This window comes from Thioclava sp. PTB-PU3-1, assembly GCF_055666785.1.
Window position 1 is genome coordinate 1 of the sequence record NZ_JBVNVL010000002.1, and the last position, 54463, is coordinate 54463.

The window sequence follows — 54463 nt, forward strand, 5'->3', positions numbered from 1 at the left end:
TAGGTCATGTTGACAAATGGCGGAGCCAGAGGCGGATCGAGGCGATGTCGATGAAGCCAAGAAAGCTTTGGACGGTTTTGTCGTAGCGGGTCGCTACGCGACGGGAGTTCTTCAGCTTATTGAAGCACCTCTCCACGAGGTTTCTCAGGCGATAGAGGGGCCGGTCCACTCCGACGCGCTTCTTGCGCGACTTCCGCATTGGGATCACTGGTTGGATATTTCGGTTGCGCATGCCTTCTCGAATGCTGTCAGCATCGTAACCCTTGTCGGCCAGCAGAACAGAGGGTTCGGGCAGGTTGTCGTCCATGACGAGATCGAAGCCGAGGTAGTCGGAGGTCTGGCCGGGCGTGATGTCGGTTCGCATCGGTAGGCCAGCGGCATTCACGCGAAGGTGGATCTTGGTCGTGAAACCACCTTTCGAACGGCCAAGACCCTGTCGCGGAGTCCCCCTTTAGCGCCCGCTGCCTGATGATGGGCACGAACCACGGTGCTGTCGACCATTTGCAGCGCGTCGGGAACGATCCTGCTCTCGGTCAGCACCTCCAGGATCTGTTCCCAAAGTCCTGCAAGTGTCCAGCGGCGGAACTGCCGATACACACTCGACCATTTCCCGAACTCCTCGGGAAGATCCCGCCACGGCGCACCGGTGCGGGCAATCCAGAAAACGCCATCAAGAACAAGGCGGTGGTTCATCGGTTTGCGCCCGTTCGGGGCACGGGCTGCCAGGATGAACCGCTCAAAGAACACCCATTCCTCGTCCGACATAAGGTCTCGTGCCAAGCTGGTCTCCATCGCAGATACCAGCTTGAATCACGCCTATCCCGGGGTGTAAATCCCTTTTGTCAACATGACCTAGTTTCACTCATTGTTTGGGGTGCATTGCAGCAGGGACTCTTCCTTGATCGTATCGGTCAGCGTGACATTCTCACCCTTTGTCCACCATTCGTACCGCCCAGACACGTAACGGGCGCCTGAGGCGGAGACCACGTTGACGAATACACGATGATCTTCATCCACTGGCACCAGTGCCAGCACGTCGGATTCTGAAGTGAAATAGTGCACGACGAACGGTTGCCCTTCGTCGCATTCGTATTCTATCGTGCGTATCGCCATGTCTTCGGTATCAAAGCCGAGCGAAAACGAGACGTCCGCCGGCGCGGCCGAAGCTAATGCGACAGTTATCGCAATACTTGACACAAAGCGCATAAAATATCCTTCCTGTTTGTCAGAGACGGCCTTAGTAACAGCCGTTGTCCACGATCCTACTCCGACTGTATGGCTCCTACGAACGGCAGAAAAGTCCGCCCTGCCGACCTTCGCCCATGACAGATGCTGCGCGATGCATGAATGGCCGCTTCGGTGACGTTGCGGTGCCGCATCGTCGGTCGCTTCGAACGGCAGGATCGGGCCGGTCGCGACGTTTGGATGGAGATGGTCCAAAGGCGACACTCACCGCGCCGATAACGAACGGCAGCGATCGGCATTAGGCAGCCGGACGAATTTCAGTCAGACCAGAAATCCTCAATCAGGTCAGCTTAATCAGGTAGCTGACTTGCCCCGAGTTCGAGAAGGCGCTGCAGTGATTTTGCGTCTGCCCGCTCGTGAATATCCCATGGTGCTGAACGAACAGCGGGGCCATCGTTGAGATGGCCCCGATCGTCTTTGAGAAAGGCGCGCACTTTGTTTTGCGCGCAGGGTTCGAAGTCGAATCCGCGTCTTTTTAGGACATGAGTTCCTTATGCATCTCCAATGCCGCCTCGGTCACTTTGTCAAAGATAGCCTCAAGGTGCTTTTGCATATCCTCTGAGCTCAGTGCTTTGCCGGTGGCGTCATATTCGAGTCTCTCAAGAAAAATGCCCGCAGCCGGGAAGAACTCACCTTCGAGGCGAACCAAGCCCGAGATGCCCGTAATCTCCAGCCATGCCGAGAGGAAAACGTCGTCAGAAATCTTCATCTTCACAATCTTCATAATAGATCTCCATAACATGGATCGCCACTGCGATCCGTTCTTCGAAAGCGAGACCATCCCGCTCTCTACACTGGAGATCGGTTCGTTCGGTTCGGGACGGAAATCGAAAAGTAAAAAATATTTTGAGACCATAATTGGCGGTAGACCTTGTGATCCGCGAGCTCAGTCAGCGCTAGCGGAACCGACTGAGCCTTCCGCCGCGTGGTACTCCCTGCAGCGACGAAAATACGATGTGACACTTCTCTTCGACGAACGAGATGGCGCCACTTTCCCTGCACCCTAAGGCGCCCGTCCGGCGGACCGGGGGAGACTTTCGCCAATCTCCCCGGACCCTCTCGGCGTCCTTCCGACGGATCGAAGAGGCGCTCGCCACCCTCTCCGAACTCTCCTGGCGCCCCCGGCGGGTCGAGAGGGATGTCACCCCTCTCGACGCTCTCCCCGGCACCCGCGCGATCTGCCCGCAGGCGAGCGATCAATGGGTCGCGGGAGGGCAGGCCTCGGCGCATGTCTTGCTTGCGTGCAGCGTCTTTGACGCACGCAATCAAGCCACGCCCCGATGCCCCGTATCGGGGTTCGTTGGTGAGGTTCGGCGCGTCGTTCTTCTTATCAACGACACGAGGCACTCATGCTCCACGACCGATACCTTCGACTGCTCCCGGGGGGACAGCTCAAACCCGGCGATATCTTCCTCATGCGCTTCCCCTACGGCTCCGACCGCAGGCGCGACGGCGAGTTCGATATCCCGCCTGGCACGCGTCCTTGCTTGCTCCTCTCGCGCGGGTTGATCGGCGATACCCCGATGAACATCGTCGCGCCCGGTGTCAGCCCGGAGGGCCGGCTGCTGCGGGAAGATGACATCGTCATCGCCGATGACGACCAGGCGGCCGCTTGCGGGCTCTATCGTCCCACCATGTTCCGCGCATCGCATCGGCTCTTCATCGCGACTGGATCCGACCTGTTCGAGCGCAATGCTCGTATCGGGCGCCTCGGCCCGGCGCAGCGCGAACAATTCGAGGCAGTCGAGAAGCTGCTCGCAACCGCACCGCGTGAAGTCCGGTCGCGGCTGAGGCCGCGTGTCGCGATCTACCGCCCGAAACCTCTCATTCAGCCGTAACGCGCGCCGCCGATCGGGGCTGCAGCGTCCGTCCGCCTGTTTGTCGAGGCGGACGGATCTTGCAGCCCTGCTTCGTCTCCTGACCCCAATTTCTCCGAAAGATCACATATGACTCACGATAAACATCCCTCCGAACTCACCGCCGAAGAACTCCGCAAAGAGCGCAACGTGCTCGCAAACGTCGTTCACGGAGCGACCGCGACGCCGTCCCCGAAAGACCTCGAGAACGCGCCGCTTCTCGACGATTGGATGCTCTTCACCGGATTCGAGGACATCTCGCTGATCGGACGATTGACCGAAGCCAACGGCCGGACCCGAACGTTGATCACTCGGGCTCTCATCGCGCTCGATGACGATCTCGACTGGGCATTTCTCGAAGATGGCTACATGCGCCTCGGACCGCGGTTCTCCGTCGAAGAGTCCCCGCCGCATCTCGCGATGCGCGCCGTCGCGACAGATCTGAGAGGGATCCGCACGCAACTCGAGGGACAAGCATTTTGGGCGCAGAAGGCGCTCGATGCGCTCGGCGAGATGCGCTGCGATGCGTGATTTCCTGATGGTTAGAAATGATCCTGACGGGAGCGGCTGAACCGCAACCGCTGCGGCCCCTCGATGAGGGCCGCAGCGCCTGTAGTTCAGCTTCGAAAGGAAGTCCGATGTTTCAGCAACCGAACCGGATCGACAATGTGAAAGCGATGGCACGCGTGGCAATCGATGCTCTCCATGCGCTGCCGGCTGACGCTCTTCGGGGCGCAGAGCGCGATCGCGATTTCTGCGAGCAACTTGTGATCAAGGGCGAGGTGGTCGGCGAGGAATTCCGCGAGGCGAGCGCCGATCTTCTGCGGTACCTCGCACGGATCGAGCCCGAAGAACCATCTGCGCAAGAGCTCGGCAAGGTGATCTCCCGACTGCGAGACCAAGTCAATGGCTCCTATCGCACCGTCGTTGACCTCGCCCCCGAACGTGAGACGAACAGTTGTTTGGAGAAATTTTGTGCGCGGATTTTGGAGCCCTACGAGAAGTTACCAGATGCTCTTCAAAGGGATCTAACTTTGCGAATTTCGATGAAACCACGTCTCGAAACCCCGACTGTGCTGCAGGGCATTTGGCTCGTCACTGGCGAAGAGCTTGCTGAAGCGATGCGCTTTGACGGCGTGAAGGGGGCTTTTCGCAAGTGGTGCAAGGATATCGGAATCGAACCGGTTCCCGGACGGCGAAACCTTTACGATCCCAAGCTCGTGCGAGCTCGCCTCGATGCAGCTCAGGGCATGCAAACCCCATCTGCGAATGTCGAAGCTGCTCCCACGTTGTCGCTCGTAGAACAGAGAAGGATGCGTCGTGACAGTCTGTCGGCTTAAAGGAATTCATCGAGTGCGGAAGCGTTTGGCGACCGGCGCCGTCCGAGAATACCATTATGCATACCGTGGCGGTCCGTGCTTTTGGCGTACCGGCGATGCAATGGCGGTTGGTAGCTCGGACTACATTCAAGCCTTTGGCGAGGCTTCGAAGCCGAGGCGTCTTCGCGCGCAATCCGATCCAATCATGGCCTCATCGACGCGCGCAGTCATTGAGCGCTACCGAAAGTCGATCCACTTTCAGAAGCTCGCGGCACGAACACAAGCCGATTATGTGAAATACCTCAACGCTTTCGAAGCAGAATTCGGTGTCGATCCGATCAAACTCTTCGAAGAAAAGGCATCGCTCAGCGAAATCCGCTCTTGGAAAGAGCAATGGGTTCATTCCCCGAAAAGTTATGACTATGCGACGAGCGTCGTGACCCGCTTGCTCAACTGGGCACGCGATGAGGATGTGGCTATCGCGATCCATCATCACCTGAACGTGCCGCGAATCTATAAGTCTGATCGTTCAGAGATCATCTGGTTGCCAGAGGAGCTTGCTGCGCTTGTGAGGGTCGCTACTGAACGCGAAGCTCGCATCATCATAGCTGCCTCTGAGGGCGGCCTGACGCCGCAAGACATCGGGATTCTGACGCGTGACAATGTTCAGAAGACGCCGAAAGGGCGCCGCCTTCTCTTCAAACGTACGAAGACGTCAAAGGCGACGAGCATACCGGTTACCCCGGCATTGGCGAAGTTGATCGACGAAACGCCGAGGGGGCAGAAGTATCTATTCGTTTCTCTCCAGGGAAAGCAGCTCGAGGCGGTGCGCGCTTCCGATATCGTTCGCAAAGTTAAAGAGCGCGCGAACGCCGCAGCGGCAAAGGATCCAAAGTTGATCCATGTTCGCGATGAGCTTCGTCTCTACGATATGCGCGGAACGGCTGCGACCGAGTTGCTACGGGCCGGGTGTTCGCTCAACGAAATCGCGGTCACGATGGGCTGGGGGTTGCGCCACGCAGCAAACATCATCGAGAAATATGCGGCGATTGTGCCTGAGGTCGCCGATGAGGTGCTCGCGAAGCTGCTGGAGGCTCGGTCGCGATCCGACGAGGGCAAGTGAGCGCTCAGTTGAAGCTTGCCCTGAATGAGGTCGCCGTCAGCAACACATGCGCGTCGAGCGGCGGACGGAGTTCGAAGGCGCGGGGGCCGCGCGAGAACTGATAGAGGCGAAACAACACCCAGTTGTAGGACTGCGCGCAACGTTGTGGGCTGTACGCTGAATTCGTTATTAGATTCTGGCGAGTTTCAAGCAAAGCTTTGCGGTTCTTTTGCGTATAGGTTTGCGCAAATTTCGCATAACTTTGCGTTGCTATTCAGTATCTTGCGAGGCTAATTCTTTCAGATTCGACCGTAGCTTTTTTCCGTTTTGAGGGAAAGAAAAACGAACGCATATTCTCTATCTTTTTCGAGATCAAAGGAACCGGCTGGACGACAGTGCCGAGAGCGTTTCAAACAGTCCTGCGTGTTCGTTATCGTGCGGGCCGCCTGGTTCGCGGTGGGGACGTAGCAAGACCATCCGGAAATTGGCCCCGACGATAGCTCCTGCCTACAAGATTTCTCGAGCCTTCAGCGAGGTCCCGGGACAACGACTATCTTGGTGTTCCATTCCGCGCAGCGCTTGGTCAGCGCATCGGAGAGCGGCGCGTCGATGAAGATCGTGTCGATTTCTTCGAGAGAGGCGAGCCGCACCGGGGCGGAGCGCGTTAGTTTCGAACTGTCCGTGACCAAGAAGACCTTGCGCGCTTGGCGGATGATGGTCCGGCTGACCCGGACTTCTGCCAGGTCGTAGTCAAGTAGATCTCCCTCGTCATCGAGTGCCGAGACACCGATCACCGCGAAATCGACTTTGAACTGGCTCATGAAATCGGCGGTGAGATCGCCGACGAGACCGCCATCCGAACGACGCAAAATGCCGCCCGCCACCATGATTTCGCAACTTTCGTTTGCCAGCAAAGTATTGGCGACATTGCTGTTATTCGTGACCACGGTAATGTTCGAATGGTGGCAAAGTTCACGCGCCACAGCCTCGGTCGTGGTGCCGAGATTAAGGATTATCGAACTGTTATCGGGGATTTCCATGGCGCAGGCGCGTCCTATGGACGCTTTCGCATCCGCTCCCATCCGGCGTCGTTCTTCGTAATCGAAATTAACGACGCCTTTCCGGATCACGGCGCCGCCATGCACACGGTCGAGATGGCCCGCATCGGACAGCTCCGACAGATCACGACGGATGGTTTGAAGCGAAACATTGAAATGCTCCGCCAGCGTTTCGACCACGACACGCCCATCGCTGCGCGCAATTTCGAGGATCTCGTTCTGTCGAAAATTAAGCGCCATGCGACCTCCGTTGAATCCCACTGCCACAGCTTCACGCCCGTGTCACGCCATCGCTTCGTGCAATTTGCGAGATCGCGCAAAATCCTGCGAAATTTTAGAAAATCGCCACAAAACGATCAAAAACGAAAAAAACTTTTGACAGAAAGTAACGAATCGCTCACGTTTGTAGGTGCAGCGAAGGAGGATCGTCTGTGCCAGCTTTCGAAAATAACGACCGAGTGACCGATCTCTTCGTGATCGGCGGCGGCATCAACGGGTGCGGTATCGCCCGGGACGCTGCGGGGCGCGGACTATCGGTGACGCTTGCGGAAATGGGCGATCTCGCGCAGGCGACCTCGTCTTCTTCGACCAAATTGTTTCATGGTGGCTTGCGCTATCTCGAGTTCTTCGAATTCAGGCTGGTGCGCGAAGCGTTGCGCGAACGCGAAGTACTCCTGAACGCCATGCCCCATATCAGCTGGCCGATGCGTTTCGTGCTGCCCTATAGCGCCGACATGCGTTTCGAGAGCGACACGCCCACGTCGCGTCTGCTCTCGCGGATCATGCCCTGGATGAAAGGGCGCCGCCCGGCCTGGCTTATTCGGCTGGGCCTTTTTCTTTACGACCATCTTGGCGGGCGCAATCTGCTTCCCGGAACGGAAACTCTCGATCTTTCCGAGGACGAGGCGGGTCGACCGCTGCAAGAGCGGTTCCGTCTCGCCTACGAGTATTCGGATTGCTGGGTTCAGGATGCGCGTCTGGTCGTCTTGAACGCCCGGGATGCCGAGGCGCGCGGCGCCACGATCCTGACCCGTACGAAGGTCGTCGCAGCCGAACGGCGCGACGAGGTTTGGCATGTCACCACCGAAGGCAGGGAAGGGCGTCGCGAACACTACGCCCGCGCGCTGGTGAATGCCGGGGGGCCCTGGGTCGAGAACGTGATCACCAACACGGTGCGGATCAACACGCGGGAGTCGATCCGCTTGGTCCGTGGAAGCCATATCGTCACGCGCAAGCTCTACGACCACGACCGCTGCTATTTTTTCCAGGGCGAAGATGGCCGGATCTGCTTCGCGATCCCCTACGAGCAGGATTTCACGCTTATCGGCACCACCGATCAGGACCATCAGGGGCCGCCGGGCGAAGCCGTGTGCACCGACGCCGAGAAGGATTATCTCTGCGCTTTCGTTTCGAATTATTTCAAGACGCCGGTGACCCGGGACGACATTGTCTGGACCTATTCGGGCGTGCGGCCGCTTTACAATGACGGGGCGTCTTCGGCGACGGCGGCGACGCGCGACTACGTGCTCTCGCTGGACGATCAGGCGGAACTTCCGCTGCTCAACGTGTTCGGTGGAAAGATCACGACTTATCGCCGCTTGGCCGAAGGAGCGATGGCAAAGCTCGCACCCTATTTCCAAGATATGCGCAGCGAATGGACTGCGCGCGCATCCTTGCCGGGCGGAGAGTTCGCGCCGACCGAGACCGATCGAATTCTTGGCGAGCTCATGCGCGAGTACCCGTTCCTGGGCTCAGCCTGGGCGGAGCGGATGCTGCGCCATTATGGGCTCGATGCGCGCGAAATTCTGGGTAATGCGAAGTCGGCGGAGGATCTCGGACAGGATTTTGGCGCGACGCTCCGTGCCTCCGAGGTCGATTGGCTGATGAAGAAGGAATGGGCGCAGACGGCCGAAGATATCGTCTGGCGCCGAACGAAGCTCGGGCTCCGTCTGAGCGCATCCGAGATCGAAAAATTGGCCGAATACATGAAGACACGTCTCGCGGATCCGCAGGCGCGGGTAGCGGAATGAGGGGGCAGGCATGACACTGGAGTTGAAAGGCGTCGAGCGAGTAGTCGATGGGCGGATTCACATCCATCCGACTGACCTCGTCTTGCAGAAAGGCACGATGAACGTGCTTCTCGGGCCGACGCTGGCGGGCAAGACGTCGCTGATGCGGCTTATGGCGGGGCTGGACGAGCCGAGCGCCGGCCGGGTTTTCTGGGAAGGCGAGGACGTTACCGGCGCGCGGGTGCAGGACCGCAAGGTGGCGATGGTCTACCAGCAATTCATCAACTACCCGGCGATGAGTGTCTACGACAACATCGCCTCGCCGCTGCGACTGCAGAAGCGCGAGGCCTCTGAGATCGACCGGCGCGTCCGCGAGACCGCCGAGATGATGAAGCTGACGCCGATGCTCGAGCGCAAACCGCTGGAGCTGTCGGGCGGCCAGCAGCAACGCTGCGCGCTGGCGCGGGCGCTCGTAAAAGGCGCGGGGCTCGTGCTGCTCGACGAACCGCTGGCCAATCTCGACTACAAGCTCCGCGAGGAGTTGCGTGTCGAAATTCCGAAAATCTTCGAAGCTTCCGGCGCGATCTTCGTCTACGCCACGACCGAGCCGGAAGAGGCACTGCTGCTCGGTGGCAATACCGCGACGCTCTGGGAGGGGCGGATCACGCAGTTCGGCCCGACCGCCGAGGTCTACCGCCAGCCGCGCGACCAGATTACGGCGCGGGTCTTCTCGGATCCGCCGATGAATTTCGTCGACGTCGCGCGCGACGGTCACCGTCTCGTTTTCGGCGGAGAGGCGCGCTGGCCGGCCGACGGCGGTTTCGCGCAGCTCGAGGCAGGGCGCTACATCGCCGGCTTCCGGCCCAATCACGTCCACTTGGCGCGCGAGGGCGGGGATGGCAACGCGCTCGAATTCCGCTGCCAGCTGACCGGCACCGAGGTGACGGGATCGGAGACTTATCTGCATCTGCGTCACGGCGACCAGTCCTGGGTCGCCTTGATCCCTGGCGTCTATGACCTCGGCACGGGGGACGAGGTGGTGATCGCGGTCGATACCGACCGGATTTACCTGTTCTCCGAGGATGGATCTCTTGCGGTTCCGGCCGCATATGCGCAGGCGGCTTGAGGGGGAAGACAATGGCACAAATCACTTTGAACAATCTCGCGCATAGTTATCTGCCCGATCCGAGTTCGGAGGATGACTGGGCGCTCAAACCCTTCGATCATATCTGGGACGACGGCGGCGCCTATGCGCTTCTGGGATCCTCGGGCTGCGGAAAATCGACACTTCTCAACATCATCTCGGGGCTGCTGCAACCCTCGCAGGGCCGGATCCTTTTCGACGGAAAGGACGTCACCCACGCAGCGACAGCGGAACGAAATATCGCACAGGTGTTCCAGTTTCCCGTCGTCTACGACACGATGACAGTGCGCGACAACCTTGCCTTTCCCCTGAAAAATCGCGGCATGAGAGCCGATTACATCAAGGCGCGGGTCGACCAGATTGCCGCGATGATCGGGATGGAGGATGTGCTTTCGCGTAAGGCACGCGGCCTGACTGCGGACGCCAAGCAGAAGATCAGCCTCGGGCGCGGCATGGTGCGTGAGGACGTCAATGCGATCCTCTTCGACGAGCCGCTGACCGTTATCGACCCGCATATGAAGTTCGAACTGCGCACGCAGCTGAAAGCGCTGCATCGCGAGTTCGGGCACACGATGATCTACGTCACCCATGACCAGACAGAGGCGCTGACCTTCGCCGATAAGGTGGTGGTGATGTCCGAAGGCCGGGTCGTGCAGATGGGAACGCCGAAAGAATTGTTCGAACGGCCCGCGCATACATTCGTGGGCTACTTCATTGGCTCTCCAGGGATGAATTTCCTCGAGGCCAAGGTGTCGGGGGCGCGGGCCGTCATTGACGGCTACGAGATCCCGCTGGGCGCGGCCTATTCGAATGGGCCATTGGAAGGTCGCGTCCAGCTTGGCATCCGTCCGGAATTCTGTGCGCTCTCCGATGTAGGCGATGGCCTGCCTGTTCAGATCGAGCGCGTCGAAGATGTCGGGCGCCACCGGATCGTCCGGGCCCGGGCTGGCGGGACAGAGCTGAACATCTCCGTGCCGGAGGGCGCGCCTGTGCCCGCAGATTCGAACCGGCTGATCCTCGCACCTGAACAGATCAACATTTACGCCGACAATTGGCGCGTCGCACCGATCGGGGAGGCAAGCTGATGGAAAAGACACAGAATAACCGCGCTTGGTGGCTGGTTCTGCCAGTCCTGTTGCTGGTCGCCTTCTCGGCGGTGATCCCACTGATGACAGTGGTGAATTATTCGGTTCAGGACACGTTCGGAAACAACGTCTTCTTCTGGGCCGGGCTCGAATGGTTCGATGAGATGCTGCATTCGGATCGCATGTGGAACGCGCTCGGGCGGCAGACGATGTTCTCGGCGATCATCCTCGCGATCGAGGTGCCGCTCGGGGTTTTCGTTGCGCTCAACATGCCCAAGCGTGGCGCCTGGGCCTCGTTCTGTCTGGTGACGATGGCACTGCCTCTGCTGATCCCGTTCAACGTGGTCGGTACGATCTGGCAAATCTTCGGGCGCGTGGATATCGGTCTTCTGGGCTATTCGCTCGACGCGCTGGGGATCGACTACAACTACACCGCCAATGTCCGCGATGCCTGGATCACCATCGTCGTGATGGATGTCTGGCACTGGACTTCGCTGGTCGCGCTTCTGGCCTATGCGGGGCTGCAATCCATTCCCGACGCCTATTACCAGGCAGCCAAGATCGATCAGGCGAGCCGCTGGAAGATTTTCCGCTACATTGAACTGCCGAAGATGCAGGGCGTGCTGACCATCGCGATTTTGCTGCGCTTCATGGATAGTTTTAAGATCTACACCGAACCCTTCGTCGTCACCGGCGGCGGACCTGGCAACTCCACCACCTTCCTGTCGATCGATCTTGTGAAGATGGCGCTGGGGCAATTCGACCTCGGTCCCGCTGCGGCCTACTCGCTGATGTATTTCCTCGTGATCCTGCTGGTGAGCTGGGCCTTCTACACGGTGATGACCAATATCGAGAAGTCGGAGGGCAAGTGATGCGACTGAAATCACAACCGATCGTCATGGCGCTTTACCTGCTGTTCCTGATGATCCCAATCTACTGGCTTCTGAACATGAGCCTGAAGACCAACGAAGAGATCCTGTCGAGCTTTTCGCTCTGGCCGCATGATCTGACGTTCGGAAACTACGTCAAGATCTTCACCGATCCGAGCTGGTACATGGGCTATGTCAATTCGCTCATCTACGTGGTCCAGAACACGGTGATTTCGATCACGGTCGCGCTGCCTGCTGCCTACGCATTCTCGCGTTACAACTTCATGGGCGACAAGCATCTGTTTTTCTGGCTGCTCACCAATCGGATGGCGCCGCCCGCGGTCTTCGCCCTGCCGTTCTTTCAGCTCTATTCGTCGATCGGGCTATTCGACACGCATATTGCGGTGGCTTTGGCGCATACGCTGTTCAACGTGCCCCTCGCGGTCTGGATTCTCGAGGGCTTTATGCGCGGGGTTCCGAAGGAGATCGACGAGACCGCCTATATCGACGGCTATTCCTTCGGGCGCTTTTTCATCAAGATCTTCATGCCGCTAATCGCATCCGGCATCGGGGTCGCGGCCTTCTTCTGCTTCATGTTCTCTTGGGTCGAACTGCTGCTATCGCGCACGCTGACCTCGGTCGATGCCAAGCCGATCGGGGCAACCATGACCCGGACCGTTTCCGCTTCGGGGGTGGATTGGGGGCTGCTCGCAGCTGCTGGGGTTCTCACCATCATTCCCGGGGCGCTCGTGATCTATTTCGTGCGCAACTACATCGCCAAGGGCTTCGCCCTGGGCCGCGTCTGAGGAGGTAGCACTATGAGCTGGATGGCATGGACATGGCCGACCGCATTGTTCTTCGCGGTGATTGCGCTCCTCTTGGTGATCTTCACCGTGATCGGTATCAAGCGTCCCGAGACGCCGCGCATCGGCATCCTTCGTATTGAGACGACCCGGGGCGACCGGCTGTTCATCAGCCTGCTCGGGGCGGCTTTCGTCAATCTGATCTGGCTGGGCATGGCGGGAGCGCCGGTCTGGGGCGGGCTGATTCTCAGCTTCGTCTGGGCGGCGGCCGTGTTCCGCTGGGTCTGATCCGAAACAAACAACGCAAACACTCAGGGAGGAGAAACTATGAGACTGCGTTTAACTACCGCGATGGCGCTTGCGCTAATGGTCGCGTCACCAGCCTTGGCCGATATGGAGGCGGGCAAGCAGTTCCTCGATCAGGAAATCGGCGACATGACGACACTGTCGCAAGCCGATGCCGAAAAGGAACTGCAATGGTTCGTCGACGCGGCGAAGCCGTATCAGGGCATGGAGATCCACGTGGTCTCGGAATCGCTCACGACCCACGCCTACGAGTCGAAAACGCTCGCGCCGTGGTTCGAGAAGATCACCGGTATCAAGGTGATCCATGACGTGATTCAGGAAGGTGACGTCGTCGAGAAGATTCAGACCCAGATGCAGACGGGCGAGAATATCTACGACGCCTATGTCAACGACTCTGACTTTATCGGGACGCATTGGCGCTATGGTCAGGTCCGCGATCTGACCGACTGGATGGCGGGCGACGGTAAGGCGGTCACCGACCCCTATTTCGACCTCGAGGATTTCATCGGCCTGAGCTTCACCACCGGGCCGGACGGCAAGCTCTATCAGCTTCCCGACCAGCAATTCGCGAACCTCTACTGGTTCCGCTACGACTGGTTCAACGATGAAAAGACCAAGGCCGACTTCAAGGCTGAATACGGTTATGATCTCGGCGTGCCGGTAAACTGGTCGGCATACGAGGATATCGCCAAGTTCTTCACTGGGCGCGACATGTCCTATATTGGCGGTCCGAAGAAGGTCTATGGCAACATGGACTACGGCAAGAAGGACCCGTCGCTTGGCTGGCGCTTCACCGATGCGTGGCTCTCGATGGCCGGCGAAGGCGACAAGGGTCTGCCGAACGGCAAGCCGGTTGACGAATGGGGTATCCGGGTCAACGACAAGGATCAGCCGGTTGGCTCCTGTGTCGACCGCGGTGGTGCGACCAACGGCCCTGCAGCGGTCTATGCGGTGCAGAAGTATATCGATTGGCTGAAGAACTATGCTCCGCCGTCTGCCGAGGGCATGACCTTCTCCGAGGCTGGACCGGTTCCGGCGCAGGGCGAGGTTGCCCAGCAGGCCTTCTGGTATACCGCCTTCACCGCCGACATGGTGAAGAAGGGTCTGCCTGTCGTGAACGAGGATGGTACGCCGAAGTGGCGCATGGCACCGTCGCCGCATGGCGCTTACTGGGAGAAGGGCATGAAGCTCGGCTACCAGGACGTGGGTTCGTGGACGCTGATGAAATCCACTCCGCTCGAGCGGGCACAGGCCGCGTGGCTCTATGCTCAGTTCGTGACGTCGAAACTCGTCGACGTGAAGAAGAGCCAAGTGGGTCTGACCTTCATTCGTGAAAGCACGATCCAGGACAAGAGCTTCACCGATCGCGCGCCCGATCTGGGCGGTCTGATCGAATTCTACCGCTCGCCCGCTCGCGTTCAGTGGACGCCCACGGGCACCAACGTGCCGGATTATCCGAAACTGGCGCAGCTGTGGTGGCAGAATATCGGAGATGCGTCTTCGGGTGCGAAAACCGTCCAGGAAGCCATGGACTCGCTCTGCGAAGCTCAGGAAAAGGTGCTTGAGCGTCTCGAGCGTGCGGGTGTCCAAGGCGACAAGGGGCCGAAAATGGCTGACAAGCACGATCTCGAATGGTGGCATAAGTATTCGGTCGACAATGGCTCGCAGTCGCCCAAGCTTAAGCTGGACAACGAGAGCGAAAAGCCGATCACGGTCGATTACGACGAGCTTGTGAAAAGCTGGAATGAATAATGAATAGCTGAAACAAGACGAGGCGGTGCTACGGCATCGCCTTGATCTCTTTCTCGCCATGCCTTGGCTGCACGGGGCATCGCCGGACAGAGAACGGTAGGATTCATGGCGAGCTATATTCTGGCAATCGACCAAGGCACCACGTCTTCGCGCGCGATCGTCTTTGACGCTGCGCTGCGCCCGGTGGCGAGCGCGCAGCAGGAATTCACGCAGCACTTCCCGCATTCCGGCTGGGTCGAGCATGATGCCGAGGAAATCTGGGACAGCGTGCTGGCGACCGTGCGCGGTGCGATCGAGAAGGCCGGGATTTCGGCCTCCGACATTTCCGGCATCGGCATCACCAACCAGCGCGAGACGACGCTGGTCTGGGATCGCGAGAGCGGCAAGCCGATCCACAACGCCATCGTCTGGCAGGACCGCCGAACCGCCGAATTTTGCCGCGAGCTGCGCGAGGACGGGTTCGAGGAGACCGTAACTGCGCGCACCGGGCTGATCGTCGATCCCTATTTCTCTGCCACGAAACTGCGCTGGCTGCTGGAAAATGTCGACGGCGCGCGCGAGAAGGCCGAGGCGGGCAAGCTCGCCTTCGGGACCATCGACAGCTGGTTGATCTGGAAACTGACGGGCGGCGCGTCGCATGTGACGGATGCCACCAATGCCGCGCGCACGATGCTCTACGATATCGCCAAGGGCCGCTGGTCGACGACCATCGCGGCCAAGCTCGGCGTGCCGATGGAGATGCTCCCCGAGGTCAAGGATTGCGCCGCCGAGTTTGGCGTCACGCAGTCCGACCTGTTCGGTGCGGACATCCCGATCCTCGGCGTCGCGGGCGACCAGCAGGCGGCGACCGTGGGGCAGGCCTGCTTCAAGCCGGGGATGCTGAAATCGACTTATGGCACCGGATGCTTTGCACTGCTCAATACCGGCGATCAGATGGTGCGCTCGGAGAACCGCCTGCTGACGACCATCGCCTATCAGCTCGACGGGAAGGTCACCTACGCGCTCGAAGGCTCGATCTTCGTCGCCGGGGCCGTGGTGCAATGGCTGCGCGATGGGCTGAAGATCATCGAGGCCGCCGATCAGACCCAGGCGCTGGCCGAGCAGTCCGACCCCGAGCAAGACGTCATCATCGTGCCCGCCTTCACCGGCCTCGGCGCGCCTTACTGGAACCCTGACTGCCGCGGCGCGGTCTTCGGCCTGACCCGCAGCTCCGGCCCGGCCGAGTTCGCGCGCGCGGCGCTGGAATCGGTCGGCTTCCAGACCCGCGATCTGCTGGAGGCAATGCAGGCCGACTGGTCCGATGACGCCCGCCCGACCCTGCGCGTCGATGGCGGGATGACGGCCTCGGACTGTGCGATGCAGTTCCTGTCCGACATCCTCGGCGCGCCGGTGGACCGGCCCGAAGTGTTGGAAACAACGGCGCTCGGCGCGGCATGGCTCGCGGGCTACAAGGCGGGGATTTATCCCGAGCCGGAAGAGTTCGCGAAGGGCTGGGCGCTCGATCGCAACTTCGCCCCCGCGATGGACGAGGCCAAACGCGAAGCCCGGTATGCAGAATGGAAACGCGCCGTCGAGGCCACTATCGCGGCGGTGGGTCCAGTATGATGGAGTTTTCGTTGCGCTTTCCCGGCCGTATTCTTTTCGGGCGCGACGAGCGGCATGCGAGCGCCGATCTGATCGCGCGCTATGGGGCGCGTGTAGCGCTCGTGCGCGGACGCTCGGTCGATTGGGCCGACACGCTGGAAGATGCTCTGCGCGAAGCGGGCCGAACGGTCGAGGTGATAATCAGTCGCGGAGAGCCGAGCTATCCCGATCTACGTGATGCGCTCGAGCGGCTGCGCGAGATGCGCCCCGATTGCGTCGTGGCGGTCGGGGGCGGTGCGGTGCTCGATCTGGGCAAGGCCTTGGCGGCTCTGATCCCTGCCGCGAGCGATCCGATCGTGCATTTTGAACTGGTCGGGGAGGGGTGCCCGCTGAACGCGCCGCCGCAGCCGTTCATTGCGATCCCTACCACTGCCGGCACCGGGGCGGAGGCCACCCGCAATGCGGTGATCCAGTTCCCCGAACACCGCCGGAAGGTCAGCCTGCGCGACGACCGGATGATGGCCTCGCTCGCGATCGTCGATCCGGCGCTGACCGATCGCTGCCCGCGCGCGGTTACGCTGGCCTCGGGGCTGGACGCGCTGACGCAGGTGATTGAGCCCTATCTCTGCAGCCGCGCGAATATACTGACCGACACGCTGTGTCGTGATGCGATCCCGCGGGCGATCCATGCGCTTGTCCAGCTGATGGCGGAGGAGAGCACGAATGCACGAGACGACATGGCGCGGGCGAGCCTGTTCGGCGGTATGGCGTTGGGCAATGCAGGCCTTGGCGCGGTGCATGGTTTCGCTGGCGTGATTGGGGGGCAAAGCGGGGCGGCGCATGGCGCGATCTGCGGACGGCTCCTGCCAGGGGTACTACAGGCGAACCGTGCCGCCGTGGCGAGCGATGCCGCGATGGTTGCGCGCTTTGACGAGGTTGCAGACTGGCTGGGCGAGGGGCTGGCCGTTGCGTGGACCGACGCTTTCACGGCGCTGGAACGGCAGATCGACGAATGGGGGCTGCCACGGCTTGGCGCGATGGGCGTCGACTCCGATGAGATCGAGGAGATTGCGCGGCTGTCGAAGTCCAGCTCCTCCATGGCCGCGAACCCTGTGACACTGGGCGAAGATGTTCTGTGCGACATTCTGCGCGCCGCGTTCTGAGCGACCTCAGGTGCGTATGACAAATCCCCGTGCGATGTGATTGCGCACGAACCAGATCATCGCGACGCCCGGGATCAGCGAGACCACCGTCATCGCCATTACCAGACCGATATCCGTTTGAAAGCCGAACAGCGCGCTGATCGCCATGGTGATCGGTTTGCCGGCGGTGACCGTCAGAATGCGCGCGAAGACCACCTCCACCCAGGAGAAGATGAAGCAGAAGAAGACGGTCACGCCGATCCCGGGCGCGATCACCGGGATCAGCTTGCCGAGGAAAAAATGCGGGAAGGAATGGCCGTCGAGGAAGCAGGTTTCGTCGAATTCGCGCGGCACGGCTGCGATGAAGCTTTCGAGGATCCAGATCGCGATCGGCAGGTTGAACACGCAATGCACCAGCGCGATCCCGACCGGGCTGTTCACCAGCCCGACATGGGCGAAGAGAATGAAGATCGGGAGCGATAGCACGACGGGTGGCGTCAGCCTGAAGGCGATCAGCGCGAAGAGGATGTGGCGATCGCCGGTAAAGCGGAAGCGCGCAATCGCATAGGCGGCGGGCAGTCCGGCCGCGAGGCAGAGCGTCACGTTGAGCAGAACATAGACAAGCGAGTTCCAGATCGCATCGCGCAGGTCGGGGCGTGCGAAGACGGTGGCATAGTTGATCAGCGTCGCCTGTCCCTCGCGATATCCCTCGCGCGGCAGCGTCAGCGTGAAGCTCAACAGCACCATTTGAACGAACGGCAGCAGGATGAAGAGGGCCAGAGCTGCGAAGGCGAGGCCGCGCGCAATTGATGGGCGCATTCGCGTCATCTTCATCGGGTCGCCTCCGGCGAGGTGCTACGTCCGGCCCGAATGCGGATGAATGCCCAGGCGACGCTCAGCACGATCAGGAAATCGAGCATCGCACGCGCGGCGGCGCGGCCATAGGTGAAGCTGCGAATGTCTTCTCCCAGTTCGAGCGAGATGAAAGTCGTCGCACCCTGCGGTCCGCCTGCGTTAATCGTGAAAGCCTCCGTGTAGATCATAAAGCTGTCGACGAAACGTAGCAGCAATACGATCGACAGCGCCCCGGCGATCCGCGGCAATTCGATATGGCGGAATACCGCGAGCCGGGATGCTCCGTCGATCGCCGCTGCCTGTCGATAGGAGGCCGGGATCGCCGACAGCGACGCGTAGGAGAGGATCACGACGAGGCCCAACCAGTGCCACGTATCCGCCGCGACGATGAGGATCCAAGTATGCAGCGCGGTGAACTTATAGTCGAAGCCAATACCCGCTGCGGCGATCGCCTTGCCGAGGAGCCCGATCTCCGGATCGATCAGCGTGAGCCACATACCCGCGATCATGTTCCACGGAACAACGAGGGGCAGGGCGAGCATCATCAGCACCGGCACCGCCCAGTGACCGATCCGCAGCATCAAGAGAGCGATCCAGATCCCCAGCGGCACCTGAATCGACAACACGATGGCCGAAAACAATGCGCTTCGCCCGAGGCTCGCCCAAAAGCTCGGATCGCGGATGATCTCGAGATACCATTGCGGCCCGACCCAAAGTGCCGTGTCGAGGGTGAAGATGTCGTGAAATGAGTAATTGAAAACGGCGACCAGAGGCAGAACTGCGACAAACCCCATTATGAGAAGCGCAGGTATCATCAGTAGCCACGCGCGGTTCGAATGTGGTTTGATCATCGCAGTGCCCTCCCCGAAGCAACCACCTTGTCGAGGAAATCGAACGGGGTGGTCTATGGAATGTCAAGGATAGTAACGATTTAGGCGGAGATGCGCGGGATTGGCGGATGGTGCGCGGGTCACTGTTTCGGGTGCTGACGCATCGTTCGGCCATAAACGGTGACGCACGATGAGCGCAGCGAATAAGCGCTTCCCCCCTTCGGCGACGCCCCCCCTTACCTACTGGCGGCTCTCCGAAGCATTGTATGGGCCTTGGGGCGTCACTCGTGCTCTCAGGCGAGAGCCGCTGTTTCATAATCAGGCTTATGGGTCGTTGGTTAGTGAAAGATGCGAAATACGGTTCGCGAATTTGCAGTTACCGACAAGAAGGAGATTTGTCTGTAACGCGATCAGGTTCGCTGCTGGCGCATCATTTTTCGATGGGGTGCAGTCATCCAAAGTGAGCGCTTGCCTCTAATCGACTTTGCGTTCTAAGCGGTGATAGCGTGTTTTCGTTTCGTGAATGTGCATGTGACAGGATACATGCTCGAGCCCATAGCAAAGAGGTCGAGTCACATGAGCCGAGAGAGCAAGTTTCTCGCGCGAATACTGCGCCACGCGCCGGAAGACATTGGTGTGACGCTCGATGCTGAGGGGTGGGTGCGCATCGATCTATTGCTTCGTGCGATGAAAAAGGCGGGTCGCGGCATGACCCGCGCGCAACTCGAAGATCTCGTCGAGACGAATGACAAGCGTCGTTTCACGATTCGAAAAGACATGATCCGCGCTGCCCAAGGTCACTCGATTTCCGTCGATCTTGGTTTGCAGCCGCTTTTGCCGCCGGAGTTTCTATATCACGGCACCGCATCTCAAAGCCTGGATGCGATCTTTGCATCCGGGCTGCTTCCCGGGGGGCGTCGACAAGTGCATTTGTCGGCCGATCCGTCGACGGCAGCTGGCGTCGGTAAAAGGCACGGAAAGCCGACGGTCCTTCAAGTCGAAGCTGTCAGAATGCACGGTGATGGCTACGTGTTCTGCCGTGCCGATAACGGGGTATGGCTAACCGACAATGTGCCGCCGGAGTATCTCGGTTTTGGCGTTCGAAGGGCTCTGTTGCACAAATCCCGTGAAGGGATTCATGTTGTGAATCCAGCGTGGTAGCTGGCCAGCATGAGCAGACCGACGCCCCCGACCTACAAGACCAGGAACTGGCCATCCTACAATGAAGCGCTCAAGCGCGTCGCGTCGCGACCTCACTGACGATCTGGTTCGACCCCGAGATGAGCTGGGAGGCCGCGCCGACCGGCAGGCGCGGTCGCCAGCAGAGCTATAGCGACGCCGCGATTCAGACCTGCCTTTCGATGAAGGTGTTGTTCGGTATGGCTCTGCGACAGACGACCGGGTTCGTCGAGAGCTTGTTGCGCTTGGTCGGCCTTGAATGGGCGGTGCCCGACTTCAGCACGCTGTCTCGTCGCCAGAAGACGCTTGCCGTGAACATTCCGTATCGCGGCTCCAAGGGGCCGTTACACCTTCTTGTCGACAGCACAGGGATCAAGGTTGAGGGTGAAGGCGAATGGCACGCGCGCAAACATCGCGGCCCAAAGCGGCGTGTCTGGCGTAAGCTCCATCTCGGGGTCGACGAGCAAACATTGGAGGTTCGTGCCGTGGAGATCACGGGAAGCAACATCGGAGATGCTCCGGTTCTGCCCGACCTGCTCGACCAAATCCCCGAGGATGAAGAGATCGGCAGCGTCACGGCAGACGGTGCCTACGACACCCGCAAATGCCATGACGTCATCGCCGAGCGTGGCGCTCATGCCGTCATCCCGCCTCGCCGGAATGCGAAGCCTTGGAAGACCGCCACCGCTGGCGCTATCGCACGCAACGAAACTCTGCGGGCATCTAAGTATCTGGGCCGCGCCCTGTGGCGACGATGGAGCGGATACCACCGCCGGAGCCGCGTCGAAACCAAGATGCACTGCGTGAAACTTCTGGGTCAGCGCCTCATGGCGCGGGACTTCGATCGCCAGATCGCGGAACTTCAGGTCCGCATCGCCATCATGAACGGTTACACCGCGCTCGGCATACCCGTCACGGAAGCTGTGGGATAAGTCCGTCCGGGGAAAGGAGAACCTCGGCCATCAAACGATTTGTGCAACAGAGCCGATCGACCCGCGCGATCTGTCGATCTGTGACTGGAGGCTGCGATTGTGTGCTGCCTTGTTGTAGCGCGTTCCCGAGAGATGGTCTGCGAGCATGGCGAAGTATTCCGCTACGATCGCGGCGTTTTCCGCCTCACTCCAATCCTCGCCTGCCATGGCGCCAGGCTACGGGCGGGCATTTGAAATGTCAGCCGGGGAAACAGATTCTTTATCGGTTCTGTAAACCGACCTGTAAACCAGTACCCCGACTTTCGGCTAAGTAGTGGAGGCGAGTACCGGAATCGAACCGGTGTACACGGATTTGCAATCCGCTGCGTCACCACTCCGCCAACTCGCCGCCGTGGTGTTGGCGTCAGATACGGTATCGCAAGCGCCCGCGCAAGAGGTGAGTTGTGCCTTTGGCGCATTGTGCGCAGGCGACGTCGGCTCTGAGCGCAAGAGCAGGTCCGAAGGCCCTCTCGCATAACTTGCTCAGACCCTGCTTCTGTGGCAAAACCGGCCACAAGGGTTTGCTACCGAAGAGTTCTCGACATGCAAGATTTCGCTACGCGCCGCACCATGATGGTCGACACGCAGGTCCGTCCCAGCGATGTGACCAAATTCCCGATCATCGCGGCGATGCTGCATGTGCCGCGCGAGCAATTCGTGCCCGCGGCCAAGCGCGAAGCCGCCTATATCGGTGAAAATCTCGAACTGGCGCCGGGCCGCGTCCTGCTGGAACCACGCAATTTCGCGAAGATGCTCGATGCGCTCGACATCCAGCCCGATGATCTGGTGCTCGATGTGGGCGCGGGGCTCGGCTATTCCTCCGCCGTGATCGCGCGGATGGCCGAGGCGGTCGTCGCGCTCGAAGATGAGGACATGGCATCGCAGGCAGAGGCTGCGCTGGCAGAGGCGGGGGCCGACAATGTCGCCGTCGTCACCGGCGCGCTGACAGAGGGCGCAGTACAGCACGGCCCCTATGACGCGATCCTCATCGAAGGGGCGGTCGAAACCATTCCCGCGGCGCTGATCGAGCAACTCAAAGAAGGCGGCCGGATCACCGCAATTTTCATGGAAGGCGCCCTCGGGGTCGCCCGGATCGGTTACAAGATCGACGGTGCGATGAGCTGGCGCGATCTTTTCAATGGCACCGCACCTGTCCTCCAGGGGTTCGTGAAGCCGCGTGAATTCGTGCTCTGAGGAGCACATCGAATCGGCTAGCTGTTTTGCAGGATATGCAATCGGGCGCTGAGCCGATAGAATTTGAAGTAATCGCGCCCGGCGGCAGAGGGACAACACCTGCATCTGCGGCGATACAGGAAACGAGGGACATTCGATGCTGCGTAAGACTCTGACTATGACCGCTTTGGTCGCGGCTACCGCATTTGGGCCGGTCGCGGCAGGGGCGGAGACGCTCGCCGATGCGCTGGTCTCTGCATATCGCAATTCGAACCTGCTGGAGCAGAACCGGGCCGCGCTGCGGGCTGCCGATGAAGACGTCGCTCAGGCGGTCGCGAATCTGCGCCCGGTCCTGCAGTGGACCGCGAGCTACGATTACCTGAATTCCGACGCCACGGGGGCGATCTCGCAGAGCGCCTCGACCTCGCTCGGTGCGTCGATGACGCTGTTCGATTTCGGTCGCAACAAGATCAATGTCTCGATGAAGAAAGAGACCGTGCTGGCCACCCGTGAGGGTCTGCGCTCGGTCGAGCAAAACGTGCTGTTGTCGGCGATCCAGGCCTATTCGGACGTGAAATCGGCCTCCGAGCAGGTCGCGATCAACCAGAATTCGGCGCGCGTCCTGAACGAAGAACTCAAGGCCTCGAACGACCGTTTCGAAGTGGGTGAAGTCACGAAGACCGACGTGTCGCTCGCACAGGCGCAGCTCGCGTCCGCCCGCGCCTCGCTGGCTGCGGCACAGGGGAACCTGCGCTCGGCACGCGAAGCCTACAAGGCGGCCACTGGCCATTACCCCAGCAACCTCGCGGCCTTCCCGAAGCGTCCGTCGCTTCCGGGCTCGCTAGATGCGGCGCGCGACATCGCGCTGCGCACCCATCCGAGCATCAAGCAACTGCAGCACACCGTCGCGGTCTATGACCTCGGCGTGGATTACGCCCGCGCCAATCGCCTGCCGAAAATCACCGGTTCGCTTGGCCTGCGCCAGCAAGAGCAGGGCGTGCAGACGCAATCCGCCGGGATCGAGCTGAACCAGACGCTCTATTCGGGTGGCGCGCTTCTTTCGGCGCAGCGTCAGGCCGTGGCGAACGATCAATCGGCCCGCGCGCAGCTGAGCCAGGCCGGGGTGACGGTCTCGCAAAACGTGGCCAACGCCTGGGCGGCGATCGACATCGCGAAGGCGCAGATTTCGGCTTACGACCAGCAGATCACCGCAGCCCGGACCGCCTATCAGGGCGTCAAGGAAGAGGCGCTTCTGGGCGCGCGCACCACGCTCGACGTGCTTTCGGCTGAACAGGACCTGCTGGATGCGCAGGCGGGCCGGATCGACGCTGCGGCCACTCTGCAGGTAGCTTATTATCAACTTTTGTCCGCTATGGGTCTGTTGACGGTAGAAAACCTGAAGCTTGGAATTCCGACCTATGATCCCGCGGCCTATTACAACTCGGTCCGCACCGCGCCCCTCACGCTCAGCCCGCAGGGCAAGCGTCTGGATCGTGTGCTCAAGGCCATCGGCCAGTAACGACCGAACGGTGTTCGGCGGGCTTTCGGGCCCGCCTGCCGCGCCGCTGTGGCGCAGGCATCGCAGCCTCCGGGTGTCCCTCGCAGTTTCGGATCCGTCACGGCTGGACAGGCGCGCGTGCGCGCGGCAGGATGGAGAGATCATGGCTGATACCCGACCCAGACCCGAAATCGAAGATGTGCTGGCATCGATCCGGCGACTGGTGTCGCAGGACAGCCCGCGTGTGGCCGAGAGCTATCCGACTTCGAAAGGGGAGGGCTCGACGCCCGATCCGCTGGTTTTGACGCCCGCACATCTCGTGTCGGACACTCATGCGGGGTCGAAAGGCGATATCCACGATCTCGAATGGTCCGCGCCGGGTGTTTCGCCGGAAGAAGAGGCCGAGGCGGCGCAGGATGACGCGGCCGATCTGTCGGAGGCGCCCACCGAGTCGGTGGAGCCTGCACCGCTGTCCGAGGCGCGTCGCAAGCCGCAGAATTTTGAACCCGAATTCGATGATGCAGAGGCCGAGCCCTGGCCGTCGGAGGCGGAACTGCCGCAGAGCAGCTTTGACGACGAGCTCAAGCGGCTGGAGGGCTCGCTCGCCCAGCTCGAGGCGGAAGTGGCGCGCGATGGTGCCGATTACGAATCCGAGACGGGCGACGCGTTCGAACCGGCAGGCACCGCGCCGCTGACCGAATTGCCCGAAAGTTTTACGCCGGTTTGGGATCAGGGCTCCGATCCGGAGCAGACCTTCACCAGCGCAGAGTGGGAGGACGTGGCCGGCTTTGTCGCGCCCCAAGTGCCGGAAGCCGACGAGGCGGACGGTGACGCGGATATCGCCAGCGAGACGCTTGAAAGCGCCGAGGATGATCCTCTGGCGGGGCTCGAATTCGATGACGCCGCTCCCGCAGAGGCCGAGCCGGAAGACATCAGCATCGACGATGAGGCCTTCGCGACCGAGGCCGTGATCGGCTTCGACGTGCCGCCGGGGGCCGAGGCTGAGCCTGAGTCGCTGCAGGACGCCACCGCAGCGCAGGATTGGGAAGATCTCACGCCGGAGATGGACGGCGCTGACAGTGCTCCCAACTTCGTGCAGGCTAGCGAGCATGCGGCTGATACGCCGCCGCGTCGCCTGCATCTCAGCGATGCCGGGGCGCGTGCCCCGGAGCCGGAGTCGCGGACGTCCAGCTATGCGGAGCTTCGTGCGTCGCTCGAAGAGGATTTCGAGGCGGATGAGATCGCCGCGCTCGAGGCCGAGCTTGCGTCCACATCGGACCAGCCCGATGCCGCCTTGCATCCGCTGGCGCAATCGATGACCGAGACCCAGCTTCGGCACCTCGTGTCGTCGCTGCTGCGCGAAGAGCTTCAAGGCGCGCTCGGTGCGAAGATCACGCGCAACCTGCGCAAGATGGTGCGTCGCGAAGTGCAGCGCGCTCTGATGAGCCGCGATCTGGACTGAGTGGAGATGCTCGGGCAGGGACGCCCGAGAGCGACTTAGCCCTGCTCTGCGCGGCCAGCAAAGCGTGCATCGACCGGGAAGCTCATGCCACCGACAAGGCACGCAAGACGTCCCCTTAGATCATCGCGAAAACACACCCAAGAAATTCAAAACGGCGCGCCCTGTGGGGCGCGCCGTTTTGTGTATCCAACTGTCGCCGTGGCGCCTGACAGGATCAGGCGGCTTCGGCCTCGTGCTCGTCCGAAATCGCGGCGAGACGGCGTTCGCTTTCTTCGCGCGACAGGGCGACCGACGTGCGGACACCTTTGCCGACGAATTCCATCAAACCCCGGACGACGCGCTCGTTCGGATCGATGCCGGCGCAGGACAGAACTTCACGACCATCGCGCGAGCGTGCCCAGCGGGCGATCTGCTCGGGACCGTTGCCGTATTTCTTGTCGTCTGCAATCGCATCATCCAGCGCCGCGAGAACCACAGCGGCGAACAGTTTGCGGGCTCGTTGGCCCTGCTCGTAATTGAAGGCCGAGCCGTCAACGAAATCGCGCATTCTTCCGTCCTTTGTTATTGCTCTTGCGTTTCCTGGCGTGAGGGCCATCTAGGCCGTTCGGCCCCCGATTCGATATGCCTTGGGTCACATGGCAGGTATGCGTTTGACGCATATCACCTTTGCCGCTCACCAAAAGCTAGGCCCCTCACAAGGGATCGCAATGCACGCGAAGTAAGCGTGTGCCGCTGGAATTCAAGGCCGGCTATTTGCGAAGCGCGAACGCACAAAGGCCTAGATTGTCTTCTAAGTGATTGAAATTGTGCTCTATTGATAGTCTTCAGATCGCGTGAATTCGTTCGTATTGCGAAGGATTTCTTGCGGTCGTTTCCTCCGCGTCACGATGTTCCGTAAAACGCATGGATGGGGCTTGCGCTTTCTGAAACATTTGATCCTCGCTGGTCATAAATAAGTGACCACCGCGTCACCCGCCGACATCTCGCCCGATGCGCGCCCGAGGCGCAGATAGGCGATCGCGCGATCGCCCGAACGGGTGAAAAGACGCCCGACGCTGCGCCCGTCGGAGGTGATCTCGGTTCCCGGCTCTGCAGGGCCTTTGACATCGACCGTGACGAAGCCTTTGCGCAGCTCGGTCTTGTGCTTCATCCGCGCGGTGACTTCCTGGCCGACATAGCAGCCTTTGCGGAAATCGACGCCGTCCAGCCGATCGAACCCGGCCTCGAGGATGAACGTGTCGGGGGTCAGCTCGATACCGGTCTCAGGGATGCAATGCGCAACGCGGATCGCGTCCCAATCGGTGCCGTCATCGCCCGCTTCGTCCCCGTAGAGCCGCCAGCCCATGTCGGGATGGCGCGGATCGGCCAGCGCGCCCTCGGGCGCAGGCCCGGTGCCGCGATAGACCTTCAGATCGGAGGGGGCGATCGCGACATCGGCCCGCAGCTTGTACATGCCCAGACGCTTGATGGTCGCCTCGGCGATGCTCTCGTCGATATCGAGCACGATCGCCTCGCCGCGCGCCAGCAGGAAGAAATCGGCAAGGTATTTGCCCTGTGGCGTCAGCAGGGCGGTATAGACCAGCCCGTCTTTCACGTGGCTCACGTCGTTCGTCACCAGCCCTTGCAGGAAGTGCTCGCGATCCGCACCGGTGATCTCGTAGAGAATGCGCTCGGCCATGGAGGTCTCCTTTCCCCGCCCATGTAGGCAGCCGGAGCGGGAATGCCAACTCAATCGAGAAGCTGCATCCGGCACAGCCCTGCATAGGGCCCGTTCTTGGCCAGCAGCTCGTCATGCGTGCCCTGTTCCACGACCTGACCTTCGACCACCACCACGATCTTGTCGGCATTGCGCACGGTCGACAGGCGGTGGGCGATGACCAGCGTCGTGCGGCCTTGGCTCAGGTCCTCCAGTGCCTGCGCGACCTTGGCCTCGGAGACAGTGTCGAGCGCGGAGGTCGCCTCGTCGAGCAGCAGGATCGGCGCGTCGCGCAGCACGGCGCGCGCGATGGCGACCCGTTGGCGTTGCCCGCCCGAGAGCGCCGAGCCGCGCGGGCCAGCGCCGGTATTGATGCCGTTTTGCAGAAGGTCGGTGAATTCGGTCACATGGGCCGCTTCGAGCGCGGTCTGGATATGGTCAGGGTCGACCTCCTGCTGCCCGAGCAGAACGTTTTCGCGGATCGTCTCGTCGAACAGCGCGGAATCCTGCGACACCGTCGAGAAATGCTGGCGCAGTTCGGCAAGGCCGAGAGCGTTCAGCGGCGTGCCGCCCAGCGTGATGCTCCCGCTATCGGGATCGACGAGCCGGGTCAGCAGGTTGAACACGGTGGTCTTGCCCGCGCCCGAGGGGCCGACAAGCGCGGTGGTCTGGCCGGGCTCCGCCACGAAGCTGAGGCCGCGCAGGACGTGCTTGTCGCCGTAATGCAGGTGCACGTCGTCGAACTCGATCCGCGTGGTCTCGGGCAGGGCGGCAGGCTGCGCGGGCGAGGTAATCGCGGGTTGGGTGTCGAACAGGCGATAGATCCGCTCAAGGCTCGCCGCCGCCGTTTGCCATGCGCCTGCCGAATTCGCGAGGCGGCGCAGCGGCTGGAAGGCCAGCGCCATCGCGGTGAAGAAGGACATGAAATCGCCGACAGAGCGCTCGCCCTCCAGAATTTGCTGGCCGCCGAGGATCAGCACCACGAAGAAGCCTAGCCCGGTGATGATGTCGATCATCGCGGGCACGAGGCCGGAGATGAAGGTGGTCTTGATCTGGGCGATGCGGACTTCGTTCACCAGACGGGAGAAACGCCCCGCCTGATATTCCTCGATCCCGTTGAGCTTCACGGCGGCGATGCCATGGAAAACTTCGTCGAGCCGGGTCGCGCGTTCGGAAGAGCTTTCGCGCATCTGGCGTGTCTTGCGGCGGATATAGCGTTGCGCCATCGCGACCGGCAGGATCAGGAGCGGTGCGCCGATCACGGCCCCCAGCGTCCAGCCGGGATCGATGGCAACCGCGACGCCGAACAGCGAAATCAGAGAGACCGCGTCGCGCCCGGTGCTGGAGATGAAGATCTTCCACACGTTCTGCACGGCGGAGGTGTCGCCCTGTACGCGTTCGATCAGCGCGCCGGGCGGGTTGGCCTGATAGAAATGCTGGTCGAGCCGCAGCATGTGCCGGAACAGGTCGATCTGCATATCGCTAGAGGTGCGCAGCGAGACGCTCGTCATCACCGTGCGCGAGGCCACCGAGGTCACGGCGCGGATCAGGAACAGCCCGAAGATCGCGGCGCCGACCCACCAGATCAGATCGCTTTCGCCTTGCACGAAGACCTTGTCGAAGAGCGGCTTGAGCATCCAGCTCAGCGCGCCCAGCGTCGAGCCTTCGATCATAAGAAGCACCATCGACACGCCGATCATTGGCCAGTGCTTGAGCAGATAATCGCGCCACATCCGGCCCGCGAGGTGTTTCGACGTGTAAGGATTTGCAGTCTTGGCCACGAGGCACCATGCGATAGGCGCGCCATTCGGCACGCGGTTAAGCCCGTGAATTACCGCGAGATAGGGGGCACGTGCAAGCCGGGCGCGAGATTGACGCGGCGGGCGGGCGGGATTACCGATTATCCGTTGTGCCAGACGGAGATACCCGATGAGCCTTGCCCAAGGTCGCCCCTACCTCGCCATTCCCGGCCCCTCGACGATGCCTGACCGTGTTCTGGCCGCGATGCATCGTCCCGCGCCCAATATCTACGAAGGCGAGATCGAGGAGATCGCGGCGCGGGTCGCGGCGAACCTGCGTCGGGTGGCGATGTCCTCGTCCCATGTCGCGATCTATATCGCCAACGGGCACGGCGCTTGGGAGGCGTCGATCTCCAACGTGTTCTCGCGCGGCGACAAGGCGCTGAGCCTCGTGACCGGGCGCTTCGGCAATATCTGGGCGCGCAACGCGGCCACGATGGGCGTGGACGTTCAGCGGCTGGAATTCGGCATCAAGGCCCCCGCCGATCCTGCAAAGGTCGAAGAGGCGCTGCGGGCCGACAAGACCCACGAGATCAAGGCCGTGCTGCTCACCCATGTCGATACCGCGACCTCGGTGGTCAACGACGTGCCGGCGATCCGCGCGGCGATCGACGCGGCGGGTCACCCGGCGCTCTTGATGGTCGATTGCATCGCCTCTCTGGGATGCGACGAGTTCCGGATGGACGATTGGGGCGTCGACGTGATGGTCGCCGCCAGCCAGAAGGGCCTGATGGTGCCGCCCGGTCTGGGCTTCGTGTGGTTCTCCGACAAGGCGCTGGCCGCGAGCCGCGAGGCCGATCTGGTCACGCCCTATTGGGACTGGCAGCCGCGCGCCTTCCCCGAGATGGTCTATCAGTATTTCGGGGGCACCTCGCCGACGCATCACCTCTTCGGCCTGGATGAATCGCTAAAGATGATTCTGGAGGAAGAGGGGCTGACCCATATCTGGGCGCGTCACGCGACGCTCGCCTCCGCTGTCTGGGCGGCTTTCGAGACGTGGGGACAGGAGGGCGATATCGCGCTCAATATCGCGAACCCGGCCCATCGCGCCCATTCGGTGACTGCGGCGCGGATCGGGGCGGGCAACGCCCAGCGGCTGCGCAGTTGGCTCGAACGCGAGGCGGGGGTGACGCTGGGCATCGGGCTCGGGATGGCCGAACCCGGCACGCCCGAGGCCAACGATTTCCTGCGTGTCGCCCATATGGGCCATGTGAACGCCCATATGACGCTGGGCGCGCTGGCGACGATGGAGGCCGGGATGCAGGCGCTGAAAATCCCGCACAACCCCGGCGGCATCGCCGCGGCGGCTGGCGCGATTGCGAAAGGCGCCGGTCAGGCCTGACCGTGACGCTCCAACCAGTCGGTGAGCTGTTCGACCTCTTCCGAGGCTTCGCGCGAGATTTGCGGGGCTTCGGTGCGCGACGTCGAGAGCTTCATCTCGCGGCTGGATTGGGTCATGCCTGCATAAGCGCCGAAGGCCAGGGCAAAGGCCAGCGGGCTAAGCATTGCGATACGGGCGTTGCGAGTCTTGCGGCTCATGGGTCTGCTCCTGTTGTTGAGCAAAACATGGGCGCGCCCCCGAGTCGGCGCAACTCACCTTGCGGCGAGACGCGCCGACGCCGGTGCTTTTTTGCCGATTTGATCGGCGGAATTGTGTCTGAGAGGGCGCGCGGCTCAGCGCGCGCGGGCGGCTTTCAGCGCGTCGGGCAGAGCCGCGGCGAAGGCGTCGAGCTCGGCCTCCGGCCCGACTGAAACCCGGATGCAGCGATTTTGCGGGGCGACGAAAGGCATCCGCACGAACACCGCGCGCGCATCCAGTTCCTGCAGTACAGCCCGCGCGAACTCACCGTCCTGCCCGCAGTCGACGGCGACGAAATTCGTGGCCGAGGGCAGAGTGCTCAGCCCGTTCGCCCGCGCGATGGTGTCGATCCTGTCGCGCGCGCCTGCCACCAGAAGGCGCATATAGGCGGCCCACGTTTTGTCCTGCAGCGCGGCCAGCGCGCCTGCCTGAGAGATGCGGCACATGCCGAAATGATTGCGGATCTTGTCGAAGGCCGCGATCAGCTCGGGCGCGGCCAAGGCATAGCCCACACGCGCGCCCGCCATCCCATGCGCCTTCGAGAAGGTGCGCATCCGGATCACGCGGGGATCGTCGGCTTTGATGCGCGCCTCGGTCCCGTCGTCGGCGAATTCCACATAGGCCTCGTCCAGCACCATCAGCGTGCCCTCGGGCACCGCCTCGATCATCGCCTCGATCGTCTCGCGCGAATGATAGGTGCCCATCGGATTGTCGGGATTGGCGATATAGACGAGCTTCGCACCCACCTCCGCCGCCTTCGCGATCAGCGCCTGCGGGTCTTCGTGGTCATCGGCATAGGGCACCTTGTGCAGCACCCCGCCAAAGCCCGCGACGTGGTAGTTGAAGGTCGGGTAGGCGCCTTCCGAGGTGACGACCGGGTCGCCGGGTTCGATCACCAGACGGCATAGATAACCCAGAAGCCCGTCGATCCCTTCGCCGACCAGCACATTCTCGACCGCGACACCGTGATGCTCGGCAATCGCCGTGCGCAGCTCGAAACTGGTCGAGTCGCCGTATTTCCAGACATCGCCTGCCGCCGCCGCCATCGCGGCAATCGCGCGCGGCGAGGGGCCGAAGCCGTTTTCATTCGCACCCAGTCGCGCGGTGAAGCGGCGACCGGCAATGCGCTCGTGTTCCTCGGGCCCGACGAAGGGCACGGTGGCGGGAAGGCTGTCGATCAGGCGGGTATATCGGGGTCCGGTCATGGCTACAGGCGTAAGCGCAAAGCGGTCATGCGGCAAGAGGGCGCTTCAAGAGGTAGCGAGGGGAGCCGGAACACCGGAACCGGGGACTAGGCTAAAGGCTTGTCCCGGCGTAATCTTTAAAAATCACATATGTTTGGGAAGCCAGCCGATGAGCGCCAGCGACACCTCTTTCTCCACCTCCCTGTTCGAGACCCTGACCGGAGATGCGCCGGGGAACGTAAAAGAGCTCAGCGACAGCGCGGCGAAGCACGAACCTGGCAGTTTCCTGCGTCATGTCGGCTCGCTGTCGATGACCAAGCTGGCCGACGGGCTGATCGATCCGAAACTGGTGCTGAGCTGGCTGATGCAGGCCGTCGGTGCGCCCGCCGCGCTGGTCAGCTGGCTGGTGCCGGTGCGCGAGGCGGGCTCTCTGCTGCCGCAGCTGTTCACCGCGCCGCATGTCCGCCAGATGCCGCAGCGCAAATGGGCCTGGGCGGCGGGGAGCTTGATCCAGGGGCTGGCCGCGGCGGCGATCGTGGTGATCGCACTGACGATGCAGGGGATGGCTGCGGGGCTTGCGATGCTGGTTGCGCTGGGCGTGCTGGCGATTGCGCGCTCGCTGTCTTCGGTGAGCTACAAGGATGTGCTAGGCAAGACCGTGGACCGCACGCGGCGCGGCACGACGACCGGGATTGCGACGAGCGTCTCTGCCGCCGGGGTGATCCTGTTCGCGATCATCCTGATGACCGGGGTGGTGGAGCGGCTGAGCCTCGTGATCGGAGCGATCTCGCTGGCCGCCGTGCTCTGGGTCGCCGCGGCGGTGCTGTTCTCGACGCTGCGCGAGGAGGATCAGCCGGGCGAGGACAAGGGCAGCATCGGCCTGTCCGAGCTGAGCCTGCTGTGGAAGGACGCCGATCTGGGCAAGTTCGTGATCGCGCGGGTGCTGCTGCTGCCGACCGCGCTCGCGCCGCCCTATATCGTGCTGCTCGCGGCCCAGGCGGGCGATAACCGGTTCGGCGCGCTGGGGGCGATGGTGCTGGCCTCGGCGCTGGCCTCGCTGGTGAGCTCCTATATCTGGGGGCGGCTGGCGGATCGCTCCTCGCGCAAGGTGCTGATCTTCACCGGGCTGGTCGCAGCCGCGTTTCTGGCGCTGGCGGTGGTGTTGGGCTGGTCGGGGCTGATGGGCACGATCTGGGCCTCTCCGGTGGCGCTGTTCGGGCTGATGATCGGCTATCAGGGGGTGCGGCTGGGCCGCTCGACCTATCTGGTGGACATGTCGCCCAAGGATGACCGCGCGGCCTATACGGCGGTGTCGAACACGACCGTGGGGGTGATGCTGCTGGCCTTCGGTGCGGCAAGTTCGGCGCTCGCGATGGCGGGGCCGGAAATGGTGCTGATCGTCTACGCGGGAATCTGCGTGGTTGCTTCGGGCGTGGCCTTCACGATGAAGGAAGTCTCGGAGTAAGGCCTCCGTTCAGCTCATGGCACGGGGCGACCAGGCCCGGGCCGCGCCCGACCCTCCCCCCGGGAGGGCGCATTGGCGATGTCAGCGCGGGCACGGGTGACCTGCGGGCTTTCGAGATAAAGCGATGACCACATATGTCCTGAAGCGCCCACCCAAGGGTCGGGCGCGGCCCTAAACACTGTTTGGGCCGCGCCGGTTATTCAGCCCATCTCGGCCAGACGCGCCACGGCCTGACGCACTTTCTCGGCCTCTTCCTCGGCGCGGGCGAGGTTCTCGCGGGTTTCCACGACGACCTCGGGATCGGCATTGGCGATGAATTTCGGATTGTTCAGACGGCCCTTCATGCCGCCGATTTCCTTCTCCATCTTGCCCAGAGCTTTCTCCAGACGCGCCTTCTCCTTGGCGATGTCGATCACGCCTTCAAGCGGCAGACCGAACAGCGCGCCCTGCGCCGGGATCGAGATCGCCCCTTTCGGGATCGGCGCCTCGGTGATGCTCTCGATGCGCGCCAGTTTGAAGATCAGCGCCTCGTTATTGGCGAGCGCTGCGCGCGCGGCGTCATCGGCCTCGGCCAGAACCATCGGCAGTTTCAGCCCCACCGGGACACCCATCTGCGTGCGCGAGGAACGGATCGCCTCGATCAGGTCGATCACCCAGTTCATCTCGCCTTCTGCGAGCACGTCATGGAGGTCAGGATTGTAGGTGGGCCAATCTGCGTGAACGAGCATCTTCTTTCGGTCACCTTCCGGCGCGGTCAGATCCCAGAGCTCCTCGGTGATGAAAGGCATGATCGGGTGCAACATGATGAAGCACTGATCCAGCACCCAGCGCATCGTTGCCTTCGTCTCATCTGCATACTCACCATCAAAGAGAGGCTTGGCGAACTCGACATACCAATCGCAGACTTTACCCCAAACGAAGCTGTAGAGCCCAAGCGCAGCATCATTAAAGCGATACGCCTCAAAGCTTTCATCAACGAGCCGAAGGGTTTTGGTCGTTTCCGCCATGATCCAGCGGTTTACGGTATGCGTGGGCTTCGGAGTTTCCGAAATCACTGGGCCTTCGAACACGCCGTTCATCTCGGCGAAGCGCGTCGCGTTCCAGATCTTCGTGCCGAAGTTCCGATAGCCCTTGATGCGCTCCTCGGACAGCTTCAGCACGCCGCCCATCGCCGCCATCGCGGTATTGGTGAAGCGCAGCGCATCCGCGCCGTAAGCATCGATGATTTCGAGCGGGTCGATCACGTTGCCCGTCGTTTTCGACATCTTCTTGCCCTTCTCGTCGCGGACGAGCTGGTGCAGGTAGACGGTGTGGAAGGGCACCTGATCCATGACGGCCAGCTGCATCATCATCATCCGCGCCACCCAGAAGAACAGGATGTCGAAGCCGGTCACGAGGACGTCGGTCGGGAAGTACTTGCGCATCTCCTCGGTATCCTCGGGCCAGCCGAGCGTGCCGATCGGCCAGAGCCCCGACGAGAACCAGGTGTCGAGCACATCCGCGTCGCGCCAGACCGGGTAGACGAGCTGCGTCGGATCCTCGGTCATCTCGTATTGCGCGAGGCTTGCGGCCAGCACTTCGATCGCCTTGTGGCGATCTTCCACCTCGACGATGCGCGCCACGTTGAGCGGCGTCGGCAGTTCGGCGTTCTGCGCCTTGAACCAGCCGATGACGCTCTCGAAATCGGAGGCGCAGTGGTAGCGGTCGTCGCGATGCACCATCTTGGTCTCGACGAGCAGGCGGCCCATCTCCACGAGGTCGATCGTGCCGTCGCCTTCGTCATCGCGGAAATCGGGCGCGTCCATGTCCAGACCGTACCAGACCGGGATCTGGTGACCCCACCAGAGCTGGCGCGAGATGCACCACGGCTCGATGTTTTCCAGCCAGTGGAAATAGGTCTTCTCGCCGGCCTCGGGCATGATGACGGTGTCGCCGTTGCGCACCGCATCCAGCGCCTTGCCCACGATCTTTTCGGCATCGACGAACCACTGATCGGTCAGCATCGGTTCGATCACCACTTTCGAGCGGTCGCCGAAGGGCTGCATGATCGGCTTGTCTTCGACATACGGAACGGTGGTTTCGGTCTCAACGCCGTCTTCGTCGGTGACGGTCTTGGTCGTCGTCACTGCGAGGCCTTCCTCGGTGATCTGACGGATCACGGCTTCACGCGCCTCGAACCGGTCGAGCCCGCGCAGTTCCTCGGGCACGAGGTTGAGCGCGTCGATCTCGGCCTCGGTGAACTCGGCCCCTTTCGAGATGTCCATCGCACGGGCCGCGCATTCCTCGTAGGACAGACCGTCGGCGCGCATCGCGCCCTTGGTGTCCATCAGGCGATACATCGGAATGCCGCCGCGCTTGGCGACCATGTAGTCGTTGAAGTCATGCGCGCCGGTGATCTTCACCGCGCCGGAGCCAAATTCGGGATCGGGATATTGATCGGTGATGATCGGGATCAGGCGGCGATGCTCTTTCGGGCCCACCGGAATTTCGCAGAGCTTGCCGACGATCGGCGCGTAACGCTCATCCGAGGGATGAACCGCAACCGCGCCATCGCCCAGCATCGTCTCGGGGCGGGTGGTCGCGATCGAGATGTAGTCGCGCTCTTCGGTGAAGAGGACATTCCCGTCCTCGTCCTTCTCGACATAGGTATAGGTCTCGCCGCCCGCGAGCGGGTATTTGAAGTGCCACATGTGACCGGCGACTTCGATATTCTCCACTTCCAGATCGGAGATCGCGGTCTCGAAATGGGGGTCCCAGTTCACCAGTCGCTTGCCGCGATAGATCAGGCCCTTCTCGTACATGTCGACGAAGACCTTGATCACCGCGTCATGGAAATTGCCCTCGTTGCCTTCCGGCGCACCGGGCGCACCCGACATCGTAAAGGCGTTGCGCGACCAGTCGCAGGATGACCCCAGACGCTTGAGCTGGTTGATGATGGTCGAGCCGTATTCGCCCTTCCACTCCCAGACCTTCTCGAGGAATTTCTCGCGGCCCAGTTCCACCCGCTTGGGCTGCTGGGTCTTGGCCAGTTCCTTCTCGACCATCAGCTGGGTCGCGATGCCCGCATGGTCCTGACCCGGCTGCCAGAGCGTGTCGAAACCGCGCATCCGGTGCCAGCGCACGAGGATATCCTGCACGGTGTTGTTGAAGGCGTGGCCCACATGCAGCGCGCCCGTCACGTTGGGCGGCGGGATCATCACGCAGAAGGTCTCGTCGCGCGATGCGTTGGCCCCGGCCTTGAAGGCTCCGGCCTCTTCCCATTTCGCGTAGATCCGCGGCTCGGCGCTCGCGGCATCGAAAGTCTTGTCCATCGTCATGTCAGGCATCCTTGGCTCGGCTTGAGGGCTGTTTAGCCCGCGCAGGCGGCAAGGAAAACCCCGTGCGCGAGGTCCGAAAAAGCGCGGCGGGCACGATCGGGTCAACAAACTGCCGCGATTGCCCCTGAAGATAAGAGAAACTTATCCTACATTGGATAGTATAAGCCCAACTTATCTGAGGAGCGCTGATATGCGCGGTCTCTTCGAGCGTGTGATCTCTGCCCTGCGTCGCCGCAGCCCGGAACGGGCCGAGGCGCGCGCGGCAGCTGGTGCAGGCCGTGGGCCGGTGGATCATGTTGTGCTGCTCGACGGGACGCTCGGCTCGTTGCGCGCTGACCGCCTCACCTCGATCGGGCTGATCTATCGCTTCCTGCGCCGCGCCGCGCCGAAAGTGTCGGTCTATTACGGGCGCGGGCTGCGCTGGCGCGACTGGCACGACATGTCGGATGTCTGGTTCGGCTGGGGTGTGAACCAGCAGATCTCGCGCGCCTATGGCTGGCTCGCGATGCGCTACCGTCCGGGCGACCGGATTTTTCTGATCGGCTATTCTCGGGGCGCCTTCGCGGCGCGCTCGCTCGCCGGGATGATCGGGCGGATCGGTCTCTTGCGTCCCGAACATGCGATTGAGCGGAACACCCGCCTCGCCTGGCGCCATTACGAGGAAGAGACCCCCGCCGACATTCTGCAAAGCTTCCGCAACAGCCTATGCCACGAGAATGTCGAGATCGAGATGGTCGGCGCGTTCGACACGGTGCAGGCGCTGGGCATCCGCGTCCCGTTCTTCTGGATCGTCAGCGAAGAGCGCGTGCGGTTTCACGATCACCACCTGAGCGATCACGTGCGCCACGGATTTCAGGCGCTCGCGCTCGACGAGCGGCGCTCGGTGCTGGAGCCGTTGGTTTGGGAAAGCGACGAGGGGGCTTCGGAGGTAGCGCCTCCCGCGACCCGGATCGAGCAGCGCTGGTTTCGCGGGGCGCATGGCGATATCGGCGGGATGCTGGGCCATTTTGGCGATGCCCGACCGCTCGCCAATATTCCGCTCGTGTGGATGCTGGAGCGCGCCGAGTCGCTGGGGCTGAGCCTGCCGCCCGGCTGGCAGGCGGAGTTCCCGCGCGATCCGAATGCGCCATCCGTCGGCACATGGACCGGCTGGGGCAAGCTGTTCTGGCTGCGTGCGCCGCGTGTCGTGGGCCGCGACCCTTCCGAAGGGCTGCATGAGAGCGTCGTCTTGCCCGAAGGCTCGCGCGCGATTTTCCGACCGCGCATCCTGCGCCCTGAAATCCGTCGCCTCGCGCGCGGCTCCGCGCCAGCCTCAGAGCTCGGGCGTCATGACGAAACAGGTGGCGGTGCCGGTCGCGTAGAGGCGTCCATCCTCGGCACCCCGGATCTCACCCCGCGCGACGCCAGTTGACCGCCCGATATGATCAAGCTGGCCCACGCCGATCACCTCGGTGCCGGGCTTGATCGCGCGGATCAGGTTCACCTTGAATTCGAGCGTGGTCTGCGTCTGACCTTTCTTCAGCCCGGTAATCACCGAGCAGGTCATCACCGTATCGAGCATCATCGCATACCAGCCGCCGTGAATTCCGCCATAACCGTTGGTCTGCGGATGCCCCGGCGTGCCGCGACAGGTGACGCGGCCTTCCTCGGCCTCGGTGATCCGGTAGGCCATCAGCTTCTGCACGGTGGGGGAGGGGACGTCACCAGAGACCATCTTGCGGACGTAGTCGAGCCCCGACATCGAGAGGACCTCCTCGAGCGGGAGGAAATCGTCGGGTCCTTCGGCGAAATATTGATCGGGCATGTCTGGCTCCTGTTGGGTCGGGCGACAAGCTATCGCGATGGGCCGGAAAGGGAAGGGGGGAGCGTTTGCGATCCGCATCGCAAAGGGCAGCATTGCCCTCTGGGTCAGCATCGCGAGGCGCGGCGCTCCAAGGGTGCTTGTGGGGTTTCTCCGGTGGATGGGCGTCTTGTGCTATTCTCGAACATCAATCCGCGGACGGAGTGGGGCGTCTTGACCGTCTTCCGTTTTGATGGCCGCGCGCCGAACAGCCATTGGGAGGACGATCTCATGCAAATTGCTATCGTACAGCAACCGCCGGTCTACATGAACAAGACGGCGTCTCTGGAGCGAGCGGTCGAACTGGTCGCCGAGGCGGCTTCTCAGGCGTGCCGACTGATCGTGTTTCCCGAGACATGGTTGCCGGGCTACCCCACTTTCGTCTGGCGGCTCCCGCCGGGGGCAGGGATGAAGAAGACCGACGATCTCTTCGCGCTTTCGCAGGCCAATTCGATCGATCTCAGCAAAGACGAGCTTGCGCCGATAAAGGAAGCGGCAAAAGAGCATTCGATGGTGGTCGTGATGGGCCATCAGGAGGTGGATGGGGCGGTCAGCGGCAGCACGCTTTTCAACAGCGCAGCGATCATCGACGCCGACGGGACCCTTCTGAACAACCATCGAAAGCTGATGCCGACAAACCCCGAGCGTATGGTCTGGGGGTTCGGAGACGGCTCGACCCTCAAGGTCGTTGAGACCGCAGTCGGGCGTGTGGGTGCCCTGATATGCTGGGAAAACTACATGCCGCTGGCGCGGTTCGCGCTCTATGCCCAGAATATCGACATCTATTGTGCACCGACCTGGGACAGCGGCGATACCTGGCTGGCGACAATGCAGCATATCGCGCGCGAAGGCGGATGTTGGGTTCTCGGCTGCGCCACGTCGCTCGAGGCAAGCGACGTGCCCGCGGATCTCCCCTATCGTGACGAGCTTTTCCCTGACGACAACGAGTGGATCAATCCCGGGGATGCGGTGGTCTACAAACCCTTCGGCAGTTTGCACGCGGGCCCGATGAGGAAGGAAAAGGGGCTGCTGGTCGCGACGGTGGACGTGGATGCCGCCAGGGCTTCACGCCGCAAATTCGATGTTAGTGGTCATTACGCCCGGCCGGATGTTTTCACTCTCAACGTCAACCGAGCCAAGCAGTCGCCCATTTCCTTCGACTGACACGGTGAGGTCGCCCGCCGCCAAAGAAAAAGGGGCCCAGCCGGGTCCCTCCGTTCAATCCATTTGAGCGCCCTTTCAGGCCACTTTCTCCAGTACCGTATCGGGCGTCACGCCCAGCGCGTGGCAGACGTCGCGGGTCAGGCCGGGGCGGTTGAGCGTGTAGAAATGCAGGTCTTCAACGCCACCTTCGATCAGCTTGTCGCACAACTCGGTGCACAGCGCGGTCGCCAGAAGATGCTCGCGCCCGTCGCGGATCGCGGCCTCGAAGGCTTCCTCGACCCATGCGGGGATGGAGGTGCCGCAGCTTTGCGCGAATTTCTTGGCACCTTTCCACGACTGGATCGGCAGGATACCGGGGATGATCTTCGCGTCGATCCCTTCCTTCTCGCAGGCGTCGCGGAAGCGGAAGAAGGTTTCGGGCTCGAAGAAGAACTGGGTGATCGCCGAGGTGGCACCCGCCTCGACCTTGCGCTTGAGCCAGCGCACGTCGGCCATATTGTCGGCGGCGTCGGGATGCGGCTCGGGATAGGCGCCAGCGCGGATCGTGAAGCGGCCATCCTCGGCCAGCGCCTCGATCAGCTCGACCGAAGAGGCGAAGCCCTCGGGATGCGGCGTGAAATGCTTGGCGCCCTGCGGCGGATCGCCCCGCAGCGCCACGATCTCGGTCACGCCGACCTCGGCATAGGCGTCCACGATCTCCATCGTCTCGGCCTTGGTCGCTTCCACGCAGGTCAGGTGGGCGGCGACATTGAGGCCGTAATTCTTGTGGATCGTGCCGACCGCCTCATGGGTCAGCTTGCGCGTCGTGCCACCCGCACCATAGGTCACGGAGGTGAACTCGGGTTTCAGCGGTGCCAGAACCTGCGCGGTTTCCCACAGCCGGAACGACGCATCGAGCGTCTTCGGCGGGAAAAATTCGAAGCTGACCTTGGGCGTCGTCATGGGAATCTGTCCTTTCGTTCGCTCTCTTGTGCCAGATCGGGCTTTGTGAGACAAACTCATAATCTTCAAAATCGTTATGAGTGTAACAACAAGATGCATCTCGAGTTCCGTCACCTGCGCACAATCAAGGCGATTCACGATGCCGGGGGGCTCGCGAAGGCAGCGGACGTGCTGCACATAACACAATCCGCGCTGTCGCACCAAATCAAAGGGCTGGAAGATCAGACCGGCGTGGAGCTGTTCGTTCGCCGCTCGAAGCCGCTGAAGCTGTCGGCGGCGGGGCAGAAGCTGCTGCGGCTGGCCGAACGCATCCTGCCTGAGATCGCCGCGACCGAGGCCGAGTTCGACGCGTTGCGATCGGGTCGCGCGGGGCGCCTGCATATCGCGATCGAGTGCCATGCCTGTTTCGACTGGCTATTCCCGGTGCTGGAGCGTTTTCGCCACGCCTGGCCCGATATCGACGTGGATATCCGCCCCGGTCTGGCTTTCAACGCCTTGCCCGCGCTGAGCCGCGAGGAGGTCGATCTGGTGATCTCGTCGGATCCGGAGAAGATCGACGGCGTCACCTTCAACCCGCTCTTCGACTACGCGCCGACCTTCATCGCCGCCGCGAATTCGCCGCTGGCCGCGAAACCCTATATCGAGGCGCAGGATTTCGCGGATCAGACGCTGATCACCTATCCGATCGACCGGGGCCGCTCGGACATCTTCACGCAGCTGCTCACCCCCGCCCGGGTCGAACCGAAAGCCGTGCGGCAGGTGGAACTGACCGCGGTGATCCTGATGCTGGTCGCCTCGAATCGCGGTGTCGCGGTGCTGCCCGACTGGGTGCTGCGCGAGGTGAAATACCAGCCCGACTACATCACCAAGCCAGTGACGGAACACGGGCTGACCAAGCGGCTCTATGCCGCGACGCGGTCCGAGGATGCCACCCAGCCCTTCATGGCGCATTTCCTGCGGCTTGCGCGCACCGAGCCGGTGAAGCTGCAACGCGCCTGAGCCTTCTTCTCGACCGAAATATCCCGGGGGGTGAGGCGGAAAATGGCGGCCTCTCAGTGGAAGGACGCTCCGCCGAACGCCCGGAGCGCAAGCGAAGGGCCGGCAGCGAGCGGGGCAGAGCCGCTCCTCAGTTTGCCTGACGCGCCAAAGGTCTTGGATTTTCCACGCAACCCCTGTAAGGCGACCGCTTGAAACGCGAAGGAGCCCAGAGATGCAAGGCAGCGCAAACCTCAACCTGATGATCAAGGCCGCCCGCAAGGCAGGCCGCTCGCTGGTCAAGGATTTCCGCGAGGTCGAGAACCTTCAGGTCTCCTCGAAGGGCCCGGGCGATTTCGTCTCGAAGGCCGACCGCGAATCCGAGAAGATCATCAAGGACGAGCTGCGCGGCGCGCGCCCCTCCTATGGCTGGATCGGCGAGGAAACCGGCGAAGAGGCGGGCGACGACCCGACCCGCCGCTGGATCGTCGACCCGCTCGACGGCACCACGAACTTCCTGCACGGGTTGCCGCATTGGGCGATCTCGATCGCGCTGGAGCATAAGGGCGAAATCATCGCAGCCGTGGTCTTCGACGCGGCGAAAGACGAGATGTATTTCGCCGAGAAGGGCCTCGGCGCTTTCATGAACGACACCCGTCTGCGCGTATCGGGCCGTCACAAGATGATCGAATCGGTCTTCGCGACCGGCGTGCCCTTCGGCGGCAAATCGACGCTTCCGGCGACGCTGAAGGACCTTGCCAAGCTGATGCCGCAATGCGCGGGCGTCCGGCGCTGGGGCGCGGCCTCGCTCGATCTGGCCTATGTCGCGGCGGGTCGCTACGAAGGCTATTGGGAGCGCGGGCTGAACGCGTGGGACGTGGCTGCGGGCATGCTCCTCGTGAAGGAAGCGGGCGGTTTCGTGGAAGCCGTGCGCGAAGGTCGCGGCGTTCTCGAATCGGGCTCGGTGATCGCGTCGAATGCCGAAATGTTCCCGGCCCTCACGAAAGCGCTTCGGTCAAACGACTGAGAAATCTCTGAAATTTAGATGTGGTGGCGAAAGGCGGGCGAAGGTTCACCTTTCGTTCATTCCGTTGTGCCAGCCTGATGCGGTTACCAGAAAGGGATGCCGCCATGGTTGGACAGGAATACGGAGCTACGTCGATAGCGCTTGAACAGCGTGCGTTGACTGCGCTGCACGGGCCGGGCGATTGCGCCGTCGACCGCGCGTTGGAAGAGTTGCGGCAGGCGGTCTCCGATCTCGCCTTCGCCGAGGCGGCCGACCTGATCGCACGTCACCGGGTCGCGTTTCTGGACGAGATGATTTCGGGTTGCTTGGAGGATGCGGAGGCGGCCGAGCCGGACACGGCAGCGGCCCTGCACGCAGCGGCCGAAGGGCTGCAGGAAGAGCGGGTGACTCTGGCAGAGACATTGCCGCTCGAGCTTTCCCTGCGCGCCGATCAGCGCGACGCGGCCTGCGAGCGCATCCGCGCAGCACAACGCCGCCTGCGCAACATTTCCCAGATGCCCGATCATTTTGGCTGTGCCTGGGCGTGTAGCCGCGCCGGGGCTGGGCCGTGCGAGGACGCGGCGGACCAGATCCAGCAGGCGCTGCGTTTCGATGCGGAAGCCATCGCCGATATCGCCCGGCAGGAGGCGCGTGCACGTCTCAGCGACGGCTTCGCGGCCTTGCCGGTCGCATCGCCGCTCTCGCCTCGCCGCGGCGGTGATACGGGGACCACGGCGGCGCAGATCGCCCGCCGCCTTGTAGAGGATGCGCGCCGGAGACTTTGCTGAGCCGCGATGCCGTCTTGATACGGCCCGCTATGCCCTGCGTTGGAGGCTATGCAGACCCGAAGATCGTGCTAGCCTGTTGCGGCGCAAAAGGCGCATCGGAAAGAGGGTCTGAAATGATTCAGGAATTCAAGGATTTCATCGCCAAGGGCAATGTCATGGACATGGCGGTTGGTATCATCATCGGCGCGGCCTTCACCGCGATCGTCACGTCGCTCGTCGGCGACATCATCAACCCGATCATCGGCCTGTTCACGGGCGGGGTCGATTTCACCAATAATTATGCCGTGCTCTCCGGCGAGGTTCCCGCGGGGGCAAGCCTTGACGAGGCGCGCAAATCGGGGGCGTCGGTCTTCGCCTATGGTGCCTTCGTGATGGCAGTGATCAACTTCCTCATCATCGCGTTCGTCGTCTTCATGCTGGTGAAGATGGTCAATCGCGTGAAGGCCGCGGCGGAGAAGCCCGACGATGTCGCGCCCGCGGTGGAAACCGGGCCGAGCCAGCTCGACGTGCTGCTCGAGATCCGCGACGCGCTTCGGAAGTGACGGCGCGGGGCGTCTCAGGCAGACGTCGCCGGCAGATATGAGAACGGCCCGGGGCAAAGCTCCGGGCCGTTTCGTTCGTGGGGCAGGGCGACCCTTATTCGGCTGCGTGCTTCACCGCGTCCGGCGCATCGAGCGGCAGGTCGAGCGCTTCTGCCACAGCCTTGTAGGTCACCTTGCCCGCATGGACGTTGAGGCCCGCGGCCAGGTGGGGATCCTCGGCGCAGGCGCGTTCCCATCCCTTGTCGGCCAGCGCCAGCAGGAACGGCTGCGTCGCGTTCGACAGGGCGAGGGTCGCGGTGCGCGCGACCGCGCCGGGCATGTTGGCTACGCAGTAATGCATCACGCCCTCGACCTCGTAGATCGGGTCGTCATGGGTCGTGGGATGCGAGGTCTCGACGCAGCCGCCCTGATCGATCGCGACATCGACGATCGCCGCGCCGGGCTTCATCGTCTTCAGCATCTCGCGGGTGACCAGCTTCGGCGCTGCGGCCCCGGGGATCAGCACCGCGCCAATCACCAGATCGGAGGCTGCGACTAGCGCCTCTGTCTCGGCTTTCGAGGCATAGGCGGTGCGGAAAGTGCCGCCGAACGTGTCATCGAGATAGCGCAAACGCGGCAGCGACTTGTCGAGCACGGTCACATCCGCGCCCATCCCGGCAGCAACGCGCGCGGCGTTGGTGCCCACGACGCCGCCACCGATCACGACGACCTTCGCGGGCGACACGCCCGGCACGCCGCCCATCAGCACACCGCGACCGCCATTGGCTTTCTGCAGGGTCCAGGCGCCCATCTGCGGCGCGAGGCGACCGGCCACCTCGGACATCGGCGCGAGCAGCGGCAGGGTGCCGTCCTTCGCCGTCACCGTCTCGTAGGCGATGCAGGTCGCGCCCGATTTCATCAGGTCATGGGTCTGCGCCGGGTCGGCGGCCAGATGCAGATAGGTGAAGAGAAGCTGGCCCTCGCGCAGCATCGCGCGCTCGGAGGCCTGCGGCTCTTTCACTTTCACGATCATCTCGGCCTGGGCGAACACATCCGCCGCATCGCCGAGGATTTTCGCGCCAGCCGCCTCGTAATCGCTGTCAGTGAAGCCCGCGCCCTGACCTGCGCCGGTCTCGACCAGCACCTCGTGGCCATGGGCCACCGCCTCTTGTGCCGCAGCCGGGGTCAGCCCGACGCGGAATTCCTGCGCCTTGATCTCGCGCACCGTTCCGATCTTCATCGCGTGTCCTCCTCCAAAAAATGGAAACGTCCTGCCCCCAGTATGCGCTCCGTCACAAGCAAGTGCTTTGCCAATTTGCCGGTTGTGGATGGGGTGGGTCGCTCGTATCTTCGATGAAATGCGCAAAGATCGGCAGGATATTGCATGAGCGACAAGCTGGACGCGACAGATCGTCGGCTGCTGGAGGTTTTGCAGCGGCAGGGGCGAATCTCCAATGCCGAGCTGAGCGAGCGGGTGAACCTTTCGGCTTCGGCCTGCCATCGCCGGGTGCAGCGGCTGGAGGAAGAGGGCTACATCCGGGATTACGTTGCCCTGCTGAACCCGCGCAAGCTGGGGCGGACCACGACGGTCTATGTCGAGATCAAGCTGTCGAGCCAGGCGGACGAGGTTCTGGACGCGTTCGAGAAGGGCGTGAAGCAGGTGCCGGAAGTGCTCGAATGTCACCTGATGGCGGGGGCTGCGGATTACCTGCTGAAGGTGGTGGCCGCCGATGCCGAGGATTTCGCGCGGCTGCACCGGGCGAAGCTCGCCAATATCCCGGGCGTGGCGCAGATCCAGTCGAGCTTTTCGCTCAAATGCGTGGTCTCGACCACGGCGATGCCGGTTTAAGCGCGCCAGAAGCGCGGCAGGAACACGACGAGAATCGCGAGCATCCCGATCCGGCCGAGCAGCATTGCGAGGGTCAGCAGCCAGGTCGCGGCATCGCTGAAATCGATCATCGTGCCGGTGCGATCGGTCAGCGGGCCGACCCCGTAGCCGATATTGCCAAGTGCGCCCCATGTCGCGAAGAGCGCCGAGACGAAATCGGCCCCGGTCATCGAGATCCCGACCGAGATCAGCCCGAGCGTCAGGATGTAGCCGGTGAAATAGAGGATCAGGGAGGAGAGCACGTCCTCCTCCAACAGCTTGTCGCCAAGGCGCGGTTGCAGGACTCGGTGCGGCATTTGCAACCGGCGCACGGCGGCGCGGATCACCGCGCCGAGCGCTTGCCAACGGAAGACCGACAGCGCGCCCGAGCTGGACCCGGTGCAGCCGCCGATCAGCCCGACCCAATAGGCCAGCACCATCGCGAAGCTTCCCCAATTCGCGACATTGGCGGTGCCGAAGCCGGTGCCGGTCATGATCGAGGACAGGTTGAAGGCGGCGGAGCGGAAGGTGGGTTCGATCCCGTCGGGCGCGTGGGTGTAGAGCCAGATCAGGAGCGCCGCGAGCGCGAGCGCGAACCAGCGCAGGAAGGCGTGGATTTGCGGGTCGTCCCAGAACGGGCGCAAGTCGCCCCGGCCAAGCTGGACATAGCGGATGAAGGGCAGGGCCGAGCCCAGCATGAAGATGACACCGGCATATTGCGCGCCGGGCGAGAAGCTCGCGAAGGAGGTGTCATGGGTGCCGAAGCCGCCCGTCGCGATCGTCGCCATCGCGTAGCAGATCGCGTCGAAGGAACTCATGCCTGCCGCAGTGTAGCTGATCGCGCAGGCCAGCGTCAGCGAGACATAGACCCAGAGCAGCGAGCGCGCGATGTTATGGGCGCGGGGCATGACCTTGCCCAGCGTGTCGAATCCTTCGGCCTGGAAATAGCGCATCCCGCCGATCCGCAGCACCGGCAGGAAGATCATCGCGACGAAGGCGATCCCGAGCCCTCCGAACCAGTTCAGCATCCCGCGCCACAGCACTACGCCGCGCGGCAGCGTGTCGAGATGTTCGAAGACGGTGTAGCCGGTGGTGGTGATGCCCGAGGCGGCCTCGAAATAGGCGTTGGTCCATGTCGCATGCGGCGCGCCCTCGATGAACGGCAGGGCCGCGAAGATCGGCAAGCCGAGCCAGATCGCCGCCGTGAGCAGATAAGCTTGCCGCGTGTTTAGCCCGTTCGCGCTTTTGGTTCGGGTCGCGAGCGAGAGGACCATCCCGATCAGTGCGGTCTCGACCGCTGCCTCGAAAAATTCCTGCCAGTTCGGATTGAGATCGCTGAAGTCCATTGCTGCGGGGATCAGCATGGTTGTCCCGAGGACTGTGAGGATCAGGCCGAAGAGATGCAGGACTGGCCGGATATCGGACATGTGAAAGCGTTTCCCGCCAGAACGAAGTGCTGTCGCTAGGGTAGGGGGCGCGGCGCTTTAGGCAAGATCAAAGCGGCGTCGGCTGCGCTTTCTCGTGGAGGTGTCTTCCAGAAACCAAAAACCCCCGCGGCCAAGCCTCGGGGGTCATCGGTGCGGGCAAGCCCGCCAGCATTTTCAGGCGCCTTTTCAGACGCGGAGCGGTGCGCTTAGAGCGCGCCTTCGCGCTGAGCCTTCTTACGTGCCAGTTTACGGGCACGGCGGACGGCTTCGGCTTTCTCGCGCGCTTTTTTGACCGAGGGTTTCTCGAAATGCTGCTTGAGCTTCATTTCGCGGAACACACCCTCGCGCTGAAGCTTTTTCTTCAGAGCACGGAGCGCCTGTTCGACGTTGTTGTCGCGAACGCTGACCTGCATGTGGTGTCACCACCTTCCTAAGTTAGAGTTGCAGTTGCTTGCAGGAGCGCTCCATATAGTCACCAAAAGGCGGTTTGTCTACCGCCAAAGCTGAGAGAGGAAACGCGATGAAAAACGACCATCTCGATATGGACCGCACGCGATCCGAGCTGTTGGCGGCGATCAAGCCGCATGTGCCTTTCGACGGCTGGTCCGAGCCTGCCTTCAAGCTCGCGGTCTCCGATCTGGGGCTCGATCCGGGGCTGGCGCGGGTTGTGTGTCCGCGCGGCGCCGTCGATCTGGCGGTGGCCTATCACCGCGAGGGCGATGCGGCGATGCTCAAGCGTCTGGAAGAGGCCGATCTGTCGGGGATGAAGTTCCGCGACCGGATCGCGACCGCCGTGCGCTTCCGTCTGGAAGAGGCCGATCCGGAGCTGGTGCGCCGCGGGGCTGCGATCTTCGCGCTGCCGCAGAATGCCACGACCGGCTCGAAGCTGATCTGGGAGACCTCGGACAAGATCTGGCGTGCGCTGGGCGACGTCAGCGAAGACTACAACTGGTACACCAAGCGGATGACGCTTTCGGGGGTCTACAGCTCGACCGTGCTCTACTGGATGGGCGATGAGAGCGAGGGCAAGGGCGACACCTGGGCCTTCCTCGATCGTCGGATCGAGGATGTGATGCAGTTCGAAAAGGTAAAGGGCGCTGCGATGAAGCTGCCTTTCCTGCCGAAGCTTCTTGGCGGCATCCGTGCGCCGAAAGGCACTGACGACATGCCGGGCCGGGAGGCGCATTGATGAAACCTGTCGAGATGCCGACCGAGATGCGCTGCGTCGAGATTTCCGAACATGGCGCGCCGGAGGTGCTGACGGAAGTCACCCGTGCCGTGCCGGTCGCGGGCCATGGTGAGATCCTGATCGAGGTGGCCTATGCCGGGGTGAACCGCCCCGATGCGCTGCAGCGCGCGGGCGCCTACAACCCGCCGCCGGGCGCGTCGGATCTACCGGGGCTGGAATGCTCGGGCCGGGTCGCGGCGATCGGGCCGGGCGTCACGGATTGGGAAGTGGGCGACGCGGTCTGTGCGCTGCTTCCCGGTGGCGGCTACGCCGAGTATGTGACCTGTCCGGCCGAACATGCGCTGCCCGTGCCGGCTGGGCTCGACCTGAAATCGGCGGCCTGTCTGCCCGAGACCTGCTTCACCGTCTGGTCGACCATGGTGATGCGCGGCGGCTTGCAGGCGGGCGAGCGGTTCTTGGTGCATGGCGGCTCTTCCGGGATCGGCACGACAGCGATCCAGATCGCGACGGCGCTGGGCGCGCGGGTCTTCACCACTGCGGGCAGCCTCGAAAAATGCGCGGTCTGCGAAGAGCTTGGCGCGACGGCGATCAACTACAAGACGGGCGATTTCGTCGATGTGCTCAAGGCCGAAGGCGGCGCGAACCTCGTGCTCGACATGGTGGGCGGCGACTATATCGCGCGCAATATCAAAGCGATGGCCAACGATGCGCGCCTCGTCTTCATCGCCTTCCTTGGCGGACCCAAGGCCGAGATCAACTTCGCGCAGGTCATGGTGAAGCGTCTCACGATCACCGGGGCCACGCTGCGCCCGCAATCGGATGCGGCCAAGGCAGAGATTGCGCGGCAGTTGCGCGCCAATGTCTGGCCGATGATCAATTCGGGCAAGCTGCGCGTGATCCATGACAACACTTTCCTGCTGGCCGAGGCCGCAAAAGCCCATGAGCGGATGGAGACGAGCCAGCATATTGGCAAGATCGTGTTGGAAGTTGCGGGCGGCTGAACTTTCGTCACGCGCGCGCCGGGTGTATGATTGCGGCGCGCGCGAACCAACGAGGGGAGGCGGTCATGAGCGAAGGACGCTTTGAATTTCTGGATGGGTATCCGGCCGATGTGCTGGCATTCGAGGCCAAGGGCACGATCGGCGCGGAGGCTTACGAGCAGCATCTGATCCCGGCGGTGGAGGCCAAGATCGCCGCCGAGGGCAAGGTGAAGCTGCTCTATATCATCGGCGACGCATTCGACGGCTACACCGCGAAAGCGGCATGGGACGACACCAAGCTGGGCCTGTCGCATCTGGGCGATTTCGCCGCGGTGGCGCTGGTCAGCGATGTCGACTGGATCCGCTGGGGCGTGCAGGCCTTCGCGCCGATGATCCCCGGCACAGTCAAGCTGTTCCGCTTGAGCGAATTGGATCAGGCCAAGGCGTGGATTTGTGCCGCGGGAAAGGCCGAGGAAGACCACAGCCACGACGTTGCAGCGCGCCACAAGCTGCCCACGTTGGAAGATCGCCAGCCGCCGCTCGAGGACTGATCCCTCAGCGCACCTTTTCCATCAGTGCGTTGGGCAGACTGCAATCGCGGATCGTATCGGAGCCGCATTTGCGCGGCTCGAGATCCTTGGTCAGGCAGATGCGGGCCTCCTGAATGCGGCCCGATTTGCAGGTGATGGTGATCTCGTCGGCATCGAGGCCGGGATTGGCCTCCAGAAACGCCTGCTCCACCACCTTCGCGGGCAGTCTCACGTCGCGGTCAAGATTGGCCAGCACGTCCGGGATTTCGATGCTGGCATAGGCTTCGCGTTCCAGCGCGAAATAATCCGTGGCCGACAGGCCCGAGCAGCGCCCGTGCTTCTTCCATTCGTACCAGGCCAGCCCCGGCGCGCCGGTCAGATCCTCCATCGCGGCGGTCTGCTGGCGCGAGGGATCGCGATGCGGCGTGCGGCAAAAGCTGGGCCAGCCGCGCTCGTATTGCGGCCAAAGCCCGTGCAGCACGAAAGAATGATCGTGCTTCGGATCGCATTGCGGCGAGTTGCGCGCATCGCCGGTCAGGGCGCACCAAGTGGGCGACCAGCTGAGCGATAGGACGTAATAGTCGAAATCGCCCGCGCGCTCGCCTTCGGCATGGGCGGGCGGGGCGGCGGTCGAAAGCGCAAGCAGGGCTGCGGCCAGAAGGCTCAAACGAGTCATTTTCTCTTTTCTCCTGACGCGCGATTGACTATATGAGGCGGCAATTCCCCTTCCAGAAATGGACCGCGGCAGGGAATTCCCGCGCCGCAGCCGATTTCTCGGCCCGGGAGAGATATGTAAAGGATGGCTGCAATGACGAACAAGCCCCTGATGGCAAAGGCCACCGCCGTGTGGCTGGTGGACAATACGACGCTCAGCTTCAAGCAGATCGCGGATTTCTGTGGCCTGCACGAACTGGAAGTGCAGGGCATCGCCGATGGTGACGTCGCAACCGGCGTGAAGGGCTTCGATCCGGTCGCCTCGAGCCAGCTCGATCAGGAAGAGATCGACAAGGCCGAGAAAGACCCGATGCACAAGCTCAAGCTGAAGTTCAACAAAGCTGCCGTTGGCGAGGACAAGCGTCGCGGCCCGCGCTACACGCCGCTGTCGAAGCGTCAGGACCGTCCGAACGCGATCCTGTGGCTGGTGAAGTTCCACCCCGAACTGGCCGATGCGCAGATCGCGCGTCTCGTCGGCACCACCAAGCCCACGATCCAGTCGATCCGCGAGCGCACCCACTGGAACATCCAGAACATGACCCCGATCGATCCGGTCGCGCTGGGTCTGTGCCGCCAGTCGGAACTGGATATCGAAGTGCAGAAGGCCGCGAAGAAAGCCGCCGCCGAAGGCGTGATGAGCGATGACGAGCGTCGCAAGCTGGTCTCGACCGAGCAGTCGCTGGGCATGCCCGATGAGCCGCGCCTGCCCTCCGGCATCGCCGGTCTGGAGAACTTCTCCTCTTCCGATCTCAAGCAGGAGAACGAGGAAGAGGACGACGCCGCGGATAACGCCGATTACTCGGACGCGGATAGCTTCTTCAACCTGCCCGAGGACGATGACGACGAGGATGAGGACGACAACCGCAAGTAAGTTGTCGCCATCGCGAAAGATCAGGGCCGCTCCAACGGGGGCGGCCTTTTTCGTTGCGGTGCAACGGGTCGCGTCGTTGAGGCTTTAATAGGAACACGGGCGACGGATGAACCGCCGCCCGTATCTTAAAGGTTGGTGTGAGCTGCCGGAGAACCGACGATCTCCCACGATAGGCGCGGCTTACTGCTTCAGCACCACGGGTTGGAACGAGAATACGCCATCGGATTTCGGATCGACCGTCATCTCGACCCAACTATTGTCGCTGCTGCCGAAGACCTCGACGCGGGTGAAATTCGCGGTGCTGCGGCCATCGGACTGGAGCATGGGCTTGTCGACCTTGAAGTAATGCGAGTCACCGTGGACCAGCAGGACCTGACCGTCGAAGTTATGCGTCTCGTCGACGAGGGTCTTGTAGAAATCGGTGAAGCCGTTCTTGTCGTCGAGGGTCGGCAGGAAATCGTCTTCGTAGCCGCCGTCGCTCAGTTCGAACGGGAAGAAGATGTCGGCCTGGATGTCGATCAGGATGCCTGCGTCGCTATTCTCGCGCGCCTTCGCGAAGGACTCCTTGAGCCATTCGACGTTCTTCGGGTTGCGGGCGTCGTATTCCGCGGTCGCGGCATCGCAGTCGGCCTGCGTGCGGTCGGACTTCTTGGTGCATTGCTTGTCGGTCACGACGAGGTTGTTGTTGCTGCCCGGCACGTTGAGGGCGACGAACATCACGTTGGCGCGCTCGAAACGGCTGTTCTCGCTATAGGCTTCGCCCGGGGCGCCCTGACGTTCGACGTCGATCGGGTTCGAGCCCTGCGACTTCGCGGCATCGAAGAAGGTCTTGCGCAGGTAGGAGAGCCGCTCGACCGGGTCGTAGCTGCCGTTGTTGGTCCGGTGGCAGTCGACCCATTCATTGTCGCCGAGGGCGTAGAGCGTCGGCATGTCGAGGCGGTTGAAGATCGCCTTCACGTCCGCCCCGATCGCCTGATCGGTGCATTCGCTGCTGCCGCTCTTGGTGTCACCGGCGAAGATCGTGAAGTCGAGATCGTGATCGTTCATCGAGGCGACGGTCTGGTCGATCCAGTTCGCCTTCTCCTCGGGATCCTTGCTGTAGAATTCGTCGCCCCAGAGCGCGACCTTCAGAACGCCCGCATCGGAAGCGGATTGCGCATGGGCCGGAGCCACCAGCGCGGTGTAGAGGAGGGCGGCGTTGAGCACTGCGGACAGCGTGAACGAACGGGAAAGGCGTGGCATATATACCCCCAAAGGTGACTTGATATGACGAAGGCCCTGAGGGCGAGGTGCCGCATCGGGCGGCGGGCCGTCGGCTCGGGGCTTCGGGCGTCATGTTACGTTGGAGTGTGACAAGCCGCTGACGTGGCGGCGAAGCATTCGTGACACTCGCCGGGGAGGGCAGGTCGAAGCGAAGCCTCGAGGGTTGCCTCCCTCGGCGCGTCATTTTCGAGGCGCTCTCTGGACAGCGGCGGCAGCGGGCGCGATGCTCGCCGCGAAAAGAGGAGGAGCAGATGCCGGAATTCGCGAACTATCCGAGCCTGAAAGGCAAATCCGTGATCGTGACCGGGGGCGCCTCGGGGATCGGGGCGCTGATCGTCGAAGGCTTCGCCGCGCAAGGGGCGAAGGTCGGGTTTCTCGACCGCGATACCGAGGGGAGCGCGGCGATCGCGAAACGGTTCGGCGTCGAGTATGAGCTGTGCGACCTGCGCGACATCGCCGCCATGAAAGAGGCGCTGGGTCGGCTATGCGAGAAAATTGGCCCGGCGGATGTGCTGGTGAACAATGCCGCGCGCGACGACCGTCACGACTGGCGCGAGATCGATGCCGAGTACTGGGACGAGCGCCAGCACACGAACCTGCGCCACATGTTCTTCGCGATCCAGACGGTTGCGCCGGACATGATCTCGAAAGGGGCGGGATCGATTATCAATATGGGCTCGAATTCGTGGTGGGAGGCCGGCAGCGGCTTTCCGGCCTATGCGACGGCGAAAGCGGCGGTGCACGGGCTGACCCGCACGATGGCACGCGAATTGGGCGGGCATCGGATCCGGGTCAACACGGTCGTGCCGGGCTGGATCATGACGGATCGGCAGAAAACGCTCTGGGCCACGCCCGAGGCGCTGGAGGATCATCGTCGCAACCAATGCCTGCCCGATCTGATCCAGCCGGAATATGTCGCGCGGATGGTGCTGTTCCTCGCCTCGGACGATGCGGCGATGTGCACGGCGAACAACTACATGGTCGAGGCGGGCTCGATCTAATCGTGTTGCGGCGCGCTGCCGGGCGGCGCGTCGCTTTGCCCATTCTCCACCGGCCCGGTTTCTTCTGGCTCGATCTCGATCTGCGCCAGTTCAGCTTCGAGGAATTTCTCGAACGCGTCGAAATCCAGCGGCTCGAACTGACCGAATCCTTGGATCCATGTCGTGGCGGCGGACATCGCGAGCGGCTCCAGCTTGCACCATTTCACCCGGCCGCGTTTCTCCTGAGAGATCAGCCCGGCATTGGTCAGGATCGCAAGGTGCTTGGAGACGGCCGCCAGCGACATCTCGAAGGGCTCGGCCACGTCGGTCACCGCCATGTCGTCTTCGAGCAGCATCGTCAGGATCGTCCGCCGGGTCGGATCGGCGAGCGCGGCGAAGATCGCATCGAGAGAAGGGGTGGGCGGCGGTAGCATCGCTCCTTGATGGGGCGGCGCGCGATAAACGTCAACCGATCGGTTGAATATGCGATTGCTCGCATTCGCGTGAGCTTGGCGCGGCGCGAATTTGAGGCCTATTTTCAAAATCGTTACGGATCAATGGGTTGTGGGGTGCTTTAAGGGGCCTATCCGGAATTGACTCAGGCGGGGGCCACGGCTATCACGGCTGAGACCTGAGTGGGGGCCGAACCATGCCTGATCACCGCTCCGACGAGCCCGATCCCGAGCGCCTCGCAGCGCTTGAGAAGAAGCTTGCGGCAGTGAGAAAGACGCAAGAGCCGCCTCCGCAACGTGCCGATCATCATCTGTCCCAGGCGAATATGGCCTGGCGTATGGTGATCGAAATGGTTTCGGGGCTGGGGATCGGCTTCGGCATCGGATACGGGCTGGATGTGCTTATGGGCACGATGCCTTGGATGATGGTGCTGTTCACGCTTCTCGGGCTCGCGGCCGGGGTGAAGGTGATGCTTCGCTCGGCCAAGGAAATGAACGAAGAGCGTGCGGCCGACATGGCCGATGAAGAGGAAGACGACCGTGGCAACTCTTGAACAGGAAATGCGCAGTGAACTGACCTTCCACCCGATGGATCAGTTTATCGTTAAGCCCCTCTTCGGCGATGGCCCGGTTCACTGGTACACGCCGACCAATGCGACGCTGTGGATGGCG

General features: G+C 62.4%; 53 protein-coding genes, 1 tRNA gene and 2 pseudogenes (1 of these 56 cut by a window edge). 34 read left to right on the forward strand and 22 right to left on the reverse strand.

What is annotated here, in order from left to right; translation table 11 throughout:
- Window positions 1-4: 4 nt before the first annotated feature.
- The 3 genes from ACZ7GB_RS05415 to ACZ7GB_RS05425 form a co-directional block, all read right to left on the reverse strand.
- A protein-coding gene (locus ACZ7GB_RS05415; protein WP_139291266.1) for an IS5 family transposase occupies window positions 5-792 on the reverse strand; the annotation gives its coding sequence in 2 pieces (ribosomal slippage) (window positions 5-453 and window positions 453-792; 789 coding nt in all).
- Window positions 793-858: 66 nt separating this feature from the next.
- Window positions 859-1440, reverse strand: coding sequence for an MliC family protein (locus ACZ7GB_RS05420; RefSeq protein ID WP_472157911.1), 582 nt, complete (start codon window positions 1438-1440; stop codon window positions 859-861).
- Window positions 1441-1720: 280 nt separating this feature from the next.
- Window positions 1721-1969 carry a hypothetical protein gene (locus tag ACZ7GB_RS05425; protein WP_472157912.1) on the reverse strand — a complete coding sequence of 83 codons (249 nt, stop codon included), beginning with the start codon at window positions 1967-1969 and terminating at the stop codon, window positions 1721-1723.
- 625 nt (window positions 1970-2594) lie between these two features.
- Here ACZ7GB_RS05425 and ACZ7GB_RS05430 point away from each other — a divergent pair.
- From ACZ7GB_RS05430 to ACZ7GB_RS05445, 4 genes are all read left to right on the forward strand, one after another.
- Entirely contained in the window at window positions 2595-3083 is a 489-nt protein-coding gene (locus ACZ7GB_RS05430; RefSeq protein ID WP_472157913.1) for a hypothetical protein, read from the forward strand.
- Between the two features lie 108 nt (window positions 3084-3191).
- Window positions 3192-3632, forward strand: coding sequence for a hypothetical protein (locus tag ACZ7GB_RS05435; RefSeq protein ID WP_472157914.1), 441 nt, complete (start codon window positions 3192-3194; stop codon window positions 3630-3632).
- A 107-nt stretch (window positions 3633-3739) separates the two neighbouring features.
- Complete coding sequence (locus tag ACZ7GB_RS05440; RefSeq protein WP_472157915.1) at window positions 3740-4441, forward strand: hypothetical protein; 702 nt, start codon at window positions 3740-3742, stop codon at window positions 4439-4441.
- A 100-nt stretch (window positions 4442-4541) separates the two neighbouring features.
- On the forward strand, window positions 4542-5543 hold the full coding sequence (locus ACZ7GB_RS05445) for a tyrosine-type recombinase/integrase (protein ID WP_472157916.1): 1002 nt from the start codon (window positions 4542-4544) through the stop codon (window positions 5541-5543).
- Between the two features lie 4 nt (window positions 5544-5547).
- On the opposite strand, the pseudogene ACZ7GB_RS05450 reads toward ACZ7GB_RS05445, so the two are convergent.
- Together ACZ7GB_RS05450 and ACZ7GB_RS05455 are read right to left on the reverse strand one after the other, a co-directional pair.
- A pseudogene (locus ACZ7GB_RS05450) lies at window positions 5548-5664 on the reverse strand (protein NO VEIN domain-containing protein); the annotation flags it as partial.
- 385 nt (window positions 5665-6049) lie between these two features.
- Entirely contained in the window at window positions 6050-6820 is a 771-nt protein-coding gene (locus ACZ7GB_RS05455; protein ID WP_472157917.1) for a DeoR/GlpR family DNA-binding transcription regulator, read from the reverse strand.
- A gap of 191 nt (window positions 6821-7011) precedes the next feature.
- On the opposite strand from ACZ7GB_RS05455, the gene glpD reads away from it, so the two are divergent.
- The 9 genes from glpD to ACZ7GB_RS05500 all read left to right on the forward strand — a co-directional run bounded on the left by glpD (window position 7012) and on the right by ACZ7GB_RS05500 (window position 17295).
- The gene (gene glpD, locus ACZ7GB_RS05460; protein ID WP_472157918.1) at window positions 7012-8610 is read left to right on the forward strand and encodes a glycerol-3-phosphate dehydrogenase; all 1599 of its coding nucleotides are present in this window, start codon (window positions 7012-7014) and stop codon (window positions 8608-8610) included.
- Window positions 8611-8620: 10 nt separating this feature from the next.
- Window positions 8621-9715, forward strand: a complete 1095-nt coding sequence (locus ACZ7GB_RS05465; RefSeq protein WP_472157919.1) for an ABC transporter ATP-binding protein — start codon at window positions 8621-8623, stop codon at window positions 9713-9715.
- A gap of 11 nt (window positions 9716-9726) precedes the next feature.
- Window positions 9727-10818: an ABC transporter ATP-binding protein gene (locus ACZ7GB_RS05470; protein WP_472157920.1), complete on the forward strand. Its 1092-nt coding sequence runs from the start codon at window positions 9727-9729 to the stop codon at window positions 10816-10818.
- Window positions 10818-11690, forward strand: a complete 873-nt coding sequence (locus ACZ7GB_RS05475; protein ID WP_083079934.1) for a carbohydrate ABC transporter permease — start codon at window positions 10818-10820, stop codon at window positions 11688-11690. Before ACZ7GB_RS05470 ends, ACZ7GB_RS05475 begins: the two co-directional genes overlap by 1 nt.
- Window positions 11690-12493, forward strand: coding sequence for a carbohydrate ABC transporter permease (locus ACZ7GB_RS05480; RefSeq protein WP_472157921.1), 804 nt, complete (start codon window positions 11690-11692; stop codon window positions 12491-12493). The genes ACZ7GB_RS05475 and ACZ7GB_RS05480 overlap by 1 nt, the downstream gene beginning before the upstream one ends.
- 12 nt (window positions 12494-12505) lie before the next feature.
- Entirely contained in the window at window positions 12506-12778 is a 273-nt protein-coding gene (locus ACZ7GB_RS05485; RefSeq protein WP_472157922.1) for a DUF2160 domain-containing protein, read from the forward strand.
- A 39-nt stretch (window positions 12779-12817) separates the two neighbouring features.
- Window positions 12818-14548, forward strand: a complete 1731-nt coding sequence (locus ACZ7GB_RS05490; RefSeq protein WP_472157923.1) for an ABC transporter substrate-binding protein — start codon at window positions 12818-12820, stop codon at window positions 14546-14548.
- Between the two features lie 105 nt (window positions 14549-14653).
- Window positions 14654-16153, forward strand: a complete 1500-nt coding sequence (gene glpK / locus ACZ7GB_RS05495) for a glycerol kinase GlpK (RefSeq protein ID WP_472157924.1) — start codon at window positions 14654-14656, stop codon at window positions 16151-16153.
- Window positions 16150-17295, forward strand: coding sequence for an iron-containing alcohol dehydrogenase (locus tag ACZ7GB_RS05500; RefSeq protein ID WP_472157925.1), 1146 nt, complete (start codon window positions 16150-16152; stop codon window positions 17293-17295). The genes glpK and ACZ7GB_RS05500 overlap by 4 nt, the downstream gene beginning before the upstream one ends.
- Window positions 17296-17301: 6 nt before the next feature.
- On the opposite strand, the gene ACZ7GB_RS05505 is transcribed toward ACZ7GB_RS05500, so the two are convergent.
- Window positions 17302-18108, reverse strand: a complete 807-nt coding sequence (locus ACZ7GB_RS05505; RefSeq protein ID WP_472157926.1) for a carbohydrate ABC transporter permease — start codon at window positions 18106-18108, stop codon at window positions 17302-17304.
- Complete coding sequence (locus tag ACZ7GB_RS05510) at window positions 18105-18980, reverse strand: carbohydrate ABC transporter permease (protein WP_472157927.1); 876 nt, start codon at window positions 18978-18980, stop codon at window positions 18105-18107. Before ACZ7GB_RS05510 ends, ACZ7GB_RS05505 begins: the two co-directional genes overlap by 4 nt.
- Before the next feature lie 555 nt (window positions 18981-19535).
- On the opposite strand from ACZ7GB_RS05510, the gene ACZ7GB_RS05515 reads away from it, so the two are divergent.
- Together ACZ7GB_RS05515 and ACZ7GB_RS05520 are read left to right on the forward strand one after the other, a co-directional pair.
- Window positions 19536-20120: an RNA 2'-phosphotransferase gene (locus ACZ7GB_RS05515; RefSeq protein ID WP_472157928.1), complete on the forward strand. Its 585-nt coding sequence runs from the start codon at window positions 19536-19538 to the stop codon at window positions 20118-20120.
- A 9-nt stretch (window positions 20121-20129) separates the two neighbouring features.
- A pseudogene (locus tag ACZ7GB_RS05520) lies at window positions 20130-21070 on the forward strand (IS5 family transposase).
- Window positions 21071-21384: 314 nt separating this feature from the next.
- Here the strand turns inward: ACZ7GB_RS05520 and ACZ7GB_RS05525 are convergent.
- A tRNA-Cys gene (locus ACZ7GB_RS05525) sits at window positions 21385-21458 on the reverse strand.
- 194 nt (window positions 21459-21652) lie between these two features.
- Here ACZ7GB_RS05525 and ACZ7GB_RS05530 point away from each other — a divergent pair.
- The 3 genes from ACZ7GB_RS05530 (at window position 21653) to ACZ7GB_RS05540 (ending at window position 25242) form a co-directional block, all read left to right on the forward strand.
- Entirely contained in the window at window positions 21653-22303 is a 651-nt protein-coding gene (locus tag ACZ7GB_RS05530) for a protein-L-isoaspartate O-methyltransferase family protein (RefSeq protein ID WP_472157929.1), read from the forward strand.
- Between the two features lie 136 nt (window positions 22304-22439).
- Window positions 22440-23801 (forward strand): TolC family outer membrane protein, encoded by a 1362-nt coding sequence (locus ACZ7GB_RS05535; RefSeq protein WP_078542289.1) that lies wholly within the window; start codon window positions 22440-22442, stop codon window positions 23799-23801.
- 142 nt (window positions 23802-23943) lie between these two features.
- Window positions 23944-25242 carry a hypothetical protein gene (locus tag ACZ7GB_RS05540; protein ID WP_472157930.1) on the forward strand — a complete coding sequence of 433 codons (1299 nt, stop codon included), beginning with the start codon at window positions 23944-23946 and terminating at the stop codon, window positions 25240-25242.
- 214 nt (window positions 25243-25456) lie between these two features.
- On the opposite strand, the gene ACZ7GB_RS05545 is transcribed toward ACZ7GB_RS05540, so the two are convergent.
- The 3 genes from ACZ7GB_RS05545 to ACZ7GB_RS05555 form a co-directional block, all read right to left on the reverse strand.
- On the reverse strand, window positions 25457-25789 hold the full coding sequence (locus tag ACZ7GB_RS05545) for a DUF6280 family protein (RefSeq protein WP_075773874.1): 333 nt from the start codon (window positions 25787-25789) through the stop codon (window positions 25457-25459).
- A gap of 399 nt (window positions 25790-26188) precedes the next feature.
- Complete coding sequence (ygfZ, locus tag ACZ7GB_RS05550; RefSeq protein ID WP_472157931.1) at window positions 26189-26920, reverse strand: CAF17-like 4Fe-4S cluster assembly/insertion protein YgfZ; 732 nt, start codon at window positions 26918-26920, stop codon at window positions 26189-26191.
- 50 nt (window positions 26921-26970) lie between these two features.
- Complete coding sequence (locus ACZ7GB_RS05555) at window positions 26971-28671, reverse strand: ABC transporter ATP-binding protein (protein ID WP_472158457.1); 1701 nt, start codon at window positions 28669-28671, stop codon at window positions 26971-26973.
- Window positions 28672-28867: 196 nt separating this feature from the next.
- On the opposite strand from ACZ7GB_RS05555, the gene ACZ7GB_RS05560 reads away from it, so the two are divergent.
- Window positions 28868-30079: a pyridoxal-phosphate-dependent aminotransferase family protein gene (locus tag ACZ7GB_RS05560; RefSeq protein ID WP_078549118.1), complete on the forward strand. Its 1212-nt coding sequence runs from the start codon at window positions 28868-28870 to the stop codon at window positions 30077-30079.
- Here ACZ7GB_RS05560 and ACZ7GB_RS05565 read toward each other — a convergent pair.
- Together ACZ7GB_RS05565 and ACZ7GB_RS05570 are read right to left on the reverse strand one after the other, a co-directional pair.
- On the reverse strand, window positions 30070-30276 hold the full coding sequence (locus ACZ7GB_RS05565; protein WP_078522440.1) for a hypothetical protein: 207 nt from the start codon (window positions 30274-30276) through the stop codon (window positions 30070-30072). The genes ACZ7GB_RS05560 and ACZ7GB_RS05565 overlap by 10 nt on opposite strands.
- A gap of 135 nt (window positions 30277-30411) precedes the next feature.
- Window positions 30412-31521, reverse strand: a complete 1110-nt coding sequence (locus ACZ7GB_RS05570; protein WP_472157932.1) for a pyridoxal phosphate-dependent aminotransferase — start codon at window positions 31519-31521, stop codon at window positions 30412-30414.
- Window positions 31522-31669: 148 nt separating this feature from the next.
- On the opposite strand from ACZ7GB_RS05570, the gene ACZ7GB_RS05575 reads away from it, so the two are divergent.
- The gene (locus ACZ7GB_RS05575; RefSeq protein WP_472157933.1) at window positions 31670-32965 is read left to right on the forward strand and encodes an MFS transporter; all 1296 of its coding nucleotides are present in this window, start codon (window positions 31670-31672) and stop codon (window positions 32963-32965) included.
- A gap of 200 nt (window positions 32966-33165) precedes the next feature.
- Here ACZ7GB_RS05575 and ACZ7GB_RS05580 read toward each other — a convergent pair whose 3' ends face one another.
- Entirely contained in the window at window positions 33166-36282 is a 3117-nt protein-coding gene (locus ACZ7GB_RS05580; RefSeq protein WP_472157934.1) for a valine--tRNA ligase, read from the reverse strand.
- A gap of 190 nt (window positions 36283-36472) precedes the next feature.
- On the opposite strand from ACZ7GB_RS05580, the gene ACZ7GB_RS05585 reads away from it, so the two are divergent.
- Window positions 36473-37693: a DUF2235 domain-containing protein gene (locus tag ACZ7GB_RS05585; RefSeq protein WP_472157935.1), complete on the forward strand. Its 1221-nt coding sequence runs from the start codon at window positions 36473-36475 to the stop codon at window positions 37691-37693.
- Here ACZ7GB_RS05585 and ACZ7GB_RS05590 read toward each other — a convergent pair.
- Window positions 37595-38086, reverse strand: a complete 492-nt coding sequence (locus ACZ7GB_RS05590; protein WP_472157936.1) for a PaaI family thioesterase — start codon at window positions 38084-38086, stop codon at window positions 37595-37597. The two genes, ACZ7GB_RS05585 and ACZ7GB_RS05590, sit on opposite strands and share 99 nt — an antisense overlap.
- A gap of 210 nt (window positions 38087-38296) precedes the next feature.
- Between ACZ7GB_RS05590 and ACZ7GB_RS05595 the strand changes: the two genes are divergently transcribed.
- Entirely contained in the window at window positions 38297-39286 is a 990-nt protein-coding gene (locus ACZ7GB_RS05595) for a carbon-nitrogen hydrolase family protein (RefSeq protein ID WP_274961545.1), read from the forward strand.
- A gap of 75 nt (window positions 39287-39361) precedes the next feature.
- Here the strand turns inward: ACZ7GB_RS05595 and metF are convergent, their stop codons facing one another.
- Window positions 39362-40228, reverse strand: a complete 867-nt coding sequence (metF, locus tag ACZ7GB_RS05600) for a methylenetetrahydrofolate reductase [NAD(P)H] (protein WP_078522446.1) — start codon at window positions 40226-40228, stop codon at window positions 39362-39364.
- A gap of 93 nt (window positions 40229-40321) precedes the next feature.
- On the opposite strand from metF, the gene ACZ7GB_RS05605 reads away from it, so the two are divergent.
- The 4 genes from ACZ7GB_RS05605 (at window position 40322) to mscL (ending at window position 43539) form a co-directional block, all read left to right on the forward strand.
- Window positions 40322-41227 (forward strand): LysR family transcriptional regulator, encoded by a 906-nt coding sequence (locus ACZ7GB_RS05605; protein ID WP_075773886.1) that lies wholly within the window; start codon window positions 40322-40324, stop codon window positions 41225-41227.
- A gap of 211 nt (window positions 41228-41438) precedes the next feature.
- Window positions 41439-42230: an inositol monophosphatase family protein gene (locus ACZ7GB_RS05610; protein WP_078522447.1), complete on the forward strand. Its 792-nt coding sequence runs from the start codon at window positions 41439-41441 to the stop codon at window positions 42228-42230.
- Window positions 42231-42334: 104 nt separating this feature from the next.
- A complete protein-coding gene (locus ACZ7GB_RS05615) occupies window positions 42335-42997 on the forward strand; it encodes a hypothetical protein (RefSeq protein WP_472157937.1) in 663 nt (220 codons plus the stop codon).
- Window positions 42998-43110: 113 nt separating this feature from the next.
- Window positions 43111-43539: a large conductance mechanosensitive channel protein MscL gene (mscL, locus tag ACZ7GB_RS05620; RefSeq protein WP_078522449.1), complete on the forward strand. Its 429-nt coding sequence runs from the start codon at window positions 43111-43113 to the stop codon at window positions 43537-43539.
- 94 nt (window positions 43540-43633) lie between these two features.
- Here mscL and ald read toward each other — a convergent pair whose 3' ends face one another.
- Window positions 43634-44758 carry an alanine dehydrogenase gene (gene ald, locus ACZ7GB_RS05625; RefSeq protein ID WP_078522450.1) on the reverse strand — a complete coding sequence of 375 codons (1125 nt, stop codon included), beginning with the start codon at window positions 44756-44758 and terminating at the stop codon, window positions 43634-43636.
- A 144-nt stretch (window positions 44759-44902) separates the two neighbouring features.
- On the opposite strand from ald, the gene ACZ7GB_RS05630 reads away from it, so the two are divergent.
- A complete protein-coding gene (locus ACZ7GB_RS05630) occupies window positions 44903-45367 on the forward strand; it encodes an Lrp/AsnC family transcriptional regulator (protein WP_078522451.1) in 465 nt (154 codons plus the stop codon).
- Here the strand turns inward: ACZ7GB_RS05630 and ACZ7GB_RS05635 are convergent.
- Together ACZ7GB_RS05635 and rpsU are read right to left on the reverse strand one after the other, a co-directional pair.
- Complete coding sequence (locus tag ACZ7GB_RS05635) at window positions 45364-46812, reverse strand: TrkH family potassium uptake protein (RefSeq protein WP_472157938.1); 1449 nt, start codon at window positions 46810-46812, stop codon at window positions 45364-45366. The genes ACZ7GB_RS05630 and ACZ7GB_RS05635 overlap by 4 nt on opposite strands.
- Before the next feature lie 206 nt (window positions 46813-47018).
- Window positions 47019-47225: a 30S ribosomal protein S21 gene (gene rpsU / locus ACZ7GB_RS05640; protein WP_011748553.1), complete on the reverse strand. Its 207-nt coding sequence runs from the start codon at window positions 47223-47225 to the stop codon at window positions 47019-47021.
- Window positions 47226-47332: 107 nt separating this feature from the next.
- On the opposite strand from rpsU, the gene ACZ7GB_RS05645 reads away from it, so the two are divergent.
- The 3 genes from ACZ7GB_RS05645 (at window position 47333) to ACZ7GB_RS05655 (ending at window position 49532) form a co-directional block, all read left to right on the forward strand.
- Window positions 47333-48001 carry a COQ9 family protein gene (locus ACZ7GB_RS05645; RefSeq protein WP_078569777.1) on the forward strand — a complete coding sequence of 223 codons (669 nt, stop codon included), beginning with the start codon at window positions 47333-47335 and terminating at the stop codon, window positions 47999-48001.
- 14 nt (window positions 48002-48015) lie between these two features.
- Window positions 48016-49002 carry an NAD(P)H-quinone oxidoreductase gene (locus ACZ7GB_RS05650; protein ID WP_472158458.1) on the forward strand — a complete coding sequence of 329 codons (987 nt, stop codon included), beginning with the start codon at window positions 48016-48018 and terminating at the stop codon, window positions 49000-49002.
- A 65-nt stretch (window positions 49003-49067) separates the two neighbouring features.
- The gene (locus ACZ7GB_RS05655) at window positions 49068-49532 is read left to right on the forward strand and encodes a SpoIIAA family protein (protein WP_274961543.1); all 465 of its coding nucleotides are present in this window, start codon (window positions 49068-49070) and stop codon (window positions 49530-49532) included.
- Between the two features lie 4 nt (window positions 49533-49536).
- On the opposite strand, the gene ACZ7GB_RS05660 is transcribed toward ACZ7GB_RS05655, so the two are convergent.
- Entirely contained in the window at window positions 49537-50187 is a 651-nt protein-coding gene (locus ACZ7GB_RS05660; protein ID WP_472157939.1) for a ribonuclease T2 family protein, read from the reverse strand.
- A 132-nt stretch (window positions 50188-50319) separates the two neighbouring features.
- Here ACZ7GB_RS05660 and ACZ7GB_RS05665 point away from each other — a divergent pair, with 132 nt between their 5' ends.
- Window positions 50320-51096, forward strand: a complete 777-nt coding sequence (locus ACZ7GB_RS05665) for a DUF1013 domain-containing protein (protein ID WP_078542268.1) — start codon at window positions 50320-50322, stop codon at window positions 51094-51096.
- 180 nt (window positions 51097-51276) lie between these two features.
- On the opposite strand, the gene ACZ7GB_RS05670 is transcribed toward ACZ7GB_RS05665, so the two are convergent.
- Entirely contained in the window at window positions 51277-52338 is a 1062-nt protein-coding gene (locus tag ACZ7GB_RS05670) for a hypothetical protein (protein ID WP_472157940.1), read from the reverse strand.
- Between the two features lie 272 nt (window positions 52339-52610).
- Here ACZ7GB_RS05670 and ACZ7GB_RS05675 point away from each other — a divergent pair, with 272 nt between their 5' ends.
- The gene (locus ACZ7GB_RS05675) at window positions 52611-53360 is read left to right on the forward strand and encodes an SDR family NAD(P)-dependent oxidoreductase (RefSeq protein ID WP_472157941.1); all 750 of its coding nucleotides are present in this window, start codon (window positions 52611-52613) and stop codon (window positions 53358-53360) included.
- Here the strand turns inward: ACZ7GB_RS05675 and ACZ7GB_RS05680 are convergent.
- Window positions 53357-53773 (reverse strand): ArsR/SmtB family transcription factor, encoded by a 417-nt coding sequence (locus ACZ7GB_RS05680; protein WP_078569781.1) that lies wholly within the window; start codon window positions 53771-53773, stop codon window positions 53357-53359. The genes ACZ7GB_RS05675 and ACZ7GB_RS05680 overlap by 4 nt on opposite strands.
- Before the next feature lie 215 nt (window positions 53774-53988).
- Between ACZ7GB_RS05680 and ACZ7GB_RS05685 the strand changes: the two genes are divergently transcribed.
- Window positions 53989-54345, forward strand: a complete 357-nt coding sequence (locus tag ACZ7GB_RS05685; protein WP_078522460.1) for an AtpZ/AtpI family protein — start codon at window positions 53989-53991, stop codon at window positions 54343-54345.
- Between the two features lie 7 nt (window positions 54346-54352).
- Window positions 54353-54463, forward strand: the start of a protein-coding gene (locus ACZ7GB_RS05690; protein ID WP_093476999.1) for a F0F1 ATP synthase subunit A. It continues 645 nt past the right edge of the window; only the first 111 of its 756 coding nucleotides appear in the window; the start codon lies at window positions 54353-54355; its stop codon lies beyond the right edge, outside the window.

Bases quoted from the DNA above. Each gene is read 5' to 3' on its own strand.
- ACZ7GB_RS05425 (WP_472157912.1), bottom strand. From the start codon at position 1,969: ATGAAGATTGTGAAGATGAAGATTTCTGACGACGTTTTCCTCTCGGCA.
- ACZ7GB_RS05430 (WP_472157913.1), top strand. From the start codon at position 2,595: ATGCTCCACGACCGATACCTTCGACTGCTCCCGGGGGGACAGCTCAAA.
- ACZ7GB_RS05435 (WP_472157914.1), top strand. From the start codon at position 3,192: ATGACTCACGATAAACATCCCTCCGAACTCACCGCCGAAGAACTCCGC.
- ACZ7GB_RS05440 (WP_472157915.1), top strand. From the start codon at position 3,740: ATGTTTCAGCAACCGAACCGGATCGACAATGTGAAAGCGATGGCACGC.
- ACZ7GB_RS05445 (WP_472157916.1), top strand. From the start codon at position 4,542: ATGGCGGTTGGTAGCTCGGACTACATTCAAGCCTTTGGCGAGGCTTCG.
- ACZ7GB_RS05455 (WP_472157917.1), bottom strand. From the start codon at position 6,820: ATGGCGCTTAATTTTCGACAGAACGAGATCCTCGAAATTGCGCGCAGC.
- ACZ7GB_RS05465 (WP_472157919.1), top strand. From the start codon at position 8,621: ATGACACTGGAGTTGAAAGGCGTCGAGCGAGTAGTCGATGGGCGGATT.
- ACZ7GB_RS05470 (WP_472157920.1), top strand. From the start codon at position 9,727: ATGGCACAAATCACTTTGAACAATCTCGCGCATAGTTATCTGCCCGAT.
- ACZ7GB_RS05475 (WP_083079934.1), top strand. From the start codon at position 10,818: ATGGAAAAGACACAGAATAACCGCGCTTGGTGGCTGGTTCTGCCAGTC.
- ACZ7GB_RS05480 (WP_472157921.1), top strand. From the start codon at position 11,690: ATGCGACTGAAATCACAACCGATCGTCATGGCGCTTTACCTGCTGTTC.
- ACZ7GB_RS05485 (WP_472157922.1), top strand. From the start codon at position 12,506: ATGAGCTGGATGGCATGGACATGGCCGACCGCATTGTTCTTCGCGGTG.
- ACZ7GB_RS05490 (WP_472157923.1), top strand. From the start codon at position 12,818: ATGAGACTGCGTTTAACTACCGCGATGGCGCTTGCGCTAATGGTCGCG.
- glpK (WP_472157924.1), top strand. From the start codon at position 14,654: ATGGCGAGCTATATTCTGGCAATCGACCAAGGCACCACGTCTTCGCGC.
- ACZ7GB_RS05500 (WP_472157925.1), top strand. From the start codon at position 16,150: ATGATGGAGTTTTCGTTGCGCTTTCCCGGCCGTATTCTTTTCGGGCGC.
- ACZ7GB_RS05505 (WP_472157926.1), bottom strand. From the start codon at position 18,108: ATGAAGATGACGCGAATGCGCCCATCAATTGCGCGCGGCCTCGCCTTC.
- ACZ7GB_RS05510 (WP_472157927.1), bottom strand. From the start codon at position 18,980: ATGATCAAACCACATTCGAACCGCGCGTGGCTACTGATGATACCTGCG.
- ACZ7GB_RS05515 (WP_472157928.1), top strand. From the start codon at position 19,536: ATGAGCCGAGAGAGCAAGTTTCTCGCGCGAATACTGCGCCACGCGCCG.
- ACZ7GB_RS05530 (WP_472157929.1), top strand. From the start codon at position 21,653: ATGCAAGATTTCGCTACGCGCCGCACCATGATGGTCGACACGCAGGTC.
- ACZ7GB_RS05535 (WP_078542289.1), top strand. From the start codon at position 22,440: ATGCTGCGTAAGACTCTGACTATGACCGCTTTGGTCGCGGCTACCGCA.
- ACZ7GB_RS05540 (WP_472157930.1), top strand. From the start codon at position 23,944: ATGGCTGATACCCGACCCAGACCCGAAATCGAAGATGTGCTGGCATCG.
- ACZ7GB_RS05545 (WP_075773874.1), bottom strand. From the start codon at position 25,789: ATGCGCGATTTCGTTGACGGCTCGGCCTTCAATTACGAGCAGGGCCAA.
- ygfZ (WP_472157931.1), bottom strand. From the start codon at position 26,920: ATGGCCGAGCGCATTCTCTACGAGATCACCGGTGCGGATCGCGAGCAC.
- ACZ7GB_RS05555 (WP_472158457.1), bottom strand. From the start codon at position 28,671: ATGTGGCGCGATTATCTGCTCAAGCACTGGCCAATGATCGGCGTGTCG.
- ACZ7GB_RS05560 (WP_078549118.1), top strand. From the start codon at position 28,868: ATGAGCCTTGCCCAAGGTCGCCCCTACCTCGCCATTCCCGGCCCCTCG.
- ACZ7GB_RS05565 (WP_078522440.1), bottom strand. From the start codon at position 30,276: ATGAGCCGCAAGACTCGCAACGCCCGTATCGCAATGCTTAGCCCGCTG.
- ACZ7GB_RS05570 (WP_472157932.1), bottom strand. From the start codon at position 31,521: ATGACCGGACCCCGATATACCCGCCTGATCGACAGCCTTCCCGCCACC.
- ACZ7GB_RS05575 (WP_472157933.1), top strand. From the start codon at position 31,670: ATGAGCGCCAGCGACACCTCTTTCTCCACCTCCCTGTTCGAGACCCTG.
- ACZ7GB_RS05580 (WP_472157934.1), bottom strand. From the start codon at position 36,282: ATGACGATGGACAAGACTTTCGATGCCGCGAGCGCCGAGCCGCGGATC.
- ACZ7GB_RS05585 (WP_472157935.1), top strand. From the start codon at position 36,473: ATGCGCGGTCTCTTCGAGCGTGTGATCTCTGCCCTGCGTCGCCGCAGC.
- ACZ7GB_RS05590 (WP_472157936.1), bottom strand. From the start codon at position 38,086: ATGCCCGATCAATATTTCGCCGAAGGACCCGACGATTTCCTCCCGCTC.
- metF (WP_078522446.1), bottom strand. From the start codon at position 40,228: ATGACGACGCCCAAGGTCAGCTTCGAATTTTTCCCGCCGAAGACGCTC.
- ACZ7GB_RS05605 (WP_075773886.1), top strand. From the start codon at position 40,322: ATGCATCTCGAGTTCCGTCACCTGCGCACAATCAAGGCGATTCACGAT.
- ACZ7GB_RS05610 (WP_078522447.1), top strand. From the start codon at position 41,439: ATGCAAGGCAGCGCAAACCTCAACCTGATGATCAAGGCCGCCCGCAAG.
- ACZ7GB_RS05615 (WP_472157937.1), top strand. From the start codon at position 42,335: ATGGTTGGACAGGAATACGGAGCTACGTCGATAGCGCTTGAACAGCGT.
- mscL (WP_078522449.1), top strand. From the start codon at position 43,111: ATGATTCAGGAATTCAAGGATTTCATCGCCAAGGGCAATGTCATGGAC.
- ald (WP_078522450.1), bottom strand. From the start codon at position 44,758: ATGAAGATCGGAACGGTGCGCGAGATCAAGGCGCAGGAATTCCGCGTC.
- ACZ7GB_RS05630 (WP_078522451.1), top strand. From the start codon at position 44,903: ATGAGCGACAAGCTGGACGCGACAGATCGTCGGCTGCTGGAGGTTTTG.
- ACZ7GB_RS05635 (WP_472157938.1), bottom strand. From the start codon at position 46,812: ATGTCCGATATCCGGCCAGTCCTGCATCTCTTCGGCCTGATCCTCACA.
- rpsU (WP_011748553.1), bottom strand. From the start codon at position 47,225: ATGCAGGTCAGCGTTCGCGACAACAACGTCGAACAGGCGCTCCGTGCT.
- ACZ7GB_RS05645 (WP_078569777.1), top strand. From the start codon at position 47,333: ATGAAAAACGACCATCTCGATATGGACCGCACGCGATCCGAGCTGTTG.
- ACZ7GB_RS05650 (WP_472158458.1), top strand. From the start codon at position 48,016: ATGCCGACCGAGATGCGCTGCGTCGAGATTTCCGAACATGGCGCGCCG.
- ACZ7GB_RS05655 (WP_274961543.1), top strand. From the start codon at position 49,068: ATGAGCGAAGGACGCTTTGAATTTCTGGATGGGTATCCGGCCGATGTG.
- ACZ7GB_RS05660 (WP_472157939.1), bottom strand. From the start codon at position 50,187: ATGACTCGTTTGAGCCTTCTGGCCGCAGCCCTGCTTGCGCTTTCGACC.
- ACZ7GB_RS05665 (WP_078542268.1), top strand. From the start codon at position 50,320: ATGACGAACAAGCCCCTGATGGCAAAGGCCACCGCCGTGTGGCTGGTG.
- ACZ7GB_RS05670 (WP_472157940.1), bottom strand. From the start codon at position 52,338: ATGCCACGCCTTTCCCGTTCGTTCACGCTGTCCGCAGTGCTCAACGCC.
- ACZ7GB_RS05675 (WP_472157941.1), top strand. From the start codon at position 52,611: ATGCCGGAATTCGCGAACTATCCGAGCCTGAAAGGCAAATCCGTGATC.
- ACZ7GB_RS05680 (WP_078569781.1), bottom strand. From the start codon at position 53,773: ATGCTACCGCCGCCCACCCCTTCTCTCGATGCGATCTTCGCCGCGCTC.
- ACZ7GB_RS05685 (WP_078522460.1), top strand. From the start codon at position 53,989: ATGCCTGATCACCGCTCCGACGAGCCCGATCCCGAGCGCCTCGCAGCG.